Source organism: Candidatus Eremiobacterota bacterium, assembly GCA_031082125.1.
GTDB lineage: Bacteria > Vulcanimicrobiota > CADAWZ01 > CADAWZ01 > Ess09-12 > Ess09-12.
Genome location: JAVHLM010000010.1, coordinates 162,287 through 214,665, shown reverse-complemented (window position 1 = coordinate 214,665; position 52,379 = coordinate 162,287). Strand labels below are relative to the sequence as shown.

45 protein-coding genes are annotated in these 52,379 nt (G+C 54.6%); 22 read left to right on the top strand and 23 right to left on the bottom strand.

Features of this window, described 5'->3' with window-relative positions; genetic code table 11:
- The 7 genes from RDV48_13695 to RDV48_13665 form a co-directional block, all read left to right on the top strand.
- Window positions 1-1,943, top strand: a 1,943-nt coding sequence (locus RDV48_13695; protein MDQ7823847.1) for an HNH endonuclease signature motif containing protein, incomplete at its 5' end; no start/stop codon positions are given.
- 144 nt (window positions 1,944-2,087) lie between these two features.
- The gene (locus tag RDV48_13690) at window positions 2,088-4,004 is read left to right on the top strand and encodes a hypothetical protein (GenBank protein MDQ7823846.1); all 1,917 of its coding nucleotides are present in this window, start codon (window positions 2,088-2,090) and stop codon (window positions 4,002-4,004) included.
- A gap of 150 nt (window positions 4,005-4,154) precedes the next feature.
- The gene (gene thrS, locus RDV48_13685) at window positions 4,155-6,077 is read left to right on the top strand and encodes a threonine--tRNA ligase (GenBank protein MDQ7823845.1); all 1,923 of its coding nucleotides are present in this window, start codon (window positions 4,155-4,157) and stop codon (window positions 6,075-6,077) included.
- 27 nt (window positions 6,078-6,104) lie between these two features.
- Window positions 6,105-7,148 carry a hypothetical protein gene (locus RDV48_13680; protein ID MDQ7823844.1) on the top strand — a complete coding sequence of 348 codons (1,044 nt, stop codon included), beginning with the start codon at window positions 6,105-6,107 and terminating at the stop codon, window positions 7,146-7,148.
- Between the two features lie 32 nt (window positions 7,149-7,180).
- Window positions 7,181-9,223 carry a DUF5693 family protein gene (locus RDV48_13675; protein MDQ7823843.1) on the top strand — a complete coding sequence of 681 codons (2,043 nt, stop codon included), beginning with the start codon at window positions 7,181-7,183 and terminating at the stop codon, window positions 9,221-9,223.
- A gap of 29 nt (window positions 9,224-9,252) precedes the next feature.
- The gene (locus tag RDV48_13670) at window positions 9,253-9,774 is read left to right on the top strand and encodes a hypothetical protein (GenBank protein ID MDQ7823842.1); all 522 of its coding nucleotides are present in this window, start codon (window positions 9,253-9,255) and stop codon (window positions 9,772-9,774) included.
- A complete protein-coding gene (locus tag RDV48_13665) occupies window positions 9,775-10,899 on the top strand; it encodes an SPFH domain-containing protein (protein ID MDQ7823841.1) in 1,125 nt (374 codons plus the stop codon).
- Between the two features lie 82 nt (window positions 10,900-10,981).
- On the opposite strand, the gene RDV48_13660 is transcribed toward RDV48_13665, so the two are convergent.
- Window positions 10,982-11,473, bottom strand: a complete 492-nt coding sequence (locus RDV48_13660) for a cyclic nucleotide-binding domain-containing protein (GenBank protein ID MDQ7823840.1) — start codon at window positions 11,471-11,473, stop codon at window positions 10,982-10,984.
- A 250-nt stretch (window positions 11,474-11,723) separates the two neighbouring features.
- On the opposite strand from RDV48_13660, the gene RDV48_13655 reads away from it, so the two are divergent.
- Window positions 11,724-12,881 carry a hypothetical protein gene (locus RDV48_13655; GenBank protein MDQ7823839.1) on the top strand — a complete coding sequence of 386 codons (1,158 nt, stop codon included), beginning with the start codon at window positions 11,724-11,726 and terminating at the stop codon, window positions 12,879-12,881.
- 78 nt (window positions 12,882-12,959) lie between these two features.
- Window positions 12,960-14,135 carry an AI-2E family transporter gene (locus RDV48_13650; protein MDQ7823838.1) on the top strand — a complete coding sequence of 392 codons (1,176 nt, stop codon included), beginning with the start codon at window positions 12,960-12,962 and terminating at the stop codon, window positions 14,133-14,135.
- Here RDV48_13650 and RDV48_13645 read toward each other — a convergent pair.
- The 3 genes from RDV48_13645 to nadD form a co-directional block, all read right to left on the bottom strand.
- A complete protein-coding gene (locus tag RDV48_13645; protein ID MDQ7823837.1) occupies window positions 14,132-15,274 on the bottom strand; it encodes a trypsin-like peptidase domain-containing protein in 1,143 nt (380 codons plus the stop codon). The genes RDV48_13650 and RDV48_13645 overlap by 4 nt on opposite strands.
- Window positions 15,275-15,357: 83 nt before the next feature.
- Window positions 15,358-15,837 (bottom strand): ribosome silencing factor, encoded by a 480-nt coding sequence (gene rsfS / locus RDV48_13640; GenBank protein MDQ7823836.1) that lies wholly within the window; start codon window positions 15,835-15,837, stop codon window positions 15,358-15,360.
- Between the two features lie 35 nt (window positions 15,838-15,872).
- Window positions 15,873-16,481 carry a nicotinate-nucleotide adenylyltransferase gene (gene nadD, locus RDV48_13635; GenBank protein MDQ7823835.1) on the bottom strand — a complete coding sequence of 203 codons (609 nt, stop codon included), beginning with the start codon at window positions 16,479-16,481 and terminating at the stop codon, window positions 15,873-15,875.
- Between the two features lie 245 nt (window positions 16,482-16,726).
- Here nadD and RDV48_13630 point away from each other — a divergent pair, with 245 nt between their 5' ends.
- Entirely contained in the window at window positions 16,727-18,850 is a 2,124-nt protein-coding gene (locus tag RDV48_13630; GenBank protein ID MDQ7823834.1) for a hypothetical protein, read from the top strand.
- A gap of 35 nt (window positions 18,851-18,885) precedes the next feature.
- Here RDV48_13630 and RDV48_13625 read toward each other — a convergent pair whose 3' ends face one another.
- On the bottom strand, window positions 18,886-19,593 hold the full coding sequence (locus RDV48_13625) for a hypothetical protein (GenBank protein ID MDQ7823833.1): 708 nt from the start codon (window positions 19,591-19,593) through the stop codon (window positions 18,886-18,888).
- A 57-nt stretch (window positions 19,594-19,650) separates the two neighbouring features.
- On the opposite strand from RDV48_13625, the gene lnt reads away from it, so the two are divergent.
- The 5 genes from lnt to RDV48_13600 all read left to right on the top strand — a co-directional run bounded on the left by lnt (window position 19,651) and on the right by RDV48_13600 (window position 25,768).
- Window positions 19,651-21,228 (top strand): apolipoprotein N-acyltransferase, encoded by a 1,578-nt coding sequence (gene lnt / locus RDV48_13620; protein MDQ7823832.1) that lies wholly within the window; start codon window positions 19,651-19,653, stop codon window positions 21,226-21,228.
- Between the two features lie 41 nt (window positions 21,229-21,269).
- Window positions 21,270-22,127, top strand: a complete 858-nt coding sequence (locus RDV48_13615; GenBank protein ID MDQ7823831.1) for an LptA/OstA family protein — start codon at window positions 21,270-21,272, stop codon at window positions 22,125-22,127.
- A 96-nt stretch (window positions 22,128-22,223) separates the two neighbouring features.
- Window positions 22,224-24,122, top strand: coding sequence for a hypothetical protein (locus RDV48_13610; protein MDQ7823830.1), 1,899 nt, complete (start codon window positions 22,224-22,226; stop codon window positions 24,120-24,122).
- 27 nt (window positions 24,123-24,149) lie between these two features.
- Complete coding sequence (locus tag RDV48_13605; GenBank protein ID MDQ7823829.1) at window positions 24,150-24,920, top strand: hypothetical protein; 771 nt, start codon at window positions 24,150-24,152, stop codon at window positions 24,918-24,920.
- A 14-nt stretch (window positions 24,921-24,934) separates the two neighbouring features.
- The gene (locus tag RDV48_13600; protein MDQ7823828.1) at window positions 24,935-25,768 is read left to right on the top strand and encodes a hypothetical protein; all 834 of its coding nucleotides are present in this window, start codon (window positions 24,935-24,937) and stop codon (window positions 25,766-25,768) included.
- Here RDV48_13600 and RDV48_13595 read toward each other — a convergent pair.
- Both RDV48_13595 and RDV48_13590 read right to left on the bottom strand, forming a co-directional pair.
- On the bottom strand, window positions 25,749-26,390 hold the full coding sequence (locus tag RDV48_13595) for a vitamin B12 dependent-methionine synthase activation domain-containing protein (protein ID MDQ7823827.1): 642 nt from the start codon (window positions 26,388-26,390) through the stop codon (window positions 25,749-25,751). The two genes, RDV48_13600 and RDV48_13595, sit on opposite strands and share 20 nt — an antisense overlap.
- Entirely contained in the window at window positions 26,383-27,660 is a 1,278-nt protein-coding gene (locus RDV48_13590; protein MDQ7823826.1) for a hypothetical protein, read from the bottom strand. Before RDV48_13590 ends, RDV48_13595 begins: the two co-directional genes overlap by 8 nt.
- A gap of 205 nt (window positions 27,661-27,865) precedes the next feature.
- Between RDV48_13590 and RDV48_13585 the strand changes: the two genes are divergently transcribed.
- The 3 genes from RDV48_13585 (at window position 27,866) to RDV48_13575 (ending at window position 31,382) form a co-directional block, all read left to right on the top strand.
- Window positions 27,866-29,209 carry a hypothetical protein gene (locus RDV48_13585; protein MDQ7823825.1) on the top strand — a complete coding sequence of 448 codons (1,344 nt, stop codon included), beginning with the start codon at window positions 27,866-27,868 and terminating at the stop codon, window positions 29,207-29,209.
- A 31-nt stretch (window positions 29,210-29,240) separates the two neighbouring features.
- Window positions 29,241-30,932, top strand: coding sequence for a TldD/PmbA family protein (locus RDV48_13580; protein MDQ7823824.1), 1,692 nt, complete (start codon window positions 29,241-29,243; stop codon window positions 30,930-30,932).
- 90 nt (window positions 30,933-31,022) lie between these two features.
- Window positions 31,023-31,382, top strand: coding sequence for an STAS domain-containing protein (locus RDV48_13575; protein ID MDQ7823823.1), 360 nt, complete (start codon window positions 31,023-31,025; stop codon window positions 31,380-31,382).
- A 42-nt stretch (window positions 31,383-31,424) separates the two neighbouring features.
- On the opposite strand, the gene RDV48_13570 is transcribed toward RDV48_13575, so the two are convergent.
- The gene (locus tag RDV48_13570; protein ID MDQ7823822.1) at window positions 31,425-32,660 is read right to left on the bottom strand and encodes a coenzyme F420-0:L-glutamate ligase; all 1,236 of its coding nucleotides are present in this window, start codon (window positions 32,658-32,660) and stop codon (window positions 31,425-31,427) included.
- A gap of 163 nt (window positions 32,661-32,823) precedes the next feature.
- Between RDV48_13570 and RDV48_13565 the strand changes: the two genes are divergently transcribed.
- Window positions 32,824-34,389, top strand: a complete 1,566-nt coding sequence (locus RDV48_13565; GenBank protein ID MDQ7823821.1) for a hypothetical protein — start codon at window positions 32,824-32,826, stop codon at window positions 34,387-34,389.
- Here the strand turns inward: RDV48_13565 and RDV48_13560 are convergent.
- From RDV48_13560 to RDV48_13545, 4 genes are read right to left on the bottom strand one after another with little or no spacing between them, the layout of a single operon-like run.
- The gene (locus RDV48_13560) at window positions 34,386-35,141 is read right to left on the bottom strand and encodes a M50 family metallopeptidase (GenBank protein MDQ7823820.1); all 756 of its coding nucleotides are present in this window, start codon (window positions 35,139-35,141) and stop codon (window positions 34,386-34,388) included. The two genes, RDV48_13565 and RDV48_13560, sit on opposite strands and share 4 nt — an antisense overlap.
- A gap of 51 nt (window positions 35,142-35,192) precedes the next feature.
- Window positions 35,193-36,083 (bottom strand): metallophosphoesterase, encoded by an 891-nt coding sequence (locus tag RDV48_13555; protein MDQ7823819.1) that lies wholly within the window; start codon window positions 36,081-36,083, stop codon window positions 35,193-35,195.
- Between the two features lie 14 nt (window positions 36,084-36,097).
- Entirely contained in the window at window positions 36,098-38,497 is a 2,400-nt protein-coding gene (locus tag RDV48_13550; GenBank protein ID MDQ7823818.1) for a hypothetical protein, read from the bottom strand.
- A 28-nt stretch (window positions 38,498-38,525) separates the two neighbouring features.
- Entirely contained in the window at window positions 38,526-39,887 is a 1,362-nt protein-coding gene (locus RDV48_13545) for a glycosyltransferase (protein MDQ7823817.1), read from the bottom strand.
- Between the two features lie 170 nt (window positions 39,888-40,057).
- On the opposite strand from RDV48_13545, the gene RDV48_13540 reads away from it, so the two are divergent.
- Both RDV48_13540 and RDV48_13535 read left to right on the top strand, forming a co-directional pair.
- Window positions 40,058-40,645: a hypothetical protein gene (locus RDV48_13540; protein ID MDQ7823816.1), complete on the top strand. Its 588-nt coding sequence runs from the start codon at window positions 40,058-40,060 to the stop codon at window positions 40,643-40,645.
- A gap of 13 nt (window positions 40,646-40,658) precedes the next feature.
- On the top strand, window positions 40,659-41,321 hold the full coding sequence (locus tag RDV48_13535; protein ID MDQ7823815.1) for a tetratricopeptide repeat protein: 663 nt from the start codon (window positions 40,659-40,661) through the stop codon (window positions 41,319-41,321).
- A gap of 65 nt (window positions 41,322-41,386) precedes the next feature.
- On the opposite strand, the gene RDV48_13530 is transcribed toward RDV48_13535, so the two are convergent.
- From RDV48_13530 to ftsZ, 10 genes are all read right to left on the bottom strand, one after another.
- Window positions 41,387-41,545 carry a rubredoxin gene (locus RDV48_13530; GenBank protein ID MDQ7823814.1) on the bottom strand — a complete coding sequence of 53 codons (159 nt, stop codon included), beginning with the start codon at window positions 41,543-41,545 and terminating at the stop codon, window positions 41,387-41,389.
- A gap of 123 nt (window positions 41,546-41,668) precedes the next feature.
- Window positions 41,669-42,871: a flavodoxin domain-containing protein gene (locus tag RDV48_13525; GenBank protein MDQ7823813.1), complete on the bottom strand. Its 1,203-nt coding sequence runs from the start codon at window positions 42,869-42,871 to the stop codon at window positions 41,669-41,671.
- A gap of 167 nt (window positions 42,872-43,038) precedes the next feature.
- Window positions 43,039-43,413, bottom strand: a complete 375-nt coding sequence (locus RDV48_13520) for a desulfoferrodoxin (GenBank protein ID MDQ7823812.1) — start codon at window positions 43,411-43,413, stop codon at window positions 43,039-43,041.
- A 23-nt stretch (window positions 43,414-43,436) separates the two neighbouring features.
- Complete coding sequence (locus RDV48_13515; GenBank protein MDQ7823811.1) at window positions 43,437-44,030, bottom strand: rubrerythrin family protein; 594 nt, start codon at window positions 44,028-44,030, stop codon at window positions 43,437-43,439.
- Window positions 43,984-44,472, bottom strand: a complete 489-nt coding sequence (locus RDV48_13510) for a transcriptional repressor (protein MDQ7823810.1) — start codon at window positions 44,470-44,472, stop codon at window positions 43,984-43,986. Before RDV48_13510 ends, RDV48_13515 begins: the two co-directional genes overlap by 47 nt.
- Window positions 44,473-44,535: 63 nt before the next feature.
- Window positions 44,536-45,063, bottom strand: coding sequence for a hypothetical protein (locus RDV48_13505; protein MDQ7823809.1), 528 nt, complete (start codon window positions 45,061-45,063; stop codon window positions 44,536-44,538).
- Window positions 45,064-45,082: 19 nt separating this feature from the next.
- A complete protein-coding gene (locus RDV48_13500) occupies window positions 45,083-45,718 on the bottom strand; it encodes a hypothetical protein (GenBank protein ID MDQ7823808.1) in 636 nt (211 codons plus the stop codon).
- Between the two features lie 2 nt (window positions 45,719-45,720).
- Window positions 45,721-46,275, bottom strand: a complete 555-nt coding sequence (locus RDV48_13495) for an isoprenylcysteine carboxylmethyltransferase family protein (protein MDQ7823807.1) — start codon at window positions 46,273-46,275, stop codon at window positions 45,721-45,723.
- A 166-nt stretch (window positions 46,276-46,441) separates the two neighbouring features.
- Window positions 46,442-46,984 (bottom strand): hypothetical protein, encoded by a 543-nt coding sequence (locus RDV48_13490; protein ID MDQ7823806.1) that lies wholly within the window; start codon window positions 46,982-46,984, stop codon window positions 46,442-46,444.
- Window positions 46,985-47,049: 65 nt separating this feature from the next.
- Entirely contained in the window at window positions 47,050-48,327 is a 1,278-nt protein-coding gene (gene ftsZ, locus RDV48_13485) for a cell division protein FtsZ (GenBank protein MDQ7823805.1), read from the bottom strand.
- 496 nt (window positions 48,328-48,823) lie between these two features.
- On the opposite strand from ftsZ, the gene RDV48_13480 reads away from it, so the two are divergent.
- Window positions 48,824-50,611, top strand: a complete 1,788-nt coding sequence (locus tag RDV48_13480) for an N-acetylmuramoyl-L-alanine amidase (protein ID MDQ7823804.1) — start codon at window positions 48,824-48,826, stop codon at window positions 50,609-50,611.
- Between the two features lie 38 nt (window positions 50,612-50,649).
- Here RDV48_13480 and RDV48_13475 read toward each other — a convergent pair.
- Window positions 50,650-52,379, bottom strand: a 1,730-nt coding sequence (locus RDV48_13475) for a Yip1 family protein (protein MDQ7823803.1), incomplete at its 5' end; no start/stop codon positions are given.

The window sequence follows — 52,379 nt, the reverse complement described above, 5'->3', positions numbered from 1 at the left end:
TCATCACGCCTGAGAACGAGTCCTGGTGGCTCGCCGTTGCAGAGGAGCGCTCCCTGTGCGGCCTTGAGGGGGAAGTGAAGAAGGCCCTCGCCGAAGGGAAGGCCGGATCGGCTCCCGTTTCCGCAGGTGCTCCCGAAGCCGGAGACGAGGGCACGATGCTATATTTCAGCGTGCCCCCCTCACTTGCCCTCACCTGGGACTTCGCCCTCTCCCTCTTCCGGGACAGGGAGCACTATGACGGACCGCTTTCGGGATTTGTCGAGGCGCTCCTTGCGAACTTCCTGGCCTCAGGGAAAGTGGCGCCGGAGCTTCCAGCCCTCGATGCCGACGGGAACCGCCCCATATTCTCCCGGGGGGGTCCCCTCCTGAAAAGGAGGATGAGAAACCGCCGCGTGAGCGCTCCCGGCGAGGTCAGCGGGCAGGCCGGCGAGGGAGAGGCCGGTGAGACTCCGTGGTCATCACCATGGAGCATCTTCTTCCCGTCGTGGCTTGAAGAGGCCCGGCCGGAAAAAGTTACCGGGGCCTCCGCGAGGGCAATTGCAGGCCGCCTGATCAGGGCCGCCTCGATCCGCCAGAGGCTCGACGTGGCCGCGGGGATGCTCCTGCGGGCGATGGATGCGCGGCAGCTCCACCGCCTTCTCGGCTTTGAGTTCATCGAGGACTATGCCGGGGAGCGCTGCGGCTTCTCGATGGCCCAGACCCGCCAGCTCATAAAGCTTGCCGAGGGCTTCCGGCGCCACTCACTCACCGAAGACGCCTTCAGGAAAGGCGTCATCACCAGGGAGCAGGCGCGCCTCATTCTCCCCGTGGTGGACGAGAAAAATGAGTCACAGTGGATTGCCTACGCCGCGAGCGTGCCCACGGCGGACCTTCGGGAAGAGGCGGGGCGCTGCGCGAGGATCCTGGAGTATGACTGCCTGGTCCCCCATAATTACACTCTTCTTCCCGGCTTTCGCTATCTCACCGACGAGCGATTCCGGAGCCTGCCGGAGGAGGTGCAGGACAGTATACGTGATGGCTCGTGGTATCAAGGCCCCTCTCTCAATCCCTCGTGGCCTCTCATATCAGATGACGAGGAGCTCGTCGCTTCCCGGGACAGGCGTTTTGAGAAGCCCTGGAGGTATTTCAGCGATGTCGATGAGCTGCGCGCCGCCGAGGCCTCCATGGAAATTGAAAAAGATTCCAGGCTGTGTGCGGGCCTCGGAAACCGGTCGGGGAGCGATCATCTCTATGCGGGGGCATGCAATGGGAAAGAGCAGGCACCCCATGGGCAAGGATGCCAAAATCTCCTGTGTTCCTGTCATCAGTCACTGGAGAAAGCCAGGGAGGCCTGTACCATCCCCCGGGGGGAGAGCCCCGAGGAGGTCTTTCTCAGGGACATCCTCTCGGCAGGCAGCCCGGCCACGGCAAAGGACCCCTCACAGGCGGCGGGGAGCTCCATGATGATAAAATTCTTTCTCCCCCGGGAGCTTTATCAGGTCTGGAACCTCGTGGCCCATGCCTTTCTCGGCTGCCTTGCCAAGACCGAAGACGCCGGGCGCCTCAAGAGCCCCGAAGAAAAATTCCTTGCCGCCCTCCTCGCCGACTATCTCACCACCGAGGGAACCTTGAAAAAAGCGGCCCATCACCACAGAATCCTCAAGCGGGACCGGTTCCGCTGCCAGACCCCGGGCTGCCGCTGCAGGCGGAATTTGCACGTGCATCATATCATCAGGCGCTCCCAGGGGGGCACCGATGACCCGTGGAATCTCATTGTGCTTTGTGAGGCCTGCCACCTCCACCTCCTGCACGGACTGCGGACCCTCACCATAAAAAGCATGGCACCCTATGATCTTACCTTCACCTTCGGCTCCCCCTCGGAAGGAGCCCCTTTCCTGGTCTATGAAAGGGGAATAAGACAGCGAGGCCCCAGCTTTATTCCCCCCGGCAGCCGGCGGCTTTGACAGATGAGCATCCCACTGCCTGCCCCCTGTGGAGGTCCCCGGTTTTTCACAACCCGGCGAAATTTTAACATTTTGGTGCTTGTGCAAAATGCCGCGGCGGGATATACTGTATGATAAGGAATAGTATTACCGGAAGGTCTTTTCATGAAGATACACGACAGCGGGCCTTTGAGGGATCTCAGGAGCACCCCGCCCCTGCCTCCGAAAAAGGAGGAGACCAACGAGGCGAAGGACTCTGTTGAGCTTGGCGGCGGCAGTTACCTGGATCTGTCCACCGAGGAAAAGATCAAGAAGATGAGGGAAGCCATAAAGAACGGCGTCGAAGCCGTGTGCTCCGGCGCGGAAAAGACTTCCGAGTACCTTGATAAGAGCCCGCGGGCAAGCAAAGCCCTTGACACGCTCCTGGAGCTTTTCAAGACCGTGAAGACTTTTCCCCGGTTCATCTACCCGAGCCTCATCAACATGACCGACGAGGAGAAGGCCCTGGTCCTCTCCCAGCTTGACAGGCTGCCTCTCAAGGACGTGGGCACCGTCAAGAGCATCACCATGCTCGGATCTCTTCCCGGGGCTTCGGGGGCCGCGGCGCCCCTCCCGCAGTCGCCCTTCATACTCCTCACCAAGGACAACTTCCACCTGAGCGAGGACTGGGCCAATATGGTCCTCACCCACGAGACAGGCCATGCCGTGGATTACAACTCCGGCCTCTTCGGCCTCCCCAAGCTCTTCTCCGAGAGCAGCAAGAGCCCCTGGGGAAAGCCTCCCTATATCAGCGACTACGCCGCCACGGGACCGGGCTGGTACCCCAGCGAGTGGGACGACTTCGCCGAAAGCTATGCCAACTATCACCTGAAGCCCGAGGAGCTCAAGGCCAAGTGCCCCGAGAAGTTCAAAAGGATGGAGGAGCTTGAGCGAAACAGCTTCTTCGAGAGCCTCGTGGACAGAACGGAGTTCAGGGAGACAGGAAAGCTCATGGGGCGCATCATGGAAAAGGCTCCCTACCTCCAGAACGGCCTTGCCATGGTCTCCCTCGTGGGGGGCCTCGTTCAGGCTTTCCGGGCTCTTGGAGAGATGAAGAGAGGCGAAAAAACAGGCGACGAGAAGCTCAAGATGAACGCCACGATGAACTTTGCCGCGGGGTCGTGCTTCGCGAGCAAGGTCCTGGCAGTGCCGGGGATGGCCATAGAAGGGGCGCGCTCGGAGCTCAACAGGGCCATCGAGAACAAGGAGATCACGGCTTCGCAGGCAAACGCCGTCGTGCAGGCCACCGTGGGCCTCGTGGCCGGTCCCATAGGAACCGCAATCAACTGGGTGATCTCCAAGCTGCCCTGGAACAAGCCCGTGGAGATAAACAAGGAATTCATAGAAAAGGTAGAATTCCAGATGGTCCCCGACAAGGTGGATATGCTCAGGGCCATGGAAAACAAGGAGTTCACGAAAGGAGACCTGAAGCACCTCCTCAAGAAGCTCGAATTCAGCGATGGGGAGAGGGACGTGGTCTTCCAGTACATCGAGAGCCCGAAGGAGCCGAAGACGGGCGAGGAAGTCTACACGGTAAACGACGTGACCCTTGAGCACCTCAAGGACAAGCTCCCCGGGCAGAAGCTTGAAGCCCTCAATGTCATCAAGGACGATAAATACACCGGGAAAGAGCTGAAGAAGATACTGAAGAAGGCTGATTTCGACAGCGGGGAGATTGCCCTTATCACCTGCTTTGCCTCCGAAACAGAGAAGGACCCTGAGCTCCAGGAGAGCGCCAGGCCGGGAAGCCTCGCAAGGGCTGCCCTCATAGGCGCCGGCGGTGCTGCAGGCGCCGTGGGAGGGGGTTTTGTGGGACCCTACCTTGGAATTCTCGCCGGCTTCGCCGTCGCGGGCCCCGTGGGAGGCATTGTGGGCCTCATCGGGGGGGCTGTTCTCGGCCTCAAGCTCGGGGCGCGCCTCGGCGGAAGGCTTGGGAACCTCGGAGGGAAAGCCCTTGAGAAAATATATTCAGGGGCCGAATCCCTCGTCCACAAAACTGATGACAAGGGCAAGGCCGGCACCGCAACGCATCCTGCCCCCTGATACTGCCGCACTCCTGCCTTATGAAGACCTTTTCACCCTGCTCTTCAAAGGAACGCTTCTGCCAATTCCCCCGCTATAAGGCTGCCACCGCAGTGCAGGAGGAATGGTGCCGCGAAGAGAACTTTATCATATTCAAATGCGAAGGGAGTCATGACCGTGATCACCTTGACACTCCAGAACCACTCAAGCCGCACCGTTGAAATCGACGAGGGAAAGCAGGTGCTGGAAATCATTAAGACCCACCTGCCGGGAGAGGCGAAAAAGGCCCTCGCCGCTGACCTCGACGGCACGATCATTGATCTCTCCGCGCCGCTCTCAAAAGACGGCACTCTCAAAATAATCACCGCCGATTCCAAGGAAGGTCTCGAGATAATGAGGCACAGCACCTCCCACGTGATGGCCGCTGCCGTGAAGCACCTCTTCCCCGATGTGAAGGTCACCATAGGCCCTTCAATTGACAACGGCTTCTACTATGATTTTGAGAGATCCACCCCCTTTGTCCCCGAGGACCTGGTGAAGATTGAGAAGGAGATGGAGCGCATCATCAGCAGGAACGAGCCTTTCGTGCGTAAGGTGATGCAGAGGGACGAGGCAATGAAATTCTTCCGTGAGCGCGGCGAGGATTACAAAGTGGAGATCATCAGCGACCTTCCCGCCGAGACGGTGAGCCTCTATGAAACAGGCGACTTCATCGATCTCTGCACGGGCCCCCATATCCCCTCCACCTCGAAGATAAGGGTCTTCAAGCTCCTCAGCATTGCAGGGGCTTACTGGCGGGGCGATGAGAAGCGCCAGATGCTCCAGCGCATTTACGGCACCGCCTTCGAGGATAAAAAGAAGCTCGAGGAGTACCTCCACGCCCTCGAAGAGGCAAAGAAGCGCGACCACCGCAGGCTTGGCAAGGATCTGGACCTTTTCAGCTTCTACGAGGAGGGAGGCCCCGGTCTTGTGTACTGGCACCCCAGGGGAGGCTTCATCAGGAAGATCATCGAGGATTTCTGGAAGGACGAGCATCTGAAGAGGGGCTATGACCTCATCAATACCCCCCACATCGCCAAGATAGACCTCTGGAAAAAATCGGGCCACTGGGATTTCTACCGCGAAAACATGTACAGCCCCATCGACATCGAGGGGCAGGAGTACATCCTCAAGCCCATGAACTGCCCCTTCCACATCCTTATCTACAACTCGCGCCTCAAGTCATACAGGGAGCTCCCGGTGCGCTACGCCGAGCTTGGCACGGTATACCGCTACGAGCGCTCGGGCGTCCTTCATGGAACGCTGAGGGTCCGGGGCTTCACCCAGGATGACGCCCATATCTTCTGCACCCCTGAGCAGCTCGAGGAAGAGATGATCAAATGCGTGGAGTTCGCCCGCTTCATGATGGAGACCTTCGGCTTCAGGGAGTACGAGGTGAACCTTGCCACGAGGCCGGAAAAAATCGCGGGGAAGCCCGAGGACTGGGATCGCGCCGAGTCCATCCTTGCCCACGCCCTCACTGCCATGGGGATCCCCTACGTGGTGGACGAGGGGGGTGCCGTATTCTACGGCCCCAAGATAGACATCAAGATCAAGGACGCCCTGGGACGGCTCTGGCAGGGCCCCACGGTGCAGTTTGACTTCAACCTGCCGGGCCGCTTCGAGGTGACCTACAAGGGCTCCGATGGGAAAGAGCACTATGTCTACATGGTGCACCGGGCGCTGCTCGGCTCCCTCGAGCGCTTCATGGGATGCCTGGTGGAGCACTACGCCGGTGCCTTCCCTGTATGGCTCTCGCCGGTCCAGGCAGTGATAATGCCCATCACCGAGCGGAACAGCGAGTATGCCGCGGAAGTGAAGAATCTTCTCACCTCGCAGGGCATAAGGGTGGAGATCGATGACCGCAATGAGAAGATCAACCTCAAGATAAGGGAGGCCCAGCTGCAGAAGACGCCTTACATGGTCATTCTGGGCGACAAGGAAGTGGAAGAGAGGCTTCTCTCCGTGAGGGAGCGCAAGGCGGGAAACCTTGGCTCGATGACGAGCGGGACCTTTCTCGAGAAAATCCGGGAAGACATCGCGATGAAAAGATGATTCAAGCCATGCATGAAAGGGTAAGCCATGCCAAACCTGGAAAAAATTGTCGGCAATCTCTACAGCGTCTTTACCACTTTCTTCTCCATGAAGGACATAGAAAAAGAGCTCCAGGGAGAGGTCCAGGTGGCCATATGCGGCAACAGCCCCAAAACGGGCGAGCTCCACGAGGCCATGAACAGCCTCAAGACCGAGGAGGCCGACGAGAAGAAAAACCTGCCGCCCGAGGTGCTCCGCCTCTGCCAGTACCCTCCTGACAGCGAAGACATGGAGTTCCTGAAGAAGTGCCATGTGGCAGTCTTCGTGATGAAGGGAGATGATCTCAACATCGATATCCTCAGAGAGCTGGGGAAGAGCCTGCCCCATGAGGAGAAGAAATACCTCTGGTTTGTCGATGGCGCCGCTGATGAAATGAGGCGCGACGAGGTGAAGGACCTCTTCGAGGAGGTCTCCGTGGAGGAGATCCACTGGATTCACGACGAATGGAAGAAGCTTCCCTCGATGGTCCTCACGCTGGTGCAGGAGAAAGGGCTGGCGTACGCGCAGAAATTCAGCATGCTGCGCGATGAGATGGCGAGCCGCCTCATCAGGAACACGGCCAGGCAGAACGCCTCAGTCTCCTTCTTCTCATCGCTCCCCTCGAACATACCGATTATCGGCATCATAATCGGCCTCATAGCCGTCACGGGAGAGACCCTTATCATCACTGCCAACCAGGTGCGCCTTTGCCTGCGCATCGCGGGAGTCTACGGTCATGCCCTTGATTTCTACGCCAGGATGGCGGAGCTCTGGCCCGTCCTCGCGGGAGGCTTCGGCTGGAGAACCCTTGCCCGCACCCTCACAGGCTTCATTCCCGGCGGCGGCCCCCTGCTCAAGACTGCCATCTCTTACGCGGGGACCATTACGGCGGGAGAGACAGCACGGTGGTATTACCGCGACGGGAAAAAGCTCACAAGAGAAGAGATAAAGGCATTATACGACAAAGAAAAATCAAAAATCCTTGACTCAACCAACGCCTTCCTCCACAAGCTCAAGGACACTGACCAGGAAAACGGGGGCGACAGCCTCTGAGGTCTGAGACCTTCCAGAAAAGGATCGCTACGATGAAACCAGCAGAAAAACTCCTCTGGGTAATGGTAGTTCTTTCCATCATTGCAGCCCTCGCGGTGGCCGCGCAGCGCCTCTCCCTCGAGAGCGGGGGAAGGAATGTTGAGCTTGTTGTTGACTACAACGCCATCCAGGATATCTCGCTTATCGAAGGCACCCCCGAGGAGGATCTGGTAAAGCATTTCCTGGCAGCCGGCATCACAGGGCTTGCCCTCAGCGAAGATACGCTGGAATCCCTCAAGGCCCGGGGAAAGGCCCGGTGGTACGTGGGGGGTGACCTGATAAGCGCCTTCAGGGCCGGAATCGAAAAGACACCAAAGGCCCTGGCAGGCAGAGACTATCCCCCCGTCTCGCCTACAAAGCTCTACGTGACGGTCTATGACCAGGCCACCAGGGATCAGCTCCTCGCTTTCCTTCCCGTGTTCTGCAGCAGAGAGAAAGTGAGGGAGTGGCCGGCAGATTCACCTTCGGCAGAAGTTTCACCGCAGGCACCCGCGGTCATAGAGCTCACGGGGCAGGAAAAGACTCTGACCGTCATGGGCCTCGGCTTCTCAAAGGAGAAAGCAAAAAAATACCTTGATATGGGGCTCTCCATCACCCTCCGACCGGAGAACAAGCTCATGGTGACTCCCGCCATGATAGAAGGGTACCGCCATGCGCTTGAGCCATTTCAGCCCATTCACACCGTCATTTTCTCCGGTCTCAACAACGATGTGCTGGGCTTTCCCGAGTGCCTCCCCGAGAGCGCGGCATTCATCCAAGGCCTGGGCTGCCACCTGGGAATCATCGAGGCGCCCAATGTAAAGGCAATGCAGAAGGGCATTCAGACCCTGGGGGTGAAGTGCACCGCCTCGGTGCTCCGCGTGCAGTCCGTGTCACCCCTCTTCCAGGAGAAGCTCACCATGAACGATCTTGTAGACAAGTTTGAACTGGGTGTCAGGGAGAGAAACATCAGGATGATATACCTGCGGCCCCACATGATACTCACCGAAGGGCGCAGCCTCAGCGAGACCAATGAGTATTACTTCTCGCGCCTCAGCGACACCCTGAGAAAAAGGGGCTTCACCCTGGGAGCCGCCAGGGCTTTCCCGCTTTTCACACCCCATCCGCTTCTCATTGCGCTCCTCAGTCTCGGCGCAGCGGCGGCTGCGCTGCTGCTCCTGAGGAAGGTCATCACCCTTCCTGACCCTTTGACCTTAGCTCTTCTGGGAATTTTTGTGCTTGCCGGCGCCGCTTTCTTCACCACAGGCCACATGGCTCTCTGGAGGAAGCTCATGGCTCTTGGAGCGGGCCTCGTCTTCCCCACCCTGGCGATGATCATCCATATGGACCTGTTCCAGAGGTCCCTCAGGGAGAATACCTACCTGGCGCTCCTTGGGAGCGCCACGGTCGCCTTGATGAGAATCACGATGATGACCTTTCTGGGGGCGCTTGTGATGGCCGGGCTCCTCTCGAGCACTGAGTTTTTTCTGCAGGTGGACCGGTTCAGGGGCATCAAGCTCCTCATGGTGCTCCCCCCCCTCTTTGTGACCCTCTATTATATCATGAAAGCCTCACCGAAGCCATTGAAGGCTGGTGATCTTCTCGGGGCACCTGTCAAGGCCCTTCATCTGCTGGCCCTCTGTATCCTGGGTGGCGCTGGGGCTTACTATATCATCAGGACCGGCAACACCACCGAGGCAGCAGCCTCAGATATTGAGCTTGCAGTGCGCTCCTTCCTGAACCAGGTCCTCCTCGTGAGGCCGCGCTTCAAGGAGTTCCTGCTTGGCTATCCCGGCCTCATGCTCATACCGGGATTCATTGCTTTTGGCGCGGAATACGCTGTCTGGCTCCTCATGCTCATTGCCGGCATCGGGCAGGCCGACATCTGCGACACCTTCGCCCACTTGCACACCCCCCTTGCCGTTTCACTCATCAGGGCCGCCTACGGGCTCATCCTTGGCTGGATCGCCGGCGCGGCGGCGCTCTTCATTTTCTTCAAGGGAGTGCAGTTGAAGGGAAAAATGAGCCAAGAGAGAAGTTCTCAGGAAGCCCCATAAAAAAGAGAAGCATACCACAAGGAGGGACCATGGATGAACTGAGGGATAAAGTGCTCACCAGCACTACCGGCCTGGAACAGCTCATGAAAAGCATCCCCGGTTATGAAGGCTATCATAACAGGGAGCGCAGAAGGGACGCCGACAAGCTGCAGCGCATGTTCATTGCCGACAGGCTCACAAAGGTAAAGGGCTCGCTCACCGACCTCACGGCAGTGCTCGCGCGGTCAGGACACATGGAATATCTTGGCGAAATTGACCGGGCAGGCAAGATATTTGACAAGACCATCGACAGGATCCGCTACGCTGATTACGGTTACGCAGGGTTCTTCGATGCCGTCAAGATAAACGAGGCGGAGCTCGACAAGATATATGAGTTTGACTCGGCCCTGGTGAACAACGCGGCAACGGCTGAAGAGGCCGTCTCGGCCCTCGAGGGTGCCGTGGAGAGCAACGAAGGGATCAAGGACAAGGTAAAGCTCGTGGAGAGAGCCATCAAGGAGATGGACAGGCTCTTTGACGACAGGGAAAAACTGATAGCGGGGGTGGCATAGATGGTACTTCTTGACGTAGTGGAATATTCTGATCCTACAGGAACTGAAATTGTGCACAGGATCCCCGAAAGCGGCAGCGCCGACATCAAGGTGGGCGCCCAGCTTATTGTGCGCGAGAACCAGAGCGCCGTCTTTTTCCGCGACGGCAAGGCCCTTGATGTGTTCGCGCCGGGAAGGCACACGCTCACCACCAATAACGTCCCTATCCTCTCGGGATTTCTTAAGATGGTGACCTCTGACCATAAGACACCTTTCAGCGCAGAAGTGTACTTTGTCAACCAGAAGGTATTCACCGATCTCAAGTGGGGCACGCCGCAGCCCATAGATATGAAGGACCCCGACTTCGGCTGGGTGCAGCTGAGGGCCTTCGGCTCCTTCTCCATCCGCGTTGACGACCCGAGGCTTTTCATCAACAACCTCGTGGGAACCCAGGGGATTTACACCCAGGACAAGCTCAACACCTTCCTGAAAGGAAGCATCAGGACTCACCTCAACGACATGATCGGCAAGACTTTCAAGAGCTATGCCGAGATCAGGCAGCACTTCGAGAACATGAGCGCCGCGATGAAAGCCCTCGTCAAGGAGGATTTTGAAAAGTACGGCATAGAGCTCCGCGACTTCTTCCTCCAGGACGTCTCGGTGCCCGAGGAGGTCCAGGAAGCTCTCCGCGCAAGGAGCAAAATGGGAATCCTCGGCGTTGACAATTACATGCAGCTCAAAACAGCCGATGCTATCGGCGATATGGCAAAGCAGCCGGGGGGAGGAGGGGGGGCCATGCAGATGGGCACTGGCCTTGGAATGGGAATGATGATGCCCCAGATGATGGCCCAGGCGATGCAGCCGGGCGGAGGACAGGCCCAGGCTCCCCAGGCTCAGGCCGCGCAGGCTGTCGTTTCCTGCCCCAAGTGCAACGCCCAGGCTCCTGCTGCCGCCAAATTCTGCCCGGGGTGCGGCGGCCCGCTGGGCTCGGTGAAATGCCCGGGGTGCCAGGCCGATGTGCCGGCAGGGGCAAAATTCTGCATGCAGTGCGGCGCTTCAATGGCAGCCCAGAAGTGCCCCGGTTGCCAGGCGGAGCTTGCTCCGGGAGCCAAGTTCTGCACCAGCTGCGGTACCAAGACAGGCTAGAGTCAAGACCTGGATGATCGCGCGAAGAAATAAAAGCCCGGGACTGCCGTCCCGGGCTTTCTTATCTTTTCCGGAGCTTATCCTAGACAGTTTCCAGGGCAAGCTGCGCGAGGTCATTGTTCATCTTCCTGAGACGGCCCGCCAGCACCGACATGATATGGATGGAAAAGTCGGGAAGACGGCTCACCAGGTCCCTGAACTCTTTCTTGTCGATGGAGAGAAGAATGCCCTCGTCGAGCATGGTGGCATTCGCCGAGCGCGAGTGATCATCAAGAATGGACATCTCTCCAAAGAAATCATTGTGGGAGAGGATGATGTTCATCTCCCTGTTCAGGATGCCCCAGTCCCTCGAGATGTTCACCTTCCCCGAGATTACTATGTACATCTGCTCACCACGGGAGCCCTCGGTAAAGATCTTGTATCCCTTGGGAAAATGATGCATCTTCATTATGGAGCTGAGCTTGTCAAGCTCATCATGGGAGAGCCCGGAAAAGAGATTTGTTCTCGCCAGGGCATCTATCTTGTCCTTGTGGCCCACTTCCTTCAGTCCGCTGTGATCGTCCACGGTAGCCATCGGCATCACTCCCTCCGCAGATTCATTCAATTCTTAAATACTTCAGAGGTGAGAACAATTCCTTCCTGGACAGAGCAAAGGCCCCCGGGAAGTGAGAAGGGTCCGGGCTTGTTAAATTATTGTTAAACCGTTGCTATGCCAGAGCCTTTATTATATAATAAAAGCAGGAATAATAATACTCGCCGGCTGGTATTGTGAGTGAAGCACCCGGGCTTCTGCCTGATCACTCATGCCATAAAGGAGGCTCCCCATGGAGGGATTCCGCGGTTCCTGGTTTCTCGCGGCCATCTGCCTTTCCCTGATCTTTCTGGCCTCATTCCCTTCACCCTGTGAGGGCGCCGCGCGCCTGTCAGGCACCCTGGTCTCGGCTGATCCGGGTTCCGGTATCTACGTGCTGCAGCTTGCCGACGGCTCCAAGAAGAAGATAAAGCTCCAGCAGAGCTCAAGTGGCGGCGGGAAGGGAGGCTTTGCCACCGGCCAGTATGTGGTGGCATCAATCGTGAGCCCCCTCAATGACGATCCCCTCATAGCCGACTCGCTGATGGACAGCAACAGCGCAAGAAAATCTGCGCCTGCTGCCTATACCATACCCATCAACACGAGAGTGGGAGGCTTCGCATCATCAGGAGGCCCCGCGGCGACGGGCGGACAGAATCCTTACGTAATCGGCAACCTTGTTTACGGCGGAGGAAACCTCACGCCGCCCGCCATGGTGAACGCCCCTTTCACCGCCTCGCCGGCTCCCATGAATTCACCCTACACGGGCTCGGTGCTCACAGGCCAGGGAGGGGGCGTCATTCCTCAGGGGCAGTCAGGCGGCAGCACTCTGAACATGATGACAGGACAGACCCCCATGACGGCGTCACCTACGGCCATCAACAATCCTTTCTCAGGGCAGTCGGTAATATCGGGAGGGGGAGGAGCGCCCCCCCAGGCGAACCCGGGGGGGATGATTACAGGCCAGAAAAACTACCAGGCCACGCCGGGGAACATGATACATGACCAGCCCCAGAACAGGAATTCCGATTTCACTGGCCTCTCAGGCAATAACACGGCGCAGATGATGGGAGGGCAGCCGGGCGAAGAAGATGATGACGAGGACGACGACCCCATGACCTCGGGGAACAATGATGCATTGAACGCCATGATGCCTACACCTACGCAGGTCAACGGGAAAGTGATGGACATCAACCTCAATAACGGCGTCATTTTTTATATGCTCCTGGGCGGGTCCCAGGACCTCGGTACCGCCGTGCTCACACAGAAAACGAGGATTTTTGACGGGCAGACAAAGCAGCCCCTCAGCCTGCAGGCCCTTCCCAAGGGAAGCATCGTGGTGATTCAGGGCTACAAGCGAAGCGGGAACTGCCTGGAGGCATCGGCAATCATGATGATGCAGCGCCAGTAAAAAATTGCAGGATTTTCAGCATATTTCCAAAACTTCTTTCCATGCTGACTATCATCGCCGCGATTGGAAGAGGCCGCTGTGGATGCCGAGGCAATAAAGAGGAAAGCGTTTTTCATCTGGTATTTCCTGGGGATTCTTCTCCTTCTCTTTCTCTGCCTCTGGGTCCTCTCCTATCTCAGGCATGTGATCATCCTCCTCTCCATCTCGATCCTGCTGGCCTACGTGCTGGGACCGGCGGTGAAATTCTTCAACAACCCCATCATATTTGACATCAGGGGCTCCGTTAAGATCGCCCGCTTCACCCTGAAGGTCCCCTTTGGAAACAGGACCATCATCGTCAGCAGGGAAGGGTTCTCCCGGATCACCTCGATTATGCTCGTCTATATCTTTCTGCTCTTCTTTGTGCTGCTGGTCATCTTTTATCTGCTGCCCATCATCACTCAGGAGTCCACCAACCTATACAACAACAAGGACATATATATCAGAGGCGCCATGGAATGGTACACCAAGGCCAGCAACTGGGTAATGCCAAGGATACCCCGCTCCCTTGATGCTTACCTCCCTGAAATCACCTCCAAGATAGTCGATGAGCTGAGAAACTTCGGCGTAGGGGTAATCCAGCATTCCATCCCCGTGATGAAATCGATCCTGAGCTACGTGGCTCTTATGTTCATCATCCCCTTTGTCACCTTTTACATCCTCATGGACGTGGAAAAATACAAGAACGGCTTCATGGCCCTTATCCCCGAGGAGAGAAAAGAGGATTTCGGCGAGCTCCTGCACGAGATCGACCTTATGATGGGGCGCTATATCAGGGGGCAGATAATTGTCTGCATCGTGATAGGGATATCGGTGACAATCGCACTGATGCTTCTGGATATCCCGTACGCAGTGCTTATCGGCGTCTTTTCAGGGGTCATCGACATAATCCCCTACGTAGGCGTGGTCATAGGCATGATTCCTGCGGTGGTCTTTGCACTGCTGAAGCACCCGCTGTACGCCCTCTTTGTCCTGGCAGTGCTCTACTTCATCCACTGGTCAGAAGGCCACGTCATCGTGCCTAATGTCATGGGGCAGAGCGTGGGGCTCCCGCCCCTGGTGGTCATCATTTCCCTGATTATAGGCCTTGAAACCATGGGGATCCTGGGAATGTTCCTCGCCATCCCCATTGCCTCCGTGATAAGGGTGGTGGTGAACCACTCCCTGAAAAAACTCTCTGAGAGAGCGTCCAAATCACCGCAGGCGCCCTCCTAGGGCATCTCGCCGATTTTCACTGTGACGACCTCCTGCTTTCCGCTGCGCCACACGAGAAGCCTTATCTCCTCGCCCGCCTTGTGGGACTGCACAACCTTCCTTATCTCGTCAGCCGTTTTCACCCTGTTCCTGTCTATCTCCTGTATGACATCGCCCTTCCTGAGACCGGCGCTCTCTGCAGGGCTCCCCTCGACTGTCCCGCTCACCACGATGCCCTCTTTGAAGGGGAGCTTCAGGTAATCGACAAGATCGGGGGTGAGCTCCTGCATATAGACTCCCATGTAAGGCCTTGATATTTTTCCCCTGGTGGCAAGCTCGTCCTTGATTTTCCTGGCGACATTGATGGGAATCGCAAAGCCTATTCCCTGGGCAAAGGGCATGATGGCCGTATTGATGCCTATCACCTCGCCGTCGAGGTTCACCAGGGGGCCTCCCGAGTTGCCTGGATTGATGGCTGCGTCGGTCTGCAGCAGATCCTGGTACTCCTTGGATCCGTCTGAAAGGTTTCTGCCCCTTCCGCTTATCACGCCTGCCGTCACGGTGTGGTCATATCCGTAAGGATTTCCCACGGCAATGACCCATTCACCTACCTCGGCCCTGTCGGAGTCTCCAAGCTTTGCCACAGGAAGGCTCTTTGCCTCAATCTTGAGGATGGCGATGTCAGAGACCCTGTCTGCTCCCTTGAGCACCGCTTTATGCTGCTGCTTGTTGCTTAGTGTCACAAGTATCTCGTCGGCTCCGCGCACCACATGATCATTGGTGAGAATGTAACCGTCGCTGGAGATGATGACGCCTGAGCCCTTGCCTTTTCTAGGTATTATCTGCTCCTCGTACTGATTGAAGGGAATTGAATCTCCAAAAAACTCCCTGAAGAACTTCTCGGCGGGGAACTCGCGGCTTTTCGTGACTTTCCGCGCCGATGAGGTGTCAATATTCACCACGGCAGGGCTGATCAGCTTCACCGCTCTTATCACGGCATTCCTGTCATCGGTGATCCGGACCGGCGGGCGCTCCTGCCCATAGGCAAGCCTGCGGCCCTCCAGGCAGCCGGGCCCGAGATAAAGGGCCCAGGCAAGAAGACACCCCGTAAGCGCGGAAAGAAATGAGACCAGGAAAAGGGTTTTGATGCTCTGTTTCATGGCAGCCTCCCTGAAAATTTTTACTACTACAATTATAGTAATAAATAGGTCGAATTACAAGGGGGCTCTCAAAATTTCTATAATTATTCACCAGCCTGAGGCTCTTCCTTCAGGACCTCGCCGGTCAGGTACTCTTCCTGAAGTTTCGCCGTTTCGGGCTCCGAGAGAAAGTCAAAGCGGGGCACATCTTTCCAGAGACCTTCAATATCATAGTATTCCCGGTAATTCGCGACAAGCTTTGATCTTCTGCCCAGGAAGCCCTGCTTGAGGGGGGCGTCCCTGTCCTGCTCGGCAAAGACATGGACCACGACGCCGCCGTAATCGAGAAGTATCCAGAAGCCTGACTGCATTCCCTGAACAATGCGCTTTGAGGGATGAAGGGCTTTGACTCTCTCATCAACAGCCCTGGCGATAGCCCTTGTCTCCCTTCTGGTGAGAGCCGAGGCTATCACAAAGAAATCGTAGAGGATGGACTCCTCTCTGAAATCAAGAATCACCACGTCATGTGCCTTTTTGGCGTCGGCAATCACTGCCGCCAGAATCGCTAGTTCCCTGCTTTCCACGCTTTCTTTTCCTTTCTTTTCTTCGAAGGCTCTTGTCACTCAATATAAAGCTTATACTTGTATATGTACTCTTCCACCGGCTGCGGGATCAGGTATCTTATGGGCTTTCCCGCTGCCAGGCGGCGCCTGATGTCAGACGAGGAGATTCCCACGCCGGGTATGGAAAGGACCTTTATCTTGCCGGGGGTCTTCAGGTTCTTTTCCTTTATCTTCTGATCAAGGTGGGACTCGAGAAAGCCCGGCCTTGTCACGACGATGAAATAGGTGAGAAGAGAGAGAAGCTCTTCAAAGGCATACCATTCATACTTGATCAGGGCATCGGCGCCGGTGATGAATGATACCTCCGTGGCCAGGTAAAGCTTCTTGAGCTTTCTCACCGTGTCCATGGTATAGGAGACATTCAGCCTGTCCAGCTCTACCCGGGAGACCTTGAAGGCGGGATTTGACGCAATGGCGAGGCTTACCATCAGAAAGCGGTGCTCGGCGTCGGCAATATCCTTTTCGCCCACCTTGTGGGGCGGAATCTGGTTGGGGATGAAAAGTATCTCGTCGAGATGAAACTCCGTCATCGCCTCCTGGGCTGCCAGGAGGTGGCCGTAATGCACGGGGTTGAAGGTGCCGCCCATCACTCCGAGAGTGGACATTCTTTTCACCATCCGGTTGCGCGGCTTCTCTGCCGGGGCGGGCCACCTGCAGGGCCGGCGCGGGCGAGATGAGACTCTTGAAATGCGCGCCCATGTGATTCAACAGGGAAGAGCATATTCCTGCAGGAAAGCACCATTCTTCTGTCTAACACATGGGAAATTTCTGACCGGCATGAAGTCCCCGGCACCTGGGCCTGCCCAGGACACCGGGATTACCTGGGATACAGCACACAATGATGCAATATATGCTCATGACAGAGGGCACAGGAAAGAGGAGATCCTCTTCCACCCTTGCTCTGCACCTGAGAGCTGCCCTTGCTGTTATTCTTCTGCTGTCACTTTTCTCCCCTGCTTCGGCTGCCATCACCACCGACCTCCCCGATGAGGCCCGCATCAAGGCGGAAAAAATCAAGTATTTCCAGAAAAAGATGAAGGCCACGGGCAATGTGATAGTCCTCTACAAGGGAGCCACCTTCCAGGCCGACGAAGTGGAATATGACGAGGAGACAAAGACCATCAAGGCCGAAGGGAACGTGCGGATGACCCAGGAGGGCGAGACCCTCTATGGCAATAACCTCATCTACCAGATGGAGCTCGAAAGGGCGACGCTCTGGAACGCCCGGGGCTCAACAAGCCGCCTGAGCGTCGGCGAGAAAAAGATGTCAGGCCGCCTCTTCTTCTGGGGGAGAAAAATTATCCGCGAGAAGGAGTACCTCAGGATCGAGAAGGGCATCTTTACCACATGCGACGTGGAAAAGCCTGAATACCATTATCACATCACCTGCAACGAGGCCACCATCTACCCCGGGGACAGGCTTATCGCAAGGCATGTAGGCGTCCACCTCAAAAAAAATCTTCTGATGAACAGGCCACTCCTTGTCATGTCCCTGGAAAAGAAGGAAAAGCAGAACATAGTGCCCCAGATTGGCTACAGCGACATGGACGGATTCTATGTCAAGGAATCCCTTCCCCTCAAGACAAGGAAGTCCGACAGCGGGAAAGTGAACATCGACTGGTACCAGAAGACCGGCTTCGGCGGCGGCATCGATCTCAACTCCGCCCTCGGCTCCAGCGGGAGAAACATCTTTCACTGGTACCAGCTTGACCCCTCTTCGACAGGGCTCGTGAAGCCCGATACCCAGAACACTTCATACAATAAAACCATCGGCAAGCATGAGCTCTCCGACTATTTCACCTACATGCTCCCCGACAACTTCTATTTCGGTGCAGGCTACGCATCTTCACAGTACACCTACCCCCAGCTGGGAAGCTATTCCTGGACAAGCAACAACATGTTCCTCGGCAAGTCAACAAACCGTTACAATTTCAACATGACCCAGGCGAGCACCAGCTATAACAACTATACCTACGTGAACAGGAGCGCCGATTATGCCTGCTGGCTCTCGAAAAAGCTCAGGTTACGGGCGGGCGGCCTTTTCAGCGGCTACCAGGGAAACACCTTCGACCAGCGCACCATGTGGAATTACTTCAGCGATCTCTTCTATGACGGCGACTATCTCGATACGCTCCTGAGCTTCAAGAGCGCCGGCGGCGCCTCGGTCTTCTACCTGGACAAGCTCCCCGAGCTCACGGTGCTCTCCAACAAGCTGCAGCTCCTGGATGTCCCTCTCAATGTGACGGCGAGCACGGGGAACTACAAGGAGGAGCCCACAAGAGTAAGGATGAACAGGAACAGCTTTTCCATCTCGACCAGCAACCTCTCCTGGCCCGTGGGGGAAAAAGGCCTTCTCAACATGGGAGGCGGCTTCAGGCAGATGCTTTTTCAGGATAACAGCGCCAAGTATGTCGTCACTGCCGGCGGGGGATTCTATGAGGATCTCGGCGCGCTGGGCCTGAGATTCAATTATTTTTACCAGGACCCCCAGGGGTATTCCCCTTTCCTGAGCGATTTCACTTCCCCTTATAATATGGTCACCGGCGGTATGGAGTTCCACAACGATGACCAATGGAAATTGAGCGTATTCAGCGGGTACGATTTCCAGTACAAGACCTTTCACAACATGATCGGCCGCCTCTCGCTGAAGCCTGCCGCCAATACCCTTATCGATCTGGGCTCAAGCTACAACATCGACAAAAAATACTGGTCCAATATGAACGGCCAGATAAACCTCGATCTGGGCGAGGGGCTCTCGCTCCAGTACTGGTCTCTCTATGACCTGATAAACAACAAATACACATACCAGGACTTCAGCATCAGCAAGGAAAGCCATGATTTCCTCACCAGGATGGTGTACCGGAGCGAGCAGAAAGAATTCTGGGTCCAGTTCGCCCTCAAGGCATTCCCCTATGATACCATCCCCATAGGCCCCACGCCCGACAGGATCATCATGCCGATGAAGTATTACTAGCCTCCACAACACTGAAGCAAGAATGCCAACGAATATCAGTACGTGTAAATCTGGAAGCTCTTGATGTCAAAATTCACGTAGGGGAAATCGGCGGGAAGATCACCCTTGGTAGCCCAGTCGTAAAGCTCGTCATCAGGATAATTGGGAGGAAGAGGGTTTTCCGGGCCGGTAGTCTTATTTACCATGACGGTGTATAGGTCGCTGTGCGTAATGTCAGGTCCAGGCCCCATGGTATCAAGAGTTCTGCCTATCATTGCGCTGCTGAAGTTATCGGTGGTAAGGGCCTGTGCGGTGAACCTGTTGAAGATATACTGGTTGAAAATCACCGAGCTGTCCTTCGTGGAGAAGGTAAAGCTCAGGGTCCGGCTGTCAGATGAAATCTGGGCGTACTGATCAATCCTCGCAGTGTATACAAATTCGTAACCGGGGCCGGGAACGCTCGGGATCCTGTGAAGCCAGTAATAGGTAGGCCCCGCGAGGGGATCGTTATAGAGCCTCAAGGCATCGGTGTAAGTCCCCGTGTTGGTCACCTCTATCGGCTGGGCCTCGCTGTTCAGCATTATCAGGTAGTAGCCGTTCGAAGCGATGGAGCCTGTCTCATTGAAAGTGAGAGTGAAGGTGATATAGTTCTTATCGGCCGTGCTCCCTCCCTGGCTGAAGCTCTGGCCGCTCGGGCCCTGGGCACAGGAAACGAGAAGGAGAAGGAGCATGAAGGCTGACGCCAGGGAAAGATAGTTCTTCATTGTGGTTCCTCGCTAGAAAGGATTCATGGGCCTTGTTATGGTATTCCTTCAAAGACCATGAGCCGAAAGACTGATTTGCTTGTGAGGATACTTCTTGCAACCCTTTCCGGTTTCCTCCTGGGAATGAGCTTCCCGGACAAGGGGCATTTCCTCTTTGCCTGGTGCGCCCTGGCTCCCCTTCTCGTGGCCCTCTATGGCGTCACTTTCAGGACCGGCTTTTTTCTCTCATGGCTTACAGGCTTCCTTTTCTTCTCGACGATATACCTCTGGGGCTGGGTCTTCGGAGGGCACGTGTGGTTCGCCCTCTCCCTGTGGCAGGGGTTTTACTTCGGGCTCTGGGGAGGCTTTGCCGCCTGGGCGCTTGAAGACGAGCCCGCCCGACCTGCCCGCCTTTTTCTCCCTGTGCTCCTCTTTGTCTTCTATGAGTACGGCCGCTCCCTGGGCCCCCTCGGCATCAACTGGGGAGCCATCGCATACTCGCAGTATGAGCAGGTTACCTTGATACAGGTGGCGGGCATCACAGGGATGTATGGCATTTCATTCCTCGTCATGCTCGGCAATATGGTGCTTGCATGGCTTCTCATCACTGTGATGAGGGCTCAAAAGTCCCCGCAGGGCGACAGGAAAACAGCCGAGCGTAAGAAAGGCCTGCTCTCCCTGGCGCTCTCCTTTGCAGCGCTTATGACAGTAACCTTGGCATACGGCCATCTTGTAATCGCCGGAGACAGCGCGCGGAAAGGCATCTTCCCCCGCGTGAAAGTGAGCATAGTGCAGCCCAGTGTTGACATGCTTATGAAATGGGACAACAGGATGCTCCGCTGGACCCTCGAGACCCTTACCGCTCTCTCCGCGAAGGCGGCACAGGAGGGAACGTCGCTTGTATTCTGGCCTGAGACATCGGTTCCCACCTTCATTCCCAACAACACCGTGGCAAAGGAATATCTCGAGCACTTCACGGCGTGGGAGAAAATCTACTTTGCAGCCGGGGCACCGCAGGCCGCTCCAGACGGAAGGAAGCTCAACACGGTCTTCCTTTTCTCGCCGCAGGGGAAAATTACTGCAGAGTACAGCAAGCGGCACATTGTGCCTTTCGGTGAATATCTTCCCTTCAGGAAACACCTCAGAAAATACTCTGTCTTTGACAGGGTCCAGGATTTCTCTTCCGGGGACCGGTGGACGCTCTTCCCCACTCCCTGGGGCTCCTTCTCGGTGCTCATCTGCTTTGAGTCCGATTTTCCCGGTATTGCAAGAGTGAATGTCAGGAACGGAGCAACATTTCTCGCGGTCCTTACCAACGACGCCTGGTTTGAGAGGAGCTCAGCGGCGGTCCATCACCTGGGATGGAGCGTCTTCCGCGCCGTGGAGAATCATTCGAACGTGGTGCAGGCTGCAAACACCGGGGTCAGCGCCTTCATAGACCCCCATGGAAAGATAAGGAAAAAATCGGAGATCTATACAAGGGTTGTCCTCACCGATGACCTCGTGATCACCCCTGCGGGAACATTTTACACGCGCCACGGAAACGTATTTCTCCTTATTGCCGCACTCCCGGCCTTCGCCCTTGCGCTCCGGCGCTCCAGGGAAAGGCAGCCTTCGCAGGCCGGAAAGAGCAAAGGAGGAAAAGAGGTCTCATAACAAGAAGAAATGCCTTGCTCTGGATTATGAGGAACCATTTTATGCTTCACAAAACGCTCTATCTCACCCTTCTATTCGTGCTCAGCCTCCTTGTGCCGGTCTTTTCGCAGGAGCCTGCAAAACCGCCCGGCGAGATACGCATGACTGCTGAAAAACTCACTTATGACGACAAGAAGAAGTTTGTGCGCCTCATCAACAATGTGAAAGTCACTTACGGAGAGGCCGTGATGACCTCTGCCAGGGCAGAATTCAACGGCGTCACAAAGGTGGGCCACTTCACCGGAGGCGTGAAGCTCTGGCAGCCAGGCAACGTGATATACGGCGACAGGATGGACGCCTTTTACAACGAAAAGAAGGTGCTCATTTCAGGCCACGTAAGGGCGCTCATGGAGGAAGGCACCGCTCCCCGGAAAGGGGAGCAGGCGCCTCCGCCGGCGAAGGAGCAGAAGAGCGACGAGGGCACCGTCATCATGACATGCGAGGAAATCGAGTTTTTCTGGGAATCAAGGGATGGAGAGGCAAGAAGGAACGTGAAAGTCTGGAGAAAGGAAAAGACCGCCTATGCCGACGTGGTTCACTACTCACACAGCGCCTCCCTCATCACCATGACAGGCAATGTAAGGTTCGAGCGCGGCCCCAAGGACTGGATGATCAGTCCCGAAGCCTATTTCGACCTGAAAACAGAGACTTTTGTCGCACGGGGCGGCGTTGAAAGCAACGTAGAGCTCACAAGCGCACCTAAAAAACCGGAAAAAAAGGCGACACTTGAAGAGGAGCGCATCATGTCACCCCTTCTCTCTCCTGTGGAGGAGGAGGTTTTCATTCGGGAAGTGCCGCAGCAATTCAAGAGCGAGAGGGAAGAGCACATAGAAAAGCTTCCCGGCACTCCCCTTCCCTGAGGTTCCCGCAGCGGAACTTCGATGAACATGGTAATGAAGGCATCTTAAATAATGGAATTATGGTGAGCGAAGCTCACTGAGATCCCTGGAGGTATCTTGTCGAAAAAAACTGCACTCTTCATCGTACTCATATGGGCGCTCTGCGGGGCACAGTCCCCTGCACGGGAATCCGTGAACCGTCCAGAAGTTAATTTTACCTACCTGGAGACCCAGAGGATGAGGGTAAAAATACCCGGCGGGAGCGAAGGATCGCTCTGGGCAACGGCAGGGGCGAAAAAGAGCGACGGGTCTTTTGAGTATTCCTTCGTGACCGAGGATATAGCCCGTATCTGTCTGCTTTACTGCGCTTCCTATGAAAAGCTTCATGACACGTCCTCCATGGAGAAGATAAAGGATGCCCTTACCTATCTGCTTGCCATGCAGAGCAACGAGGGCTTCTTCAGAAAAGGGCTGAAGGCCGACGGCACACCTGACGGCACCCAGGAGGCCAGGGCCGATCTTTCAAGCGCAAACGCCTTCTGGGCCCTCTCAAGGTCCCGGAGAATCCTGGCAAAGGACGACCCGTCATATGCCGCAAAGCTCGACGGGCCTGTGGAAAAAGTCATCTCGCAGCTCGAGGCCGCTTTTGCGAAGCCGGGCAAAGGATATAGAGAGACCATCACTCTTCATGGCAAGGAGATGCCTGCCTGGCTTATTAACGGCGAGAGCGATACCACTTCTGTCTTCATTCTGGGGCTGATGGAGCATTATCAGCTCCATCAGGATGCCGCTGTAAAGGATCTCATCTCCAGGCTCTGCGATGCCGTGAGCTCCTTTTCGGGAACCAACTACGAGGAGTTTCCCTTCTGCGGCCATTATGAGAGCGTTGCTGACTTCAACCTCTGGACCCTCTCGCACAACCGGCAGATGGCAGCCCTCTCCCGGGCCGGTGCCCAGTTCGGCCAGCAGGCGTGGATAGAATCGGCGGAGCGCGAGGCCAACGGTCTTTATACCCATTTTATCGCATCATACGGCCCTCTGCCTGGAATGGCCCCGGGCCCAGTGATATTTCCCCAGGAGAGCGCGGGAGTCCAGGTGATGGCAGAGAACCTGGCAAGCCTCGCAAGAGCCACGAAAAAGGAGCATTACTCTCTTATGGCCGGGCTTGCCGCATCATGGCTCTTCGGCAACAACACGAAAAAGGAGATCATGTATGACAAATCCACGGGGATGGCATGGCGCTCCCTGAATGAAAAAGGGAAATCACCTGACGGGAGCGCCAGGGCCTCTGCCGAAGCCCTCATGACACTCATTGAGCTGTGGAACACTGCAGCCATGCAGCAGTTGCACACCACGGAAAAATATCCCCCCCACACCTTCAAGGTGCTTGAGGCCGAAGACGGTAAAGCCGTGAGAAAAGACTACGATGTGGAAGACCGCCTGTACCCGGGCGGCGCCACGGGAAAGAACGTGGTCATCAAGCGGGAGAATTCTTTCTGGATCAAATTTGAGACTCAGGAGGAGAACACCTATGATTTCTACCTGGTCTATCTCAAGCAGCCGGGCCTGGATATGGGCTCGTCGATAATGATGAGGATTGACGGCGACAGGATCTTCACCGTCCCCCTCGGGGGATCGCCTGATACCCCCTATATCACCATGAAGGAGGTCCTTGAGCCCCGCGTGCTTCTCCCCGGCCTCCACAGCCTGGGAATCCGCTACTCGGGCCTCCTGCATACAAATCCCACCATCCTGGACGCGGTGATACTCCAGCCTTCAGTGGAATGGCGGATTTTCTCCGACCCGGCAGGCCACTCCCTTGTGTTCATCAAAAGCTTTTTCAGGGTTGACCTGGAATTCCCCACCAATTCCCTCACCCAGAAAAACCTCCTGATCACTTCCTTCACCACCTACACCAAGACAGGAGTGACTGCATCATCGGTCACGGGCCTCCAGGCAACACCTGCGAAAATCAGAATACCTGAGCACGGATACGCAATATTGCGTGGCAGATAGAATATTATTGTAAAGGAGCGTGGTATCATGGGAGGTGCGACAAATCCCTGGCTTAATCCCCAGGATATTGTCCTGTTGAAGAGTGTTATGTCCTTTCTCGCCTCAATACTCTTTTTCTGGGTCTATTTCCGCCTGAACCGCTTCCCCCTCTACCTTTACCTTGCCATAGTCCTGGTGGCACATGCCATTTTCTTCGCCCTCTTTTTCAGGGAGTCGACACCGGGTGCCTTCGCCTTCTTCGGAGGAGCCGGCCTCGCCGTGGCCTTTGTGGGAATCCTCTCCGCCGCAGTGATGTCGGGCTTCGTTATCCTGAACAAGAAACTCATCATCATGCACGACGGCCAGTTCCTCGATCACACCGACGGATCGGTAAAGATCCAGGCAATAGCTGTTGTCACTTTCGTGGTCATGATAGTGCTGAGCTTTCTCTTCGGCAACGTGATGAGATATTACAAGGGAAGCATCCCCGGTATTTCGGGCTTCATCCTCTTCCTCATGGCCCTCGCGGCGGCTTCATTTCTCGCCTGGCGCCTCATACCGCTCCGCCCCCTCACTGAAGGTGCCCTGCTTGGCGAAGCAAAAGCGAAAAATACCGTGGAAAATATTTTCCAGGTGACCACCGATATAGGGAGCACCGAAATGATGCTGGTGCCGATTGCCCTTGTGGCCGTCTGGGGCCTGCTGCTCTACCTTGTCAAAGGAACAGCCAACCAGATGGACATCACGGGCCTTCTGATACTCGTTATCCTCACGGTGTTCATATTCCGCTCGGAGATGAAGAAAAAAGGCAGAAAATAAAGGACCGGGTCTTCATGGCAGCATACATATTCAGCACAAGGAGAAAAGACAAGAAGAGCTGGAAAAAGATGGAGTTTTCCCTCTGGTTCGGCATCTTCACATACCTGGCCTTCATGTATTTTTATCTTGTCCATCACAAACCCGGCCCTGAGACCCTGCAGCAGAATTTCATGGCCCTTGCGCTCCTTCTTTTTCTGCTGCTGGTGTACTTCCCGGTAAAAAGGAACATCACTCTCCAGAAATATGCCTCAATAGTGATCGAGACCATGAGAAAAGGCCTCACTTATAAGGATTTCCAGGGAGAAAAAATATTCTCATGGCGGGACTTAGAGGGAAGCTCCATCATTCTTGACACGCACCCTGCCATAGGGGTCTATCCGAGGGAATTCAGGCTGAAGCACTCAAAAGGCTCCCTGGTCATCGTGAACGATCCCCTGATGCACCCATTGGAAGGGGCATTCAATCTCTTCGAGGAGCTTACCCAGAAAATCGAGCCTATCAAAGTGTCCCTCGCGGCCTTCAGGAATTTCTGCCCTTACTGCGGCGAAGCGAAAACCGGCAAAGAGCGCATATGCCCCTCCTGCAAAAGGGAGGCAATGTTTATCAACAAGTACCTGAAGCCTTTTTACGTGATAAGGGAGGAGATAATCTTTACCATACTCGGGGCCCTGCTCCTGGGAAATGCCTTTGTCCCCATTGCCCTGGCACTTTTTGCCGTATTCCTCATCATTCCCTTCATGGCTTCGATAAAAAAAAGCTACAAAACCATCAATGCTTACCTGGCAGAGAGAAAAACGGTTGTTTCTGCTGACACCCCGGAGGAGCCTGTCAAAAGCCCGGGCCAATAATGGCCGTGACAGACTTCCTGGGCTCCATCATTGAAGTTCTGGAAAGGGTGATTCCCACCCTTTCAGGCGCGAGAAGCCTGAAGAGCATGGCCTGCTCCCTGATATCCCAGTCAAAGCCTGTTTTCCGGTCATTATATCCGGGTGAATAGCGCACAAGCCTCATCCCCAGATGCTTCTCAATGCGGCGGTGCACAAAGCGTGCTGCCTGCTCCGCGGCTTCGCTGCCGATGCTGTCAAGGATAAGCGCCTCTGACATCCTCCCCTTTTCAAAAAGCCCTTTGAGCTCTCGCTCCAGGCCGCTGCCGATGGTCACGGCAAAAAGCCCTGCAAGGGAAGCTCCCCGGAACCTGCGGGCCAGGAAGGCGCTGGTAAATGAGGCACCGCACAGAAAGAGAGAGTCTCCCTCGACGGTGAGCGGAGCCGTGCAGAATATCCCTTTAGGGGTAAAAAGCCGGGGGGCCCCGGCAATCATCTCCCCCAGCATGCCACGAATCCGCGACGCAAAAGGGGATTTCATGGTGCTTTCCGCTGAAGGGTACCCCATATACCTCAGGACCGATCGCTCTCTCAGCTCAATGGGGAAATCTTCCAGAAACTCCTCGTAGAGCGCCACGTCAGTCACTTTCCTCTTCCCCGGGAGGCTCCCCGTGGGCCTCTCCTTTATTTATTTCCTGAAACTCGTCGGGGTAGGCAAGATGCAGAACGGATCGGGAAAAAGTCTCCCTTGCATCTTCATAGCGGCGGAACCATTGGTGCTGCTCCAGAGCCCTTCTCGGGGAAAGGTCTGTCACACGCTTCAGGCTGTCTCCGGCCTCTCGCGAGGTAAAAATGCCCGTTTTGCCTGTCACGAGCAGTGCATGGCCGGGGCCCTCCTGGACGGGAGGAATAATCTGGAAGCCGAAGCCGACTTTTTTCGATGCGCCGCTCCTTATATCCATCCTGTAGACATCCCTGCCCTGGGAATGAAGGATCGTTCCCTCGTCGGGAGCACAGGAATACTCAAAGACAAAGTGCCTGTCATCAGAGGGATCGGGGATAGTGCGCAGTAATTTCATCGACCTGTCAAAGACGTAGAAGGCCTTGCTGCCGGGGACACGGGGTGAATCGGACCCATGGGCGACGAAGAGCCCTGTCTTCTTGAGATAGTAAGGGGATATGATACGGCATTCGACAGGCGCCCAGGAAGGCTTCAAGGACCTGTCGCGGTGAATTATGGCTGTCCGGTATTTGCCGGGGTTCCCCGGCGCCAGAGCGGAGTTATCAAGAGCGACAAAGGCACTCCTCCCCCCGTCAAAAAGCACTGCCGCCGCGCATACCTCGTCAGCCCCATAGGAAAACTCGGAAAAGATCGATGTACCTCCAAAGTCGGTAAAGACAAGCCTGTTTCTTCCACCCCCGGCCACTCTTCGCACCAGGGCCGTATCATAATCATAGGCAAGAAAAATATCCCATTGTGACTTCTTATCAAGCTCCCATACCCTCTTCTCACCTGTCGCCACATTGATGAGAAAAAGGTAATCCCTTATACGGAAGGGGTACTCCCGGTCCTCGCGGGAAAGGCGGAGGACCACTTCCCTTCCATTCTCTGCAACCCTGAAAAATCTGATGCTGTATAGTATGAACCCCTTGTCAAAGCGCGCCAGGCGTAGAGGGCGGCTCCCATCATGGCGGGCTTTCCAGAATTCCAGCAGATCCTTTTTCCCTCTGAGGTTCCAGTAATATCTGAAATAGGTAAATTCCTCACCGCTCCTTGTCCAGAGAGGATTAAGATCGAAGTAATCAGGCACGCTCTCCAGCAGGGCATTGGTGATGAAAAGCAGGGTCAGGACGGCAAAAGAGACAACCGCCAGCGCGGCAAGCACCTGCAGTTGTTTGCTTTTCTTTATTTTCATCAGGGTTTCTCAATTCGGAGCATCCTTGATTTATCCTCTTGCCCTGGAACAGGACTTACGGGGCAATAATAGAACTATTATATTTCCGGCAGTCGGCTGCGGAATATGCACGGTGGCGCAGGGCCTGCCGGCAATACTGTGAAAAGGTGCGGAACTAGTGCATACCAGCGGCAGTGGTCTTGCTTCAGCGGCAGGGAGGGCATAGGTGGAATCTCACGAACAGGAGCCCCTTCCCCAGGAGGAAGAAAGCCTATTTTCCCTCACCCGCTCCCCTTACCTCAACGAGGTGCTCAAGGCGGCAGAGCTTCTCTATTATGAGGAAGTCTGCCCCGACGTACGGGTAAATGACCTGAAGGATGCTCTTGAAATCTACAAGAACGTTGTCGCGAAGCTTTCCGAGGTTTACAGCAACCTCAGGCCCGTCCAGGAGCAGACTGAGGGCATTGTCCAGTGCAACAGCATCATCGAGGAGAGCTTTCAAAGGCTTCACGAGGGGTTTGAGCTCTGTGAGAGCGCCTTCTCAAAGAAACCTGATATTGAAGGACTCGTGAACGGCCTCTCACTGATCCGCCTCGCCACTGAAGAGCTCTTTTCCGCCTTTGACTCCCTGAGGGATCAGGAGCTCTCCCTCCCCTCCCACTCATCATCACCTTTTTTTCATGAGCTCCTGAGAATTGCCCACGGTGTGGCCAGGGGCGACTTCCCCCAGGAGGCGCTCAGGGAGCAGCTTGCTTTCATGAAAGACCTTTGGGAGAGGCATTACCGGGAGTTTCTCGTGTACAAGGGAGAGAAATTTGAATCGCCGGAGATCGCCTCAAGGATAGAAGAGCTTGAAAGTGCCTACGAGCAGTGCGGCGAGGGCTTTCAGCAGATGGAGAGATATCTCGAGAGCGGAGTCAGGGACCAGCTGGAGCAGGGGATTGCCCTTGTGAAGGAATCGAGTGACAAGCTTCTTGAGATTCAAGACGTGGTGCAGAGAGCGGTCGAGGAGGCTTCAACAAAATCCTGCCTTTACTGCGGGGCGAAAAATGATCTCTACGCAAAGAACTGCGAGGAATGCCAGGCAATGTTCCATACTTATACTCCTCAGGAGGAGCCCTCGTCAGAAGTTGATCTCCGCATAGGAGAGCAGGTCACGTCAAATGAGCGCCTTATCGCCACAAACATCATCAAGCTCATGGAGGTGGTGACCTCCCTTACCCAGGGGAGCGGGAGCACCGAGGAGCTTGCCAATACCCTCAACTGGCTCTGGGACAAGATACAGCAGGGGAAAGCCCAGCTTGAGCGGATGAAGGTGCCTGACGATCACCCTGATGAAGAGGAGAAAGAGCTCCTCATCAGGTCTTATGAGATACTCTCAGGCGGGATACAGAAACTGGAAGCCGCCATCTCTGAGCTTGGCCAGTTTCCCGAGGACGGCAACGCGGAGCACCTCACCTCGGGGCTTGATATGGCCCTCGCGGGGAACGACGATGTTTCCGAGGTGCAGCAGATAAGCCAGAAAATCTGGGAAAGGCGGCAGCAGCTCTCGCAGCAGGCCACGCAGTAATGAACAATGAAAGGCAGGTAACAGAGCCCCTATGAGACCAAAAAAAGACACAAGGCTCCTCATAATAGACGCCATGGAAAAGGAGCAGAACAGGGCTTTCAGCCAGCTCAGGATCCACAGCTTTGAGAAGCCATATTTCATAAGCTACCTCATCAAGGACTACGACGTATACAGCGCATGGGGCAGTTACGGCGCCATGCATTACGGCGGCGTCAGAGAAAAGGTAAGGAACATCTACACTGAGGTGAGAGTGGGCTCCCATCTTTTTGATAACACCATCGACGGGGGAATAGCCTGCAGCCTCAAGGATGCCGAATCTTTCAACTACCTTTCGGCGCCTATTGAAGACGACATTTACGCCCTCCGCATATGCCTCTGGCGCCTCACCGACATGAAGTACAAGGAGGCACTCTCGCAGCTTCTCGCCAAGAAAGGAAGAATGCTGAAGGAAGTGCTCAAGAAAAAGAAGACCCCTGATTTCTCCAGGGAAAAAAAGATGCTCCACATAGATAAGCCTATCCCGTTCACTCTCGACGAGCCTTTCTGGAATGACCTCATCAAGAGCCTCTCCGGCGGCTTCAGGAAATACAAGAAATTCATCAACTCCTGGGTGCAGTTCAAGGCCATGAAGGAGCTCCGGTTCTTTGTCAACACGGAAGGCACGCAGATCATCACCGAAGATGAATATTACAGACTTACCCTCTATGCGGCAACCCTTGCCGACGACGGTATGCCCCTTGATATCTCCAAGAACTACTACTGGCGCTCCCTTGGTGAATTCCCCGGGAAGGCCGGCATAGAAAGTGACCGCGAGGAGTTTGCCGCCGATCTGATGAAGATCCGCGAGGCGGAGGTCCTGGAGCCTTACACCGGCCCCGCGATCCTTCAGCCCGAGGCATCGGCCGTGTTCTTCCACGAGGCAATCGGCCACAGGCTTGAAGGTGAAAGGCAGATCTCAAACGATGAGGGTCAGACCTTTACAGGGAAAATTGGCGAGCCGATCCTGCCCGAGTATATCTCCATAAAGGATGATCCCAGGGAGAAGTGCTTTGACGGCCAGTCCCTCGTGGGCCACTACAAGTTTGACGATGAAGGGGTGCCGGCCCAGCAGGTGATCCTCGTGGACAGGGGAATCCTCAGGAATTTTCTGCTCTCGCGGACGCCGGTTGAAGGCTTCACCCGCTCAAACGGCCATGGAAGAAACGAGTACTATGAATATCCCTCAGCGCGGATGGCGAACTTCTTTGTCGTCACCCACGACGGGAAGCCTGAGGAGAAGCTCAAGAGCATGCTCATTGAAGAGGCCGGGCGCCAGAAGAAGCCATACGGCCTCATAGTGAAGAACGTCGAGAGCGGCGAGACTAACACATCACGTTACAGCTTTCAGGCATTCTCCGGGTCGCCAAAGATAGTGTACAAGGTGGACCTGGATTCCGGAAGGGAAACCCTGGTGCGGGGCGTTGAGTTCATCGGCACCCCCCTCTCGAGCATCAATAAAATCCTTGCCACTGGAGATACCTGCGAGGTGCACAACGCTTACTGCGGAGCAGAATCAGGATGGATTCCCATCTCATCCATCGCCCCTTCGGTGCTCGTTGAGGAGCTGGAGCTTCAAAGAATAAAGGACAGGAACAAGAGGCCGCCCCTTCTTCCTCCCCCTCCTTATTCAAAGAGGGTAATCGCCTCGGAGCTCTCGGTGAAGAATCTTTCAAAAAAGACTTGACTTTTCCCGTAAAATGAGGTAAATTGAATTATGTACTTTTCCCTTTGAGGATATTCCTCAGGTGCACCATCATCATGGGAGGTTTGTTAAGTGAATCCTATCGTTGAAAGCAAAGACATTGCGGAAAATATACATCTTGTGAGCCTTGAGGGCGACATTGACTTCATTGTCTATCCCGAGCTGAAGAAGCAGCTTCTCAAGCTGATAGAATCGGGCAAGATAAACATGATCGTGAACCTTGACAAGGTGAACTACATCGACAGCTCCGGCCTGGGAGCCATCACGTCGGCCCACCTCAAAGTGACCTCAATGGGCGGGAACATCAAGATCGTGAGCCCCAACTCCGATATCAACAAGATCTTCGACATCACGGGGCTGAGCAAGGTGGTCAAGATATACTCCGATTATAATACGGCCCTTTCAAGCTTCAACGCCGAGATCAAGAAGTAGAAAACCTCTTGTACCCCTCATCCACAGGCATCTGTGGATTTTTTATTGGGAGGGGGCCTTCACTATCACTATGGGTGTCTGCTCGTTGGCGTTCCCCGCAGGATTGAATTCCAGGGCTTTTGCAAGATACTCGCGGTGCTGGGGGCACGTGGAGGCAAGAATGTCAACACGCCTCAGGTCATTGACATCGACAATCGCTCCTTCAAGTCCTGTCTTTTCCTTGATTCCGTCAACAACCTTCTGAAGGTCTGCCGGGCCCATGACCACATACTTGTCAAAAGGCGGAAGGGTGCCGGTGCAGTCATCAATGGTGGCGACACTTTTCCCGGCCACACGGTAGAAATCTCCTGAACGTCCCACGATCTTCCCTGCGATGCCTGCTGCGGCGGCAAAGAGTATCCGCAGCACTCCCACCTCCCTGAAAGCCATCTCAAGACTGTAAGGCGACGAGAGACTGCTGTCCATTTCAAAGAGCTTGTTGAGCCTTGTGGCAAGAAAACGGGGCCTTATGTCCTCCACATAGGTGATTCTCCCCTGGAGAATTGCCACAGCGCTCTCGGCAATGGTGAGAATATCACCCTGCCTTGCCTTGTCCCCGGCATACTTACTGATTATCCCGGCAAGATCCTCATGGGGCCTGAGAAGATGGGTTTTTATGGGAATCACGTTTTCCTGTGCCTCTCTTTTCGGAGACTGAGGAGATTCTTCAGGAGAGGGTGCCGCTCTAGGGGGTTTCTGTTCAAAATGTGAGAGGCCGAGTGGCAGGGAATCCCTTTTATGGGCCATGAGGTTCCTTCCATAGTACTTGTAATGGATATCAATGGAAAATCGCTCAAAAAGCTCACCGATCTTGAAGGATGGCATCTTTTTTACAGAAAGCACCACTTTCATGAGGCACTCCCTGCCAGGTTTCACCAGGCAGGCCTCCCAGTAATCATCATTCCGGGGATTCTCATGATTGATGACCTTGACATGGAGATCGACGTCCTTGAATTTGTCGCCTTCGGGCTGGAGCCTCCCGAAGCAGTCGATAAGGAGCGCCTGGGATTTGCCGGTATTTGCGAAGGGTACCAGGAATGAGAGCTCCGCTCTTTCCCCGTCTTCACGGAGCTCCCGCGACGATATCCTTTCGGCAGGGAGCGTCAGTCTGCAATCACCGCGCTTTGCGGCGACGGCCCTTTCTGCGAGAACCACGAAAAGGACTGTGCACACAATCACTGCTGAAATCACGTACCACATATTATTTCCACCACCGATGAATTTGTTCTGAATTTCCATGCACTCTCACCTTTTCCTTCTCATATTCCGGAAAAAAAGGAAGAGAGGACGGAAAGAGAAAATATTACTCTTGATCTGGCACTTTTCAGCCTTCTGGAGTCGCGGTGGGCTCCAGGGGCCGAGGGTTCAGGGGAAAGACCTGGAACGAAGTGAGGACCAAGGAATGGCTGTACAGACCTTCAAGGGGAGCCCCAACGCGAGATACTTCGCTCATTCAGTGGACTCCCAGATCACTCTTTCTCAGGGAGAGAGAGTGATCTGGAAAAGGACCATTGATGACAGGAAATTCTCACTGCTCTCTGTCTCAAACAGCGGGCTTGTGACCCTGGTGACCTCAGCGGGAATAGTGCTTCTCTCCCAGTCGCCCAAGGAACCCCCCGAGCCTGTCGAGCTCTTCTCAAAGAAGGCTCTTGCCCTCCAGAATGCGTTCCTTGGCAACGTCACGATGAACAGGAGCGGGACACAGCTCTGCGCCGATAAAATCACAAAGCAGAGCAAGCTCACCGGCAAAATACTTGAAGTGCTCTCCTCGACGCAGGCGGAAAAGGATCTTGAGCAGCATGAGATACTCTTCTACAGCATAACAGGGAAAAACCACTCCATTTACTATAAGCATCAGCACCCCAGGCTCCTGGATACAAAATTCAGCTGGAATATCTCGGAGGACTTCAGCTTCATGGTCATCGCGGAGCCTCAAAAATCGGGAGCGACGCTGAAAGTGAAAGTCTCCCTTATCCATGTGCCCACTTATGAGGCATATCAGGAGCTTGTGCTCCAGAATCCCAGGCTGGGAGAGATGCATGTCAACGAGCTGGGGACAATGGCCATGGAGCTCCTGAGCGGGGGAAGCCGCGAGCTCACCATCATCACCCAGGACGGGACGCGCTCCTCTGTCACCGTGCCCTCCAATTACCGGGTCCTCCACCTGGGGAAAAATTACGTGGCCTTCAGAACGGCGCCTGTCCCTGCGCTCATGGTCAAATCCTTCGATGACCTGCTCCTCTGCCATGCAGACCTCAGGGCCCTTGACACCCTGAAAATTCCCTACGAGATCCACTTCAACGAGAGAGACGAAATTGACGTCCTCTATTCACTGGAGAATGAGCTGAAAGTCCTCAATTCAGCCGTTGACCGCTTCCAGATAGATGCGAGGCGCTGGGAACTCCTCGCCGAGCAGGTGGAAAGGAACATGAAAGGCCAGCCCGAGATAGCCCAAAAAGAGGAAGAGGTGCGAAAAAGCCGTGAAAAGGCTGACGAGAGAAAGAGAAACCTTCTCGCGGATGAGATCATAGAGCGTAAGACTCTCAATGCGGAAAAGACAGCGGGGGATCAAGCCTCCACGGCCCAGTCCCTCGACTCACTGAAGCTGCAGTTCATCACAGGCCAGATCAGCGACGAGGAGTATATGAGGCACAAGGAGGAGCTCGACAAGAAGCTTGTAAAAAGCCCACCGCAGAGCCCTCACATCCATGAGGAAGAGGCACCGCCGCCTAAAAAATCAAAAGCTCCCCTGCCCGTGGAGCCTGCACCGCTCCCCCAGGGGCGGCAGGCCTCCCTGGATGCCCCCCGGAGCAGAGGAGCATCACCAGCAAAAAAGAATCCGGAAAAAGAACGGGCCCAGAGACTCCTGAACGCCCTTGAGGAGCGCTTCGTCTTTGGGGAGGTCTCCGAGGAGATCTACCTGGAGCTGAAGAAAAAATACGAGGCCATTCTTGCAGCGCCCGATTAGTCCTGCTGTTTTTTTATCTTTCTCACCCTGACAGCAGGCTTTTCCTCTTCATCTTCACCTGCCGCCTCCTGTGCGCCTCCGGAGCCTGCAATCCTGAACGACAGGACAAGAATCGCCAGGGCCAGCAGAATCCATGCAATCCCTATTGCCACAGAGAGCCCTGGAAAGCCCAGCATGTTCGCAATGGCATCGGCATCACTGCCGATACCGCTCCTGTCTATGAGGTCCTCCTTGATATCGACAACGGCATAGAGGCACGAGGTCATCCCGAGAAACTTCAAAAGCCAGTCGTTGAAGGAACCGGGAAGAAAGCGGGCTGCCACCAGCATGAAAATGCCGAAAAGGAGGCAGAACACTATTCCGAAGGGCTCTCTCACATACAAGGCGGTAAGCACAATGACAACGATGCCTATCACGAGAGAGACATGCCTGTCGAAGCGCGTTCTTGCCGCAAGGATGAGAATGAGGCTTCCTAAAGCCATGCTTCCCAGATAGCCTGCACTGGCAATGAAGACCCTGCAGAAAAATGAGGGCGGCGCAAGATATTCGCAGAGCCCGCCTATCCGGGGATCAATCTTGATCTCCACTATGCGGCCGCCGCAGATCAGGGCAGCAAGCCCATGGCTCATCTCATGGAGGATTACCACAAAGAGCTTCAGAGGGTAAAGAAGGGGAGTATCCCAGAGGAGATAGGCGGCAAGCACGCAGCCTCCCAGGGCAAGTATGTTTCTGAGGCTCTCAGAGATCTTCATGGCGGCCCCCTCTCTTATCCATGCCGGCTTCTCTATTCTTCATCTTTCGAGTCATATTTCAATGAGAGAAATCGCTTCCCGTGCCACTTCATTGAGATCCGGGCTCAATCCGCGGAGATATCCCACAGGGCTGCTCATGAGATTCACCCCTCGCCAGATCAGGGACACCTTCCTGTGGATATGGCCGAAGAGCCAGTAGCGTATTGAAGGGAAATCCCTGATTACCTCGCCGAAAGCCTCACTCCCGAGAAAGGCACAGGAAAAATCAAGGTGGGGCTCATGAGAGTATCTCAGGATATCCTTCACGGGGAGAAAATGGGAAGCGACGACCGTTGGCGTCTGCGGCGCCCCGCGGTGCAGTGCGAGCTTTTCACGGAGGGACTGCACCATCCACTGCGTCACATGGGCAGGATGGACTCCCCTGGCGGTCTTTCGGAAATTCTGGACCGGAGGGATGCCGCTCCAGTCCGTATAGATAAAATCATTCCAGCGCAGGTTTCTCCACAGTCCCGCCTCATAGTCCTCCTGCGTGATCTGCCTGTCAAGGCTGGCGTTGCGGAGGCTGTAATCAAACCACCCCATGGTGCCTGTAAAGAGGCACCCATTGACTGTCACCGCCTCCTGGTGCAGGTCAAGAAATCCATGGCTCCTGCAGAGGGATGGTATCTGCGATTCATATTTTTCAAGAGTCTCTCCTTCCCGCTTTGCTTCCCTGCCAAGGGACCACACATCGTGGTTGCCTGCCACAAAGAGCTTCGTGCATGGCAGGGACGAAAGGGCTGAAAGAGTCTCTCCCAGAACTTCCAGCGAAGGCGCCACATCGCCAAGAAGAACAAACACCTGGGGCTCCAGGGCGGCGAGGGCCTCGGCAAGCCTGGGCACAAGCTCCTTGTTGGGCCTGGTGATATCGACGTGCAGGTCAGAGGTAAAGGCGATTCTCATGGCTTATGCTGGTTTCAGGGCTCAATAAGCTTGGTGTAAAGCGGCGTTTTTTCCCCGCCGAACTTCTGGAATCCCCCGGCAAAGTATTTCCTGAGGAGCTCCTTGTCGGTGCCGTCAAAATAAACCTTGGATTTGGCGTCGGTTCCCGACGGGCGAAGGCAGATGTCACGGACGGCCCTTCCCTTGGAAAACCACATCTGCAGTCCGTCGGACCATACATCGATCTTCTCAAGATGACTCCATTCTTCTCGCATGGCCGGTATGGCTTCAGAGAGGATTTCCCGGAGCTCCTGAAGCGAGATGGGCTTTCCGCCGGGGGCCTGGGCTCCCGATTTGTAGGCAAGTGCGGCATGACGGAAAAACTCGTTAAAGCGGTTGCGCCCGGCAAGCCCTTCGGCCTTTGCCCTGGCAAGCTCCCCTGGATCGATAATGGCTTCGTTGTAATGGATGATATCGCCGCGGAACTCCATGGTGTTGACGATGGCGTTCCTGGAAAAAATCTCCTGCAGCAGGTCATGGAAATAGATGGTCTTCCCTGCCTTCCGCCCTTCAAGATACAGCCGGGACTGGAGGGCTATGGCGGAGAAGCAGGCTTCGCCGCTGGACTTCTCCCTCATGGCAATGACAAACTCGCCATTCACATTGTAAATCGGCACGCGGGGCCCCCCGATCTTGCCGCCGCTCTCCTCGCCGGCATGGTGGAGCTTGGGATTGGCGCCCAGGGTGATCTCCTCTCCCAGCTCGTTCCTCACGGCGAATCCCCCGCCGGGATGAGCCTTCAGGCCGCTCTCCACGCTCCGCTCAATAGCGGCTATCTCCTTGAAGCCCACGGGAACCCTCAGAACCGGCACCTTGTTGCAGTCCGCCCATTCATCCCATGAGAGAGCCGACACATAGGTATGGATGTCAAAGTTTGAGTAGTCCCCCCACCAGCCGTCATCTTTTGCCTGGATCATATCGTTATCGGCAATCATCAGGAAGAGCTGGTTCGGTGAATAAAGGGCAAAGAGGGAATCTGAAGAAAGGGGCACAGAGGTGATTCCCAGCCTGTCAAGAGAGGGCTTTTCCGCGGCCGGCACCACCTGTCCCCCGACGAAGCGGTCCACGTCAGGGTCCACGTTGAAGATCACCTGGCCTGCCGGGGCATCTTTCAGTATGCTCCCATAGCCTGCCGTCTCGACAACCTGCGGGAGGCTCGCATCGACGGAAAGGTGGATCACTTCAAGCACTTCCGGCATATTTTTCTTGGGAGCTACGACAAAACCGATATTCTGAAAGAAGGGATCCTCTTCGGTCCTTATAAGGCCGCCTTTGAAAATGTCAAAAACCCCGAGCGCCTTGAGAATGGAGGAAATGGTCCTGTAACCCGCTCCTCCGAAGAAGTCAAGCATGAGGCGGAGTCCCTGCGCTTCTGCCTCCTTGATCATGGAGATGGCGTGAGGTGAAGCCGGACCCGCCTTCAGGTAGTTGACATAAAGCATCGCTGTGCTCTCATAGTCCAGGCGCCGCATGAAGTGGCTGTCGTTCTTTGCCGCAAGCCTGAAGGTATAGCCTTCCCGCTCAATGGTCTCCATGATATGCCACATATGCTCGACAATCATTACGTAATGTTCAGGGAGATACTGGGAGCCGTCAAAGGAGAGGATCTTATCGCTCTGCTTCTGCGGTGCGCCGTGGCTCGAGGTGAAAAAATCGCCTCCCGAGAGGCCCAGGATAAAAATGAGGAAGCTCCACATGAAGATTGAAGAGGTGTCCCTGTTCTCCACATCTTTCATCAGAAACACGTAAAGATCATTGGCTGCATAGATCCGCGACACAAGGTCCACAAAGCGCGGGGTGTTGGAGCGTACCTCGCCGCCGACAATTCTCACGGGGTTCTTTCTCACGAATTCCATGATCCCCGCGAGCTTCATACCGAAGATGCTCTCGATGATTTTCACGTTTTCTTCGCCGAGCCTGCCCGCCACTGTGGCTTCATCCACAAGGGGGAGCGCTTTCATGCGCTCAGCATGGTGCTCCTTGACCATCCTGGAAAGCGCTTCGGCTATGAGGGCGAAGATATATTCATTGATCCTGTAGCGGTGATCCCAGGGGCAGATGACATTCTGGTTCTCCCTCACTCCCGCCGTTGATACCTGCGATTCCCTGGCGAATTCCTCCACCTGCTTGCGGAGGCCGATTTTCCTTGCATGGTCAGGGGACATGAAGAAAGTCAGGGGCGCTGAATTGCCGAGATCAAAGGGAGGGGCGCTCATAATGGGGAAATTTGCCTTCTCCCAGGCTTCCATGCTTTTCCTGGTCTGGTAAAGATAATATTCCCTCATCTGCTGCGGCGTCATGCCGGCAGTCACCTTTTCAAGGTGGGGCCTGCTTTCGTCGAAAGCAATCAGATCGGCCGATGATGGCGTTGTCATGGGTTACACGTCCTTCCTGGCATGAATTCTATTGCTGGAGGGCTCTCTCTACAAGCCCTGCTGAGACAGTATAGGCGGCATAGGGCATGCCCACCTTCTTGAGGTGCTCCTGAAGATCACCCCGGTACTTTTCGTCGGTGATAATCTTTCCGGCAAGCGCAGCCGCCTCGTTCTCATCTCCGGCCAGGACGGCACAGCCGGTATCGGTAATCTTGGGTATGAGGAGTTCCTCCAGGCCTGGAAGGGGAGTTATCAGGATCATGGGCTTTTTCATGGCAAAGATCTCCGATGTGGTGAGCCCCCCCGGCTTTGAGATGATAACGTCGCTTGCTTTCATCCATTCGCTCATGGTGTCAACATAAGGGAGGACCTTCATCGGCGACTTGAGATCAGGGGTAAGTTCTTCAAGCTCCCTCTTCTTCTCGGCATTTTTGCCCGTGATGGCCACGATCTGTAAGGGCCTGCCGAGGCCGTCGAGGGCCCTTGCAATTCCGGAGAAATTCCCGTACCCGAGCGAACCTCCCGCCATGAGCACCACGGGGAGCGACGGGTCAAGGCCGAGCTTTTCTTTGAGCTCAGCCTGCGAGAGGCCTGACGGGCCGGCAAAGGAGGGATCGATTGGTATGCCCGTGATCTCTATCTTCTCAGGGGCCACGCCAAAGCGCTCCAGATCGGCCTTTACCTCGCCGGTAGCGACATAGTAACGCTCAATGTTCTTCTGTGCCCACATCCTGTGGGCTCCAAAGTCGGTGACTACGCTGTGAACAGGCTGATCGATGAGCCCTTTCTCCTTCCAGTAGGAGAGCATCGAGTTCATCGGCGAGTGGGTGGAGAGGATTATGTCGGGCTTCTCCTGCTGGATCTTGGTGAGAAACTTCTTTGAAAGGAATGATTTCATCTTCATGCCAAGGTTTCCCAGCGCATAAACAGGCCCCGAGCCCTCGAAGGACTTCCTGAAGGCCCATGATCGCAGGCCTGCCATATATCTGGTGATCATGTTGAAGGCTGCCACCTGGCCTGTCATCACGCCTGATGCAGAGAGGTTAAGGGTGTTGATGTTCTGTACCTCCACGCCGGGAATGGATTTCAGCACTTTTTCCACCGACCGGGCTGCCGATGCATGGCCCCCCGTATGAGACCCATGAACGAGGAATACTTTTACCTTCTTCCAGGGATGAAGGGCGAGGGATTCCTTTATCTGCTGCTCAAGCTTTTTGGGGAGGCTCTCCATTCCTGCCGTGCCGGGAGCAACGGTGCTTCCCATTTCCACAGTATCCTGGAGGGAGCTTTCCGGGCCTCCGGCGGCGGGGGCGCCATCTCCCCTGATTTCCGCCCGGGTACCGGGGCCCAGAGGCGGAAGAGGCGAAGAGATTCCCTGAATTTCCATCATTGCGGCACTCCTCCCATTTATTACCTCACTATTATACTTTATCTCCTCTCGAAAGTGAAGACGGAAAGTTTGCCAAAAAGTAAATTCCTAGGTACATTTCATGCAGGAAAGATGAAATGCCCCACGAATAGGAGGAATGAGCATTACAAGGTTCAGGGGGGGCATCAGTCGTGAAACACACAGTAAAAAGAGACAGTTTTCTTCTTATATTCCTTATGATATGCCTGTTACACAGCGCTGCATATGCAGGAACGATTGAGGGAACACTCCTTGAGGATACCGGGGAGCCGGTGGAAGGCATACCCATACTGATCTATGAGGGTGAAGACCCCGAGAGGTATACTGCCTATCCCGATGAGATTGGAAAAGCCATCAGAGGGAGAACAGAAAAGAACGGGAATTTTTCAATCAATGTTCCGGCACGCATGAAAACCTTCAACCTGAAGGTGAAGGTTGATACGACCTATTATTATCCCATTGAGCTGAAACACATCCCGAACCAGGAAGGCACATTCAGTCTCCCCGAAAAGCTCCTGGTGCGTTTTATCGATAATGAGCCCTTCTGGGTGACCTCCGATGACAACTCCCGCAATCCCAACACCTTGAGCGTGAACACCAACCGGTGGGAGCAGATCAAGGCCAGGGGAAAATCCATACCCATCTACTTCCCACCGGTCAAGTTCGAGCCCCTCTTTGTCACTCCTGTTGAGGGGAAGACACCGGAACTCCGCGGGCTTCCCGTCAAGAAGACACCGTAAAACGGGAGGAAAAGTGAGCGATCTTAAAAAACTTCTCGATGAAGGCATCAGCCTGATGGAGCAGAAAAGATGGATGGAGGCGGTGCTCCTCTTCAAGAGCTACTCCGAACAGGATCCCACTTCATCAGTAGGCTATACCAATGCGGGCCTTGCCTATGCGGCGCAGCACAGGCTCGATCTTGCCATACCCCAGTGGCAGAAAGCGGTGGAAGTAAATCCCCGCGATGCCCTGGCCTGGTTTAACCTCGGCCAGGCTTACCACGAGAAGCACCAGTCCTTTGACGCCGAGAAAGCCCTGAGGGAAGCAGCCAGGCTCGATCCGGGAAATGTCCGCTTCCTGAGGCTCCTGGCAAAGCTCCTTGATGAGCAGAACAACCTGCCTGAAGCCATTGAGACGTACCGGAAGATCCTGGGGTGCGAGCCTGAGAACCACGAGGTCCACAACAATATGGGAGTCCTGCTCGGGAGAATGGGCCTCATCAATGAAGCCCTTGCCGAGCTTGAGGAAGCGGTAAGAATCAAGCCTGACTATGGCGGTGCCCATGGAAACCTGGCCCTGGCATACTGGCAGATGGGCGACACAGTCAAGGCCTCCCTCGCTCTTGCCCTTGCGAAAAAGTTTGGAGGACGCGTCCCCCCCGAAGTGGCAAAAAGCATAGAGGCCCGCCGGAACTGAGGAAAATGCCCCAAAAAAACAGAAAGCACCTCCGGAAAGACCGGAGGTGCTTTTTTATTCACCATTTAATCAAGCGGAGAGAAATCTTCTTTGCCGGCACCGCAGACGGGGCACACCCAGTCTTCGGGAAGCTCTTCAAAGGGGGTGTTTGACGGGATCTCACCGTCAGGATCACCCTTCTTGGGATCATAGATATATCCACAGATTTCACACTTATACTTCATTGTGCTGCTCCTTTCTTGATTTTATTGCCGTCCCCGGGGGGCAGCGCCACTCTGCCGGGATACGGGCGCGTGAATTCTTTTCTCCTTTTTTCGGGATTATCCTCCATGAAAAAGGAATATCCCTTATCCTGCAGCCACGGGGCTTTTGAGGGCCTGGCCTGTCTTCCTCCCGAGCTCATAGCACTCTTTCAGATCGCTCTCACGGGGAACGTACCTTACCTTTACCATCGGCTCTATTACCGCGATGCCCATTTTATCCATATATTCCCGCATCTCTGCAACAGCTTCGCCGCTCCAGCCATAAGACCCGAAGAGCGCTCCTATCTTTCCAGAGGGCTTGAGGCCCTTCATATAGGAGAGCATATCCTGCATGGCAGGCAGCATGCCGTTATTAAGAGTCGGTGAGCCGCATACCACAGCTTTTGCATCGAGCAGTTCCGTCATAATCTCGCTCCGGTGGTTTTCTTTAAGGCCCAGGAGCTTGACGCTCGCTCCTTCAACGGCGATGCCATCAGCAACAGCTTTCGCCATTGCCTCAGTGCTCTTCCACATGGTGTCATAGATGACCAGTGCCTTGGCAATGGACTTCTGCTGGCTCCATCGGTCGTACGCCTCCAGAATCCTGCCCGGCGAGGTCCGCCATATAATCCCATGGTCAGGGGCAATCATATCAATAGGGAGGGCCAGTTCCTTCACCTGGGCAAGCAGCTTCTGCACGAGGCCGGAGTATAGAAGAAGGATATTGGCATAGTACTTGGCGCAATGGTGAAAAAGCTGCGTCTCGTTGACCTGGTCGTCAAAGCGCTCACTGGTAGCCCAGTGGTGGCCAAAGGCGTCGCTCGAGATTAAAAGCCTGTCCTCTTTGAGGTAGGAGAACATGCTGTCAGGCCAGTGAAGCATCCTGGTCTCAAGAAACTGGACCGTCCTCCCGCCTATGCCGACCTCCTGGCCGGTCTTCACCACTTCATAGGGCCAGCCTTCCTCGTGAAAATGGTCGATGAGGGCTTTCCTGCAGGCTGCCGAGCAGTACAGCTTTTCAGGCTTCACCGCTTCCATGACGGCGGGAAGAGCCCCGGAATGGTCCATCTCGGCATGGTTGACTACCAGGTAGTCTATTTTTGAGGGGTCCACTATCTCGGCTATGGACTTAAGCAGCTCATCGCTGAAATCACGCTTCACTGCGTCAAAAAGGGTGATCTTTTCGCCCATCACCAGAAAAGCGTTGTATGTTGTGCCCTGATAGGTGGAATAGCCATGAAAATCCCTTATGGCCCAGTCGATGGCTCCCACCCAGTAAATGTTCTTTTTAATCTCTACAGGATGCATGGGTCCGCTCCTTTCGCAGAACTTGAAGTCAGAACACCGAAGGCTTGAGACAATGCCCTGTGCTGTCAGGAACAGGAATACCTGCTTGGGCTTTCCGGCGGTGCCTCGGGGCTCCCGCAACGGAGGCTGCTGCAGGTATTCCTCCTTAAAAAGGGCCTGTTCCTCTCCTATGCTTTCCAGAGCCCATGGAGATTGCAGTACTCCCGGGCCGCCACATTCCCTTCCTTCACCGCAAAGTGCGCTTCCGGCGCCTCACCCGGTTTGAGGAATTTCCTGCAGACTCTCTCGCCTTCCATAATCTCAACCCACTCGATAAAGTGCTTTTCCTCCATCGGGTGAGGCACGCTTCCCACTTTCACAAGCACGCCATCGGCCTGCTTCTCAATGACAGGAACGTGCTTTTCCTTCGCGGCGTCAACAGTATTTTCCGCCAGGTGCTTCATCGGCTTCCCGCAGCACACCAGCTCGCCGGCGCCTCCATGGAGCATCTCCACGATATTTCCGCATATCTCACATTTATAGACCTGCATTCTCTGTGTCATAGAAACCTTTTCTCCTTTCCTTGTTACCAGTTCTCGCCAAGCAGCTCAAAATAATCGAGGGGGTGGAGGCAGGCAGGGCATTCATTGGGGGCTTCCTCGCCCTCATGAAGATACCCGCAGTTCAGACAGCGCCATGTGACCTTCTTCTCGCGCTTGAACACGCGTTTCTTTTCAATGTTCTTTATGAGATCGCTGTATCTCTTGTGATGCTGCTTTTCAGCGACGGCGATATTCTTGAAAGCCCTTGAAACGTCTTCAAAGCCCTCTTCCTTTGCAATCTTTGCGAACTCCGGGTAAAGGGAGCTGAACTCATGATGCTCACCGGCAGCGGCAGCCTTGAGGTTCTCGAGGGTCGGGCCGATCACTCCGGCAGGGAACTCTGCCACTACTTTCGCATCTCCTCCCTCAAGAAACTTGAAGAAGCGCTTGGCATGCTCCTTTTCCTGGTCGGCCGTCTCATCAAAAATCAGAGATATCTGGACAAAACCGTCTTTCTTTGCCTTGCTCGCAAAGTAGGTATAGCGGTTCCTTGCCTGTGATTCCCCTGCAAAAGAGGCAATCAGGTTCTTTTCAGTTTTTGTCCCCTTGAGTGACTTTTTTTCCTTTACCTTTGTCATTTTTTCCTCCTTTTGGTTTTATCTGCCTTTCAGGCGCTTTATAATGCACTTCTCCTCCACAGGAAGGACAGATGCCGACAAACTCCAGGATATGACCTCTCACCTCATAACTGCTGAGGGTTCTCACTTCTTCCTCAATTCCCGCTAGAGGTGTGATGCATATGTCATCAAGCCTGTTGCACTCAATGCACCTTATATGATAATGGGGATCTGCATTGCCGTCATAGCGGCGCTGAAGGTTGCCCATTTCAAATCGGCTCACCAGGCCGGCTTTATGGAGTATCTCGAGATTCCTGTACACAGTACCGATGCTTATTCTTGGAAGCCTTTTCCTCAGGATCTCATAAAATTCTTCAGCAGTGGGATGGGTCTTATTTTTTTTGATTTCATCAAGAATAACTTTTCTCTGGGTAGTGACTCGCTTGATCAATTCCTGTTTCATCTGATAATAGTTCCTATTATTTTTAATATTTTATGCGATTTCCATAGATTTGTCAAGAGGTGCCTATTTTTTTTCAGCACCTTTCTTTTGAAATGTTGTCTTGGGAATAAGCTTGAACATTCTTGAGGAAGGCTCTGCCTGCGAAGGTGTCTCCAAAGCTTTTTTGCCCTTCCCGTCATCACTCCTTTCTTCCTCAGAAGATTTTTCAAGTTTTCCGATTTCCCACTTGTCTTTTTCGGCCTTTTCATAGTCCGGGCAGATATTTTCATTGCACTGATCGGCTTCTATATACTTGATGCCCGTTTTCGTGCAGCGCCAGCGGGTGACCTGGCACTTGACAAGATCAAGGGGGGCAAAGTATCTGCAGCGCTCTTCCCTCACAAGCATGTCAGGAACTGAGCAGACTTCACAGATTTCCCTGTCCTCGGTCACCTCAAAATTCGGTATATAGGCGGTGCAGCGCTTCGTGATAATTGTCCTCCCCTCCTTGGTCATCCTGGACGGGAGCAGAAAGAGGCAATACTTTTTTGAAGGCTTCCTGGTGGCCTTCATCTTGGGGTTAAGGCTTTCAGGCCTGCTGTCGTGATCCATGGGAACTCCTTTGCACTCTTTACTTTTTTTCCAGGCCTTTATATTCGAGGAGCTCAAGGGTATGAACTTCCCCCGACTCATTGGTGAGCACCACGGCCGACTCCTCTTTCACAAGTCCCACGCCTCCCGCATACCAGCGTTTATCGGTAAGCGAGCGGCCGTCACTGGTGGTTCCCCTCTCCACCACCTTGAAACAGTCATAGCTCCTGTTTCCTACTGAAACTTTTTCCTTCGACTCCACGGCGCTCTCGAAGGATCCTTTCATGCCGAACATCTTTCCTTCCCATTTCCATGAGTCCCCCACCTTCAGGGGGAGCTTGAGGTAAAGCTGGGGAGGAGTAAGGTTCGTCTCTATGAAGCCCAGCGCCGGGTGAACCCTTTTATATGAATAGATGCCGTCCTCTCTCTTTTCAAAAAGCTCTGAATCAACCTCATCGGCCGATTCCTTTTTCACTTCAAATATGATGGCCTTTCCCTCGTCAAGTTTTTCCTCTTCTGTAGCCCTCACTTCGACCTTTCCCGACAGGGACGTTCCTGCTGCCTTGTATTTCCATGACGTTCCCACCTCCATCGGGAAATAGTCATTGGAAACCTTCCCGCAGCCGCAGCACATGATAAGGCAAAGACAGAACAGCAGACCTGTGATTCTTCTCATGGTTAATCTCTCCACATGTTAGAAATTCTGGGGACAATGAAGGGAACCCCTTCCTGGTAGTCAAGATAGCCCTGGCCAAGTTCCTCCATAAGCAGCCTTTCCTCCATGTATGCCATGAAGGAGAGAATGGCGGCACACACTGCTGTCGCCGCAAGCATGGTGAGGGAGCCGAAAATGAGACAGGTTCCCAGGAGCATGACAACCAGCGAGACATAGACCGGGTGCCTCACAAGCGAATAAGGAACCTCCCGCACCACCTCGTGCATTACCCTGATCTCATTTCCCGGGGACCAGCAATCCCCGAGAGTCGCTTTTGACCAGAGGGCGCAGAGGAAACCGGCAAGAAATATCACCAGGCCGGCAAGTGCGAGGGGAAAAAAGGCCCATCCGAAAGGGAATATGAAGGCAACAACAAAAACAGCGGCTATAAGCAGCGGAACAGGAACAGCAAGAGCCCCTCTCCTGCGTACTTCACCGGCAGGATCACTCCGGTACCAAATTACCATGAAGAAGAGCCAGAGGAGCAGGCAGATCCCCTGAATTATCAGCGTATACAAGGCTCTCACCACTTCTTCCGATTCGTATTCCCCAGTAAACCCCTGCTATTCTCTTTGTCTGGAGGGACACCCAAAGACTTCTCTTCGCGGCTTTTCTTTCCCTTCTCCGACTTGTGAGAAAAGGGATATTATTGGGGGAACAGAAGCGAAGAGGGAAGGCACTGCGCTATTTCAGTGAAGCCTCTATTCTTTTGAAGTCATCGCCGGTAAGAAAAACCTCTTCTCCATGGATGCGGCATCTCAGCACCTTGGAAGCACCCGGGGTCCCGTGACCGGGCTTCTCAAAGATATAGCTTATCGAGTCACTGTCCTTGTCGGCGGGACAATAGAAATTCTTCCATATATTGAATACCCGCTCCTCGATTCCCGATGGCGTTTCAGGGGTGCTCCCCTTTGATTGATCCGAGTCTGACTTGATATAGCCTTTCAGAACAAGAAGATTCTCAGGGTATTCACCTTTTTCCCTGTGATAGGCGGCAATCATGGGCCCGATGATCGTGGTGACCTGGGTGCGGCAAAGGGACCTTTCGCGGGACTTCTCGTACTTGTCACCGCTCTTGTTGCTGATATAAAGGAGCAGGACCATCACCGCGATAATCGCCGTGATGATAAGAGCGGGAAGCCAGAACTCCTCCCACTTTTTCTTTTTCTCCCTTTCCTGCTCCCGCTGGAGTGGCTTGTGCTTTTTCTTGCTTTCACCGGATTTCATATGGAACTCCGCCCCGGGCCCTCACTGGGACTCCAGGGCCTCACCTCGTTCTCACTTAAGGCTCCTTATTTTCTCCTCCTGAGAATGGCAGGGATATCAAGCTCATCCATATCAACCTGAGGCTTGAAAGGAGCCTGGGCTTCCTGGGCTTCCGGCTTCCTTTCCGCAGCTGACCCGACAGTCCCAAGGCCTGTCGCCAGGACGATAATCTTCATCTCGTCCTGGAGATCCTGATCGACTACGGCTCCGAACACAATAGTGGCGTCGGGATCGGCTGCTCCCACAATTATGTCGGCTGCCTCTTTTACCTCATAGAGCGAGAGAGTGGGATCACCGGTGACGTTGAAAAGGATCCTCGTGGCACCGTCAATGGTGGTATCGAGGAGGGGACTTGAGATAGCCCTCTCAGCGGCTATCACAGCCCTGTTGGGGCCATCGGCAATGCCAATCCCGAGCTGGGAGGAACCGGCATTCAGCAGTATCGTCTGAACGTCTGCAAAGTCCACGTTCACAATGCCCGTGCCCACGATAATATCCGATATGCCCTGCACGCCGTAACGGAGGATATCATCAACCTTCCTGAAGGCGTTTACAAGGGATATGTCTTTCTGTACCACTGAGAGAAGCTTGTCATTGGGAATGGTGATCAGGGTGTCAACCTTGCTCTTCAGCTCATCTATGCCTTTTTCAGCAATTCTCATCCTGTAGGCGCCCTCAAACTTGAAAGGCTTGGTGACCACGCCCACGGTGAGGGCTCCTATCTTTTTGGCAAGCTCAGCTACCATAGGCGCGGCACCGGTCCCTGTGCCCCCTCCCATTCCTGCCGCAAGAAAGACCATATCGGCGCCCTCGAGCCTTTCCCTGATGGCATCCAGGCTCTGTTCTATCGCCTTCCTGCCCACGTCGGGATTTGAGCCGGCACCGAGCCCCTTGGTGATTTTCTCACCGATATGGATGACATGGCTGGCATTGCTGAGCAGAAGCGACTGGGCATCGGTGTTTATTGCAATAAACTCCACGCCTTTAAGGCCCACTTCCATCATCCTGGAGATGGCATTGCATCCTGCCCCGCCAATACCGACAACCTTGATCCCTGCGAGGTGCTCCAGCGACCCTCTGTCACCAGGATGAAACCGCACCTGGTGTGAGGGCCCCTTCTTTTCCTGCACCGGCGGTTTTGCCTCCCGGCTTTCATACAATAGAGGCTTTTTTTCCCTTGCCTGGGGCTCGGGCAGTGGTTCAGAAGGGGATGGCTTTTCCTGGGCTCTCACTTCTCCTCCCGTGGAAATCACCTCTTCACCCTGCTCTCCGGAAGGTGTTTTGTGAGCTGCATCATCTGACATGTTATATCCTCCTTCTCATACCTTGAGTCTATCTTTTACCGGCACCTGAACCTGCGTTGAATCCGCGGCAACGGCAGGCGATTCATGCTGCACTCTCCAACAGGGCAGCCTTTATCTTGTGGCCATAATGGGCGGCGTGAAAGCCGCCCTCTTAGGCATGTATTATTTTTTTTCCTGAATTTTCCTTTTTTTTTCTGCAATCCCCGGGGTGGTGCAGGAAATGAAAGGGTGAATATTTTTTCCATGCAAGAGGATTTTTCAAAAAACGAGGAGAAACTATAGACTGACCATTCGTACCCCCCTCGCTGAAAAGTGCAGGTCGGGCTCTTTCTATGAAAACGGCCCCAAGATGATAGAAAGAGTGCTGCGCACAGTGATATTTTCCAGGCTTGTTTTTCAGAATCCCCCCTCCACTGGGTTAGTTGCTGCTTCAACATCTTCCTCCGGCGTGCGTTCAGGCTCTTAACGACAACGTGGAAAGGAAGATGATGTGTTGATGCCCAAGAAGTTCTCTCTAATTATCCTCTCGATGCTCATTGCAGCTCTGTGCAGCACCGAGGCTTTTGCCCGGAACACCCCGGCAAAGGCCAGAACCACCTTCACCCTGATGGGAGAGGAACTCCAGATCGACTGTTTCAGGAAAGATGCCACAAACCTCTATCTTCCCATTGAAGAGGAGAAGATCGCACACCTCTGCAGCGTGATGGGAGGAATGGTTGAAAAGTCCCCGGACGGAAAAAGCTACTGCATCACCAGGGATTCACAGTTCTTCGTGATAAGGGCAGAAGAATCTGATGACAGCGACTCCGTGATACTTATGAGGCAGAAGAGGAAGACCATTGTCCTTGTAAAGCTCGAGACCCTCATGGAGGCGCTGAAAGCGAAAGCCTTCTATGAACGGGAAAAGGAACAATATCATGTCTATCCCCTCATCTCAGGCATAGACATTGAAGAGCATGACAACGGGCTTACCCTCACCTTCCAGGCCTCGTCAAGCATCAAATACTCGACAAGCGATGAGGAAAATCCCGCAAAGACCGTCATCACTATTGAAGATGCCTGCCTGGATGGAACAGTGCTGCTCCCGGAACATCCTCTTCTGGCAGGAGCGACACTCACTCAGAACTCGTCGGTGCCTGCCTCAGTGGTGCTGAGCATTCCAAGGAGCGAAGCAGCAAAGATTGAAGTGCAGCCGAGGCCTGTACCCCATTCCGTGGTGGTGAAAGTATCAAAAAATGAGCCCATGGCCGCAGGAAGCTCAATGCCTTCCCGCTGTGCCGAGCTCCAGAACATCTCTGTTGAAGACACAAAAGAACAGGTCACCATCACCCTTGATATGAGCTCGGAATTCCGCTATCAGTGGTCACGCCTCCGCTCGCCGGACAACCGTTTTTTCATAGATCTGCAGGGGATATCACTCTCTGCAGCCACGACAGAGTTCACCCCTCAGACATGCTTTGTCCGGAAGATCAGGGCGGCGAAGCTCACTGCAGATTCTCCCGGCACTACCAGAATTGTGCTCGATCTCACCCATCCTGTTGTGTGTGAAATCAAACACAATCCTGCAAACTCAAAACAGCTCATCGTGGTGGTGAAAAACCAGTTCATCAACCCCGCATGTGCCCAGTATTCCGGAAACGGCACCACCGAGCGGCTTTCCATACCCGATGCCGATGGCCAGACAATCTGCATTGATCCCGGCCATGGCGGCTCAGACAGAGGGGCATGCCACCGGGGTATGAGTCTCTCAGAGAAAGACGTCACTCTTGAGATCTCTCACAGGCTTGCTTCAATCCTGAAAGGTCGGGGATGGCGCGTGGTGATGACAAGAAGAAGCGACAGAGATGTCACCTATGCAGGCTCACCTGACAGCGAGGAACTGGGAGCCCGGACGTCCGTGGCGCAGAATCAGGGCGCCATGATTTTCCTGAGCATGCACATCAACGCGAGCCTGAATAAAAAGGCGAATGGTGTTTCCACGCACTGGTACAAAGAATGTGACAAGGTTCTCGCAAGGGAGATACAATACCAGCTTGTGTCCGTGACAGGAAGAAGAGACAGGGGCATCCAGAGAGACCGGTTTTATGTCCTGAGAAACTCCGATATGCCCTCGGTGCTCGTGGAAGCAGGTTTCATAAGCAATGACGAGGAGGCAAGGCTCCTCACCAACGATGAATATCTCCAGAGGATTGCCACAGGCATTGCTGACGGGCTGGGCATCTATATCGGCAAGATATCGGTAAAACGCTCTGCATCAAGGCGCGGTGCCTCAAGCAAGAAATAGCTTCATCGCCAGAGAGAACATGCTGCCAGGGGAGGGCATCAGAGATTGACCCCTGGCAGTTTCATTTTCATGACCAGATGGTAGATATTGTGCTTGCTGATCTTGTCGACAATGAGCCAGAAGACAGGGATAGTGATCAATCCCAGCAAAAAGAGCACCACAAAGCTGAAAGTTATTTCATAGTTCCCCTCGGGAATCTCGTATTGCTCCTTGAAGCCTTTGGAGATCATATAGATTCCGTAGACAAGGCCTGCGAAGAAAATCACATAATAGGTATATTCCTTGAGGGCGAAGAGCACTCCCTTATAGACGAGAAAGGCGATGATCGTCGCTGCCGCAATAGTTCCCGCCGAATATGCCACAATGGAGAATGCCTGTCCAAACCTGCCTTTTCCCCCCAGCATCTTTGCAAAACCGTGAAGCAGCAGAGCAAGAAGCACAGTGGCGAAAATGGCTATCAGGTAAGAGCCGAAAAAATAAAGGGCAAAATTCACCACGAGCTTCTTTATCAGGATCTTTTCCTTGAAGAATATGAAGGCACACTGGATGCCGATATGGACAAAATAAATCACCATGATATAGTTAAGGGCTTCCATGCTGTGCAGAAAGGTTGTCTGGAAAAAGTCAACGGGGCTCATGAGCAGATGGACAAACTTTTTGGCCATGTCGCCCATGGTGCCGATCCTGCTTATCTGTGATTCATCGATAATGGTGGAGTCATCAGGGGGAGGGAGCACCTCGGGGGGGGGGGGAGCCTGCTCTATTACCTCGCCCGGGATTTCAGAGATCGCTGGTGCCTCTTCGATTACAACGGCACCAGGGGATGGCTCAATTGCCGCCGGTTCGTATGCCTTGGGCCCCGGCTCTTCAAGAGCAGCGGGAGGCTCTAATCCTGGTGCAACTGGAGCCCCGGCAATTTTTTCGGTGACCGCAGCCGCCGCTGCCGCTATCGCTACTGCCATTTCATCCACCGCAGCTTCGGCAGGCTCTTTTACCGCTTCCTCCGCGACGGCTTCTGCAGGTGCTTCAACTGCTGCTTCTGCCACTGCCTCGGTCGGCTCTTCAGCTGCTTCGGCGGCTTTCTCAGCAGGAGCTTCCTCTATCACCAGTATAAACTCTTCAACCGCAGCTTCAGCGGGCTTTTCTGCAGCTTCCTCCATGACGGCTTCGGCAGGCGCTTCCGCCACTACTTCCGCAGGTGCTTCAACTGCTGCTTCCGCCACTGCCTCGGTCGGCTCTTCAGCTGTTTCGGCTGCTTTCTCAGCAGGAGCCTCCTCTGCCACCACTTCAACCGCTTCAACCGTTTCAACCACTTCTACAGCCGCTTCAGCGGGCTTTTCTGCAGCTTCCTCCATGACGGCTTCGGCAGGCGCTTCCGCCACTGCTTCTTCAGGTGCTTCAACTGCTGCTTCTGCCACTGCCTCGGTCGGCTCTTCAGCTGCTTCGGCTGCTTTCTCAGCAGGAGCCTCCTCTACTACCACTTCAATTACTTCAACTTCTTCAACCGCCTCAACTACTTCTACCGCAGCTTCGGCAGGCTCTTTTGCAGCTTCCTCTTCTGCCGCTTCCCCATGAGTCTCAGTCACTGCTTCCGCGGGAGCCTCCGCCACTGCTTCCGCAGGAGCTTCCTCTGTCACCGCCTCAGGCTCTTCAACGGCAGCCTCGTCAGGCTCTTTCAGGAATTCCTCAAATACCGCTTCTGCCGGAGCTTCTGTCACCGCCGCTTCGGCTGCTTTCTCAGCAGGAGCTTCCTCTGCCACCACTTCAA

Bases quoted from the DNA above. Each gene is read 5' to 3' on its own strand.
- RDV48_13690 (MDQ7823846.1), top strand. From the start codon at position 2,088: ATGAAGATACACGACAGCGGGCCTTTGAGGGATCTCAGGAGCACCCCG.
- RDV48_13675 (MDQ7823843.1), top strand. From the start codon at position 7,181: ATGAAACCAGCAGAAAAACTCCTCTGGGTAATGGTAGTTCTTTCCATC.
- RDV48_13655 (MDQ7823839.1), top strand. From the start codon at position 11,724: ATGGAGGGATTCCGCGGTTCCTGGTTTCTCGCGGCCATCTGCCTTTCC.
- RDV48_13680 (MDQ7823844.1), top strand. From the start codon at position 6,105: ATGCCAAACCTGGAAAAAATTGTCGGCAATCTCTACAGCGTCTTTACC.
- lnt (MDQ7823832.1), top strand. From the start codon at position 19,651: ATGAGCCGAAAGACTGATTTGCTTGTGAGGATACTTCTTGCAACCCTT.
- RDV48_13510 (MDQ7823810.1), bottom strand. From the start codon at position 44,472: ATGAAACAGGAATTGATCAAGCGAGTCACTACCCAGAGAAAAGTTATT.
- RDV48_13560 (MDQ7823820.1), bottom strand. From the start codon at position 35,141: ATGAAGATCTCTGAGAGCCTCAGAAACATACTTGCCCTGGGAGGCTGC.
- RDV48_13615 (MDQ7823831.1), top strand. From the start codon at position 21,270: ATGCTTCACAAAACGCTCTATCTCACCCTTCTATTCGTGCTCAGCCTC.
- RDV48_13525 (MDQ7823813.1), bottom strand. From the start codon at position 42,871: ATGCATCCTGTAGAGATTAAAAAGAACATTTACTGGGTGGGAGCCATC.
- RDV48_13555 (MDQ7823819.1), bottom strand. From the start codon at position 36,083: ATGAGAATCGCCTTTACCTCTGACCTGCACGTCGATATCACCAGGCCC.
- RDV48_13565 (MDQ7823821.1), top strand. From the start codon at position 32,824: ATGGCTGTACAGACCTTCAAGGGGAGCCCCAACGCGAGATACTTCGCT.
- RDV48_13590 (MDQ7823826.1), bottom strand. From the start codon at position 27,660: ATGAAAATAAAGAAAAGCAAACAACTGCAGGTGCTTGCCGCGCTGGCG.
- RDV48_13530 (MDQ7823814.1), bottom strand. From the start codon at position 41,545: ATGAAGTATAAGTGTGAAATCTGTGGATATATCTATGATCCCAAGAAG.
- RDV48_13645 (MDQ7823837.1), bottom strand. From the start codon at position 15,274: ATGAAACAGAGCATCAAAACCCTTTTCCTGGTCTCATTTCTTTCCGCG.
- RDV48_13580 (MDQ7823824.1), top strand. From the start codon at position 29,241: ATGAGACCAAAAAAAGACACAAGGCTCCTCATAATAGACGCCATGGAA.
- RDV48_13490 (MDQ7823806.1), bottom strand. From the start codon at position 46,984: ATGAAATCCGGTGAAAGCAAGAAAAAGCACAAGCCACTCCAGCGGGAG.
- RDV48_13660 (MDQ7823840.1), bottom strand. From the start codon at position 11,473: ATGGCTACCGTGGACGATCACAGCGGACTGAAGGAAGTGGGCCACAAG.
- RDV48_13550 (MDQ7823818.1), bottom strand. From the start codon at position 38,497: ATGACAACGCCATCATCGGCCGATCTGATTGCTTTCGACGAAAGCAGG.
- RDV48_13600 (MDQ7823828.1), top strand. From the start codon at position 24,935: ATGGCAGCATACATATTCAGCACAAGGAGAAAAGACAAGAAGAGCTGG.
- RDV48_13480 (MDQ7823804.1), top strand. From the start codon at position 48,824: ATGCCCAAGAAGTTCTCTCTAATTATCCTCTCGATGCTCATTGCAGCT.
- RDV48_13505 (MDQ7823809.1), bottom strand. From the start codon at position 45,063: ATGGATCACGACAGCAGGCCTGAAAGCCTTAACCCCAAGATGAAGGCC.
- thrS (MDQ7823845.1), top strand. From the start codon at position 4,155: ATGACCGTGATCACCTTGACACTCCAGAACCACTCAAGCCGCACCGTT.
- RDV48_13605 (MDQ7823829.1), top strand. From the start codon at position 24,150: ATGGGAGGTGCGACAAATCCCTGGCTTAATCCCCAGGATATTGTCCTG.
- nadD (MDQ7823835.1), bottom strand. From the start codon at position 16,481: ATGTCCACTCTCGGAGTGATGGGCGGCACCTTCAACCCCGTGCATTAC.
- RDV48_13515 (MDQ7823811.1), bottom strand. From the start codon at position 44,030: ATGACAAAGGTAAAGGAAAAAAAGTCACTCAAGGGGACAAAAACTGAA.
- RDV48_13670 (MDQ7823842.1), top strand. From the start codon at position 9,253: ATGGATGAACTGAGGGATAAAGTGCTCACCAGCACTACCGGCCTGGAA.
- RDV48_13665 (MDQ7823841.1), top strand. From the start codon at position 9,775: ATGGTACTTCTTGACGTAGTGGAATATTCTGATCCTACAGGAACTGAA.
- RDV48_13625 (MDQ7823833.1), bottom strand. From the start codon at position 19,593: ATGAAGAACTATCTTTCCCTGGCGTCAGCCTTCATGCTCCTTCTCCTT.
- RDV48_13500 (MDQ7823808.1), bottom strand. From the start codon at position 45,718: ATGAGAAGAATCACAGGTCTGCTGTTCTGTCTTTGCCTTATCATGTGC.
- RDV48_13630 (MDQ7823834.1), top strand. From the start codon at position 16,727: ATGCTCATGACAGAGGGCACAGGAAAGAGGAGATCCTCTTCCACCCTT.
- RDV48_13520 (MDQ7823812.1), bottom strand. From the start codon at position 43,413: ATGACACAGAGAATGCAGGTCTATAAATGTGAGATATGCGGAAATATC.
- RDV48_13570 (MDQ7823822.1), bottom strand. From the start codon at position 32,660: ATGGAAATTCAGAACAAATTCATCGGTGGTGGAAATAATATGTGGTAC.
- RDV48_13545 (MDQ7823817.1), bottom strand. From the start codon at position 39,887: ATGATGGAAATTCAGGGAATCTCTTCGCCTCTTCCGCCTCTGGGCCCC.
- ftsZ (MDQ7823805.1), bottom strand. From the start codon at position 48,327: ATGTCAGATGATGCAGCTCACAAAACACCTTCCGGAGAGCAGGGTGAA.